Genomic DNA, 57,671 nt, shown 5'->3' on the forward strand with positions numbered 1-57,671 from the left:
ATCAAACATGAATCTACCGCGGTGAGTGTTCGGTAGGTATCTTCCGAGAAATCTTCGTGTCCTGGAGTATCAAGAAGATTCACTAGACAGTCATTGTACGGAAACTGCATCACAGACGTTGTTACCGAGATACCACGCTCTTTTTCCATCTCCATCCAGTCTGATTTAGCATGCTGGTTAGAGCCACGACCTTTTACGGTTCCTGCTTTTTGAATAGCGTTTCCAAATAACAGTACTTTTTCTGTAATGGTTGTTTTACCCGCATCCGGGTGAGAAATGATGGCGAACGTTCTACGCTTAGAAACTTCACCAATAAATGGACTATTTGACATGAAAAGGTCTTCTTTTGGGCCAGCGGAGTATAGGTGACAAAGTAATATTGCCGAGCTAGCAGTTCGATTCAATTTTGCGCGATATTCTCGCTCATATTTGCGATTGGAGCAACTAAAGCCCGATAGGGAGCCAGATTAATTCCATTACTCTCACTTTGTTATTAATTTATTGACTATTTTGAGCTATAACTAAATGAGTAGGTGGGACTAATAATAACTATGTATAAATCCAAACAGATAAATTCTCTCGCATTTCGTCAAGCAAAAACCGTGTTTCTGGTATCTGTGATACTAGGGCTGTGTTTCAGTGTCTATCTTATATTGCTCGATCTGCATCAAGAGCAAACTCGCATTGAAGAGCATTATCAATTTAAACTGCTGCAAAATTATTCCAATGCCAGTCAGGCAGCTTACCATCTAAATCATTTACTGGCTGAACAAGTTGCCTCAAGCCTTATGATGGATGAAGCTATTTATAGAGTTGAAATCATCGATGACTTCGGTGACACCTTGACTAAAAATGAGCGGAAAATCACGGAACAGAGTTCTTTTATTCAAGCGCTTTCCAATTACTTAACCCCCACAGCTCCGGTTTATAGAACACCACTTCACCAACCTAACTCACTCCTTGTGGTAGGGGAACTCAGCTTTTCGGTTAACGGAAACAACATTGCGGTTAATTTCTTAACTAAAATGACTCACGCTATTTTATTTGATTTGATCAGAAACATCCTTCTCACCACCATATTGCTGGCTTTTTTCTATTACAAACTATCAAAGCCCATTATCACGCTGATCACCTGGGTTAATTCACTGCAGCACAAGCAAGCTTCCATCCCTATTCCTGTGCAAAAGCACCATGACGAACTAGGAGAACTGGCGATTTCATTTCATAACCTATGGAAGCAAAGAGAAAAAGCAGAAGCTCAATTAAACCAACTGGCCTATTACGACACACTAACAGGGCTTGCAAACCGAGCTCTGCTACTTCAAATGCTTCAAAACCATATTGACAGTGCCAATCAGTCTCACTCTACCGGCATACTGTTTTACCTAGATTTAGACCGTTTTAAAACCATCAATGACTCATTGGGCCACACCATTGGAGATAATTTACTTAAGGCGATCTCAAAGCGTTTAGAAGCATGGATCAAAAAAGGCATGATCGCTGCACGAATTGGTGGCGATGAGTTCGTTGTTCTCGCACCCGATCTGACACTCGATAAGGCAGGAGACGTTGCGCAGCAAATTTTGGCTCTGATGTCTAATCCTTATGCGATTGATGGCCACCAACTATACTGCACTGTCACGATTGGCATTTCAGTGTATCCATCTGTTGGAAGTACGAATATTGATATCCTCCGTCAGGCAGACACCGCCTTATACCGAGCTAAAAGCGCAGGGCGTAATAACTACATGTTTTACGAGCCAGAAATGCGAGCTCAAGTTGAGTCTTTTTTAGAGATAGAAAAAGGTCTTCATGAAGCGATCAATAAAGATCAGCTCGAACTTTATTACCAACCTCAGGTGAATGAAAAGCATCAAATCGTGGGTGTTGAAGCGCTGATAAGATGGAACCATCCAGAAAAAGGGGTGCTGCCTCCCGGTGTATTTATGCCGATTGCTGAAGAAACCGGGCAAATACTGCCCATCGGGGATTGGATTATCGAACAGGCATGCTATCAATATTCAATATGGAAACGTATGGGAATATTGCCACCCACTTTTCGACGCCTGGCCATTAACATCAGTCCTTTACAGTTTTCAAAAGACTCATTTGTTGATCATATTACCCAAGCTCTTTCCCAAGCAGGAATTACTGGAGAACACATTGAGCTAGAAATAACAGAAAGCCTACTACTGGAAAATGTCGAAAGTGCTATTCAAAAAATGGCGCTGCTCAAAGAGCATCAGCTTAAAATTTCTATTGATGACTTTGGTACAGGGTATTCTTCATTGCGTTATTTGAAATTACTCTCGGTAGATGTACTTAAAATTGATCGCTCGTTTGTCACCAAACTTCATTTAGATGAAAGTGATCAAGCCATCGTTGATACTATTGTGATGACAGCAAGAAGATTGAACCTAGAAGTGATCGCAGAAGGCGTGGAAGATCAATATGAGCTGCATGCCCTTAAAGAGTTAGGATGTGACCAATTCCAAGGCTACTTATTTGATAAGCCCCTTAAAACCGAGGAAGTGATCAGCCGCTTTGAACACAACCTCTATACCGTCCCTCAGCGAGAACTCGACAATCCAACAGTTAAAGTGACAACTAAATAATCATAGACACAGTAAGGTCATGCTTTTGTCTTTTATTGCTAAAGACAATGCTAAAAATCGATAGGGCAAGAATTCATAGGGAAAGCAAAATTTGGTTTTCTTCTTTCTTCAAGAACATCCACCAGCAATAGAACACTCTGTTAAAAAAATAAGTAGCTCATAATGATGGCGTCTTCTTTGCCTTTCTCAGTCGGGTAATAGTTAATCCGTCGATCAAGTTCATTAAACCCAACCGATTCATATAATTGATAGGCTTTTTTATTGCTTTCTCTCACTTCCAACCACGCACTTTCAGCCTTGGCTTGCTCACACATGTCTAAAAAGAATTCAGTTAATCGCTTACCGTACCCTTTTCCTTGATGTTGTGGGGAAACAGCAATGTTAAGTAGGGTCACTTCTCCCACAATATTTTGTGCATAAAAGTAACCAACCACACGGTCACCGACCAACATTGCATGATGACAACCACCTCGACTATTGACATCTCGAATCATCGATTCAGACCAAGGATGAGTATGAGCCGATTGCTCAATCGCATAAACCGACGTGAGGTGCGATTCACGCAGCGGAAGAATTTCAACTGTCATTATTCATTACTCGTAAGAACAAATTTGCTGCCAAAGTGCTCTTCGGTGCTCAGTGTGACCATTAATAGAAGAAAGAAGCGGTGTCACCAACTTTTTCGCTTTGTGGGAGTCATCAATACTGGCCTCACCAGCATACCAAATCCAACTGAGTTGATGCTCACCTAACCCCATCAATTGTTCTGGATAGATGTGCTGAGCCTGATCTAATGTGAGTTTAATACTTTTAAGTACCCGCTCAAACATCATCGCAATCTCTCCAGTCGGAAGCTCTGTTGATACTAGCAGCAACTGACATTCGTCAGATAAGTTCAACATTGGAGGTTGAAAACCGAGCAATCGTTCAGGGTAGCTCAATTGCCACGTATCGATTCCCATTTCTTTCAAATAGTGTATTTCAGTTTGGGGCATTAACCTTAACCTACAAAGCGTAAACACGCCGATCCTAACAAATATATTGGATAAAGGAAGGAGGAAATCTTAGTATCCTACGATGCGATAAAGACTCTCAATCCATTCACCTTGCCATTCACCTTGCTTTCCCATTGGGTTTAAGTGAATGCTTAACCTAACTCATCAAATTCAGGGCAATACTCTATCAAACCAGAACGAGAGGCTAACTGATTCTCGGCTAATTCTGCTATTTGAAATGCGCCATCAGGCACTTCCCATTTGCACTTAAAGCCCTTTTCCTTAGCGCTAACAAAACCAAAACGAGAGTAGTAATTTGGATCCCCCAAAACTACACACACCGGGTAACCAAACTCTAACAATGAAGAAAGACCTTCTTTTACTAAAGATTCGGCAATACCTTGATTTCGAAACCCCTCTTTAACACACACTGGGGCTAACCCTTGCCAGTGACAATCTTCGCCTTCCACAGATACAGGGCTAAACATGGCATGACCAACAACTTCTCCCTCATCATTGCAAGCAACCAATGACAACGTCAGGTGGCTATTCTCTCGAAGCTTCATCACTAGATTAGCTTCGGCTTCGGTTTCAAATGCAGATTTTACAAGTCGAGCAATGGGTAATATGTCGGCTGGAGCTTCAGTTCGAATAAGCATGGGTAACCTCATTGCTCGTGGATGTTTCTACGCCTTTTTGCACGAAGTCCGCTAGTTGCGCCAACATCGTTTGCAGTGGCCTAGGCAGTAATTCTAAATCAACACTATCCATTAAATTTTTCACTTCCAAACCCAATTCGGTATCCCCTTCAATAGAGAGACGACGTTGGAAAAATAGGGTATCAGGATCTTCCTTTCGACCAGCAATCAGAACTAAGTCATTCAACTCACCAGAAAAGCTGACGTCTTCAGCAACGGGGGTGTCAGCGATCACTAGCTTATCCTGTTGATAACTAATATACCAACACAGCGCCATGTCGCGAATTTCAACTTTTAGCCATTTGTCTTCCAGGAATTCAAAATCCCCCTCTTCTAAAGCCTCTTTGAAGACCGTCTTCATGACTTCAAGCAAGGCTTTTTTTTGTACAACTTGTGGTAAAAAGTGGACTGGGGATCGCAAAATTGATGCTGCATTTTGAACTAGTTGAGTGCGAATCTTGTTTATCACGCGCGTTATCCGTTACTTTGTAAATATAATATTTCATCATAATTGATGTAATAGTGCTAATTCCTGTTATGTATCAAAGAAGTCGAGAATGTTCTTGACGCTTTTACATATCAAAATTCAGGGGTATAGTTAATGTATCGTCCCATGTTTCACGTGCCCTGTGAAACTCTAACCGCAACGGAGAGTTGGTAGTTATTGATGCCTTCGCAACAATTACAACACTGGTTTGAAAAAATCACACATCATAGCCCATTCTTTTTTGCCGTTATCGATGAACAGCATAACTACAGCATGGTCAATGAGAGATATTGTGATATTGCAGGGCTAACTTCCAAAGAACTGTTCGGTATGAATGACTCTCAAGTTCTAGGCAGTCACTTTTATGAGCACATAAAACCATACTACGACAGAGCATTTCGAGGAGAAACTCTCGAAGCTGAAATCACACTACATGATATCGACATCGATACAAGCCTGCATTTCAGTTTATCTCCAATCCTGAATGGGCAAAAAGTCGAATCCATTATATTTCACGCTGTTGACACCTCAGAAAAACAGATATTGATTCGGTCTCTAGAGGAGTCCGAAAGCAAATATTCGACACTCACCTCACTTCTTCCTGACGGCCTGCTTCTTGTCGAAGATGATTGCATTATCTCTGCCAATCCTTCGGCTATTCGTTTGCTGGGAATGACGTCATCTTCGGATCTGCTGGGTGAAGATTTAACTCGACTTTTTGTCGATGAAAAAAGCAAAACCGTCTTTACTCTTCCTTTAAGCCAGCTCATTACCGATGCACCTATGATTTGCCTCACTGGGCCTCGCTGCGGCATTGAGAGGAAAGTACAGCTGCATGCTGACTCAACCATTGTGCTGGGTAACCAATCGCAACTCGTGTTGATTCAGGATGCGGAAGATGCACCGAAACAGTTATCTAGCGCGTCACAAGAAGATCCACACCTAGATTCATTAACAGGGGCATTTAACCGTTTTGGTTTTACCAAGCGTCTGGAGCAGTTCATTAACAATGAAACTCCACTTCTGATGATGTATCTAGATATCGATAATTTTAAGAACATTAATGACTCTTTAGGCCACCATATCGGTGATAAAGTCATTAAAGAGGTAGCAGCTCGACTCAAGCGGTTGTTGCCTCAGCAAGCGGTGTTAGGACACTTAGGTGGCGATGAGTTTGGCCTGATCTTACCAAAACCTGAAAACAATCGTATGGCCGAAATTCTTGCAGAACGAATCATTGGCCTGATTAACCAACCGTTCGATCTTCATCACTTCAGTAAGCGACTTTCTTGCTCTATTGGTAGTGTGGCATACCCAGGTGATGGCAACGATGCACGTATTTTATTGCAAAATGCTGATACGGCGATGTATGAAGCCAAAGATCGTGGTCGAAATCGTCTGATTAAATTCAATGACCAGATGAATAAAGAAGCACGAATGCGACTCTGGCTTGAGATTGAACTGCAAAAAGCGCTGCAACAAAACGGCCTTGAAGTTTGGTATCAGCCGAAAGTTAATGCGCGCGACTTTAGCATTAATGGCGCCGAGGCACTGATTCGCTGGAAACACCCAGTTGAAGGCTACATTAGTCCTTCTGCTTTTATTCCTGTCGCTGAAAAAGCGGGGCTTATTGAGCATTTAGGCCGAGTCGTGATGCGTGAAGTGTTTGCGACAGTGAAGCGTTGGAAGTTGCAAGGGATTTTACCAGGTCGCGTGGCTATTAATTTATCTCCAGAACAGTTTGGTAATCCAAAACTGATTGATTATATGGAAAAATTGTTGCGCTCTACGGCTCTTGACCCCAACTGCATTACTTTTGAGCTAACTGAAAGTGCGGTGATGAGTGACAGTGAACATACAATTCAAATGCTAAATGCCATTAAAAAACTCGGTTTTACCTTGTCTATTGACGATTTTGGTACCGGCTACTCCTCCCTTTCTTATTTGGCTCGTTTTCCTATTGATGAGCTGAAAATTGATCGCGCTTTCATTAGTGACATGGATACCCTGCCTAAACAAGTCACTGTCATTGAGAACATTATCAACCTGGGCAAGTCTCTCAACTTAACCGTGGTTGCAGAGGGGGTAGAAACCCAACAACAGGCAACCTTGTTGTCTAACCTCAACTGTCATTCCATCCAAGGCTTTCACTTTTATCGACCTCAACCAAAACAAGAAGTCGAAGATCTCTTCATTCAAAACCGTCGCCACAAGAGCTAGTCTGAACCATCCCCCTAACAATTGAAATCATTTACGACTATTTACTCATCGATATCTAATTTATTCACCCAAACCTGCCTTACATCAAACTCGCTATTCACATATCTTCATAAAATGCAGTCACTTTTGTAGAAATTGGTACATTGCAATGGAACTCCTATGCCCAGCTGGAAATCTACCAGCACTCAAAACGGCCATCGATTGTGGTGCAGATGCGGTTTATATCGGCTTTAAGGATGACACCAACGCGCGTCATTTTGCTGGTCTTAACTTTACCGGGAAAAAACTTGATAAAGCCGTTCAATACGTGCACGACAAGGGCAAGAAAATTCATGTGGCGCTCAATACATTCGCTCATCCAAATGGTTTCGAGCGCTGGACGAAAGCAGTGGATCAAGCCGCCGACCTTGGAGTCGACGCTTTGATCATCGCGGATATCGCAGTATTAGAGTACGCAGCAAATACATACCCACATATGGAATTGCACCTTTCAGTCCAAGCTTCAGCCACCAACGTCGCAGCCATCGACTTTTACCACAAAAATTTCAATGTAAAACGCGTGGTACTGCCTCGTGTACTCTCCATCCATCAAGTGAAACAGCTGTCGCGTAATATCGACTCAGATGTCGATTTAGAAGTTTTCGCTTTCGGTAGCCTGTGCATTATGGCTGAAGGCCGTTGCTACCTTTCTTCATACATGACCGGTGAGTCGCCAAATACGGTTGGTGCATGCTCTCCTGCTAAATACGTCCGTTGGCAAGAAACGCATAGCGGGCTTGAGTCACGCCTCAATGAGATCCTCATTGATAAGTATGCGACGGGGGAAAACGCTGGATACCCTACGCTGTGTAAAGGTCGCTTTGAAGCGGAAATCGAAGGCGAACGTAAGCGCTACCATGCGTTAGAAGAACCGACTAGCCTAAATACTCTGTCTATGCTTCCTGAGTTATTTGCTGCCAATGTTGCTTCTGTGAAAATTGAAGGTCGTCAGCGTAGCCCAGCCTACGTAGAACAGGTAACCCGTACTTGGCGGGCAGCCATTGATCGCTACCTTGCAAACCCAGATTCCTATCAGGTGGAAGCGTCCTGGAATGCCGCCCTGGCTAACGTCTCTGAAGGGACACAGACCACGCTTGGTGCTTACCATCGCAAATGGCAATAAGGAAAAGTAATGGATAACTCAATGAAATACGCATTAGGCCCACTGCTTTATTTTTGGCCAAGGCAAGATGTGGAAAGCTTCTATCAACAAGCAAAAAATAGCGCTGCGGATATTATTTACCTGGGCGAAGCCGTCTGTTCAAAACGACGCGAAATGAAAGCGCACCACTGGCTAGATATCGCGAAAGAGCTGTCGGCATCGGGTAAACAAGTCGTCTTGTCCACAATGGCGTTGCTTGAGGCACCGAGTGAAGTCAGCATCATGAAAAAGTACATCGATAACGGTGACTTTGCCATTGAAGCGAATGATGTATCTGCGATTCAACTTGCCAGTGAAAGTAACGTACCGTTTGTGGTAGGCCCTGCGGTGAACACTTACAATGCACACACTTTAAACGTGTTCCTAAAACAAGGTATGACACGTTGGTGTATGCCGGTTGAGCTTTCACGAGAATGGTTATCTAACGTGATGATCCAATGTGACGATCTCAATATCCGTCATAAATTTGAAGTCGAAGTATTCAGTCATGGTTACCTTCCGCTCGCTTATTCCGCTCGTTGCTTTACCGCTCGTGCCGAGAATAAAGCCAAAGATGACTGTGACACCTGCTGTATAAAATACCCAACTGGTCTACAAGTTGACAGCCAAGAAGGTCAATCCGTATTTAACCTCAACGGCATTCAAACGCAATCCGGTTATTGCTACAACTTAATCAATGATTTACCCAATATGAAAGACTTGGTCGATGTTGTACGTTTAAGCCCGTTAGGAATCGACACGTTCTCTGAACTGACCAATTTCAAAGCCAACGAAAATGGTGACCAACCAATGAACATTACCGACCGTCAATGTAACGGTTACTGGCATCAACTGGCTGGGTTAGAGGTAAAAAACATCTAATTTAGGTTAAGGCATTAATGAGAAGGTCTAGATCACTAGACCTTTTTCGTATCGAAAACGTCACATCAACACTAAGCGGTAGCTGGGCTCAACGGTGTTGAATCTAGCTTCTTAATGTCTTTCATCAAAATCGCAATAACCACAACACTCAACGCAATATTTGAAAGAGGATAAGCCATCCAAATTCCTGGGACACCAAACAACTTAGGCATGATATACAAGAAAGGCAGTTGAATCAGCAAATTGCCCAACATCACAAACATCGCTTTACCTCCCTTGTTCACCGCTTGGTAATAAGCCCCGGTGACGACTAAAAATCCATCCAATGCTAACGCAAACAGATGTAATCGAATGCCTAACACTGTGTACTCGACAAGCTGAGAGTCCTGAGAGCTAAATACTGAAACAAACTCTCTAGGAAAAACATTCAGTAGAATGGCGAATACTATTCCAACCGACACTGAACTCACCATTGCGATCTTCAGAAGTTTACGAATGTTGCCTGGATGTTTAGCACCATAGTTATAGCTCACTAGCGGCTGCATACCATTGGCAATACCTTCGGCTGTAAGATAATAAACCGTAACGATGTAGCCCAGAATGGCATAAGCGCCAATCATCAACTGATTCCCATATTGCGCAAACAAAGCGTTATGCATTGCAACCATCATTGAGCCATAGGCATACATAAAGAAACTTGATGTGCCGATCGCAAAAATCTGTGGGATAACATCAAGTTTCAGTCTCAATTCATTCCAACATAAACGAAGGTTTGCTCGATGCGAGAAGAAGTAAGCCAAACCGAAGCCGGTAACAACACACTGGGCGATAGACGTTGCTACAGCGGCTCCCTTCAACTCCCAGCCGAGCCAAGCGATGAATAGGTAATCGAGAGCAATGTTAATCACAGCACCCACTACCATCAAAATCGTCGCCATATTAGGGCTATCATCATTGCGCAGCAGAAATGGCATCGCAATAGACCCAAGGGTAAAGATACTGCTACCTATCAATATATGTAAATACTGTAACCCAAGATCGTAAACCCGCCCTTCCGCGCCTTGCCAAAGCAAGAAGAGATCAGCAAACAGAAACAATATTCCAGCGACGAAAGGTGAAAGCACCAACAATAACGTTAACCCTGTTGCTAAAATATGTTTTGCACCTTGATTGTCTTTTTCTCCTTGGCGAATAGAAACAAGTGCGCCAGTACCAACGCCAACGAGCATTCCCAAGCCAAGAATAGTACCAATAACAGGCCAAGCGATATTGATACCCGCTAACCCATCAGCCCCAACATAGCGGCCAATAAAAATACCATCAACCACTTGATACAAGCCATTAACGAGCATCGCGGCTACGGTTGGAATCGTATAACGCCAAAATTGACGGTATATGCTGTTACTCATAATGACTTCTCTTAAATAACCTGACGACACACCATTTAATTATCTAGGCTAACTAAATGAGTAAAACTCTATTTGAGTGCGATTTTTAATAGTTGATTTAACTGATCCAATTGATCATCCGTGAGTTTTTTTTCTAACTCTCTCGCCATCACACCATAAACCCGACTCTCCTCTTTTAGAGCAACGGTCGCTTTTTCAGTCAACTCAACTCGCTTAGATCGCGCGTCTTCAGCGCAAGATTTCCTTTCTACGAGTCCTTTTCTTTCCAAACGCTTAACCATATTCGTCGCCGATGGTTTGCTTACTTGCATTTCATTGGCAAGATCCGTTAAACGAATCGCATCCTGCGAAACCTGAATCACTTTTAGGTAATCATATTCATTGAAGCTTAACTGATCTAAAGAGTCATTTTTAGATTGAACGCGCCACACCTTTGATGCAAACCGTTCGATTTTTTCAAGATTATCCCAAAGCATAACAGCACAACCCAATTTAATTAGCTAGACTAACTATTTTAATAGATCTTTGGTATAAAGCAACAGGTATAGGTATCTAGAAATATACATAAGGTAATAAAAAACCGCCTGTTATTGACGATCATTCTAATGATCGTCAATAACAAGCGGCCTTGTCAGTCTCTAGAGGTGTTGTTACTGCTCTTGCTGCTCAGTCAATGCTTGTTTCTTTGCTTGGGCAAGTTGATCGGCTTTTACTTGATTGTAAATACGGCTTAACTCTAAAAAGGAATAGCGATGCTCAACATACTCAAACACATTACCCGCTAAAGCCAGTTTGTACAGAGAGATAGCACTGGCAAAATCACCTTCCTGTTGGTAACGCTTCGCCATGTAGAAGTAAACTTCCGTTAAGCGTTGGGCAAGTAACGTATTATCTCTTGTGCCAACTAAAATGGCTTTAAATGCATTCTCTTCCGAGATGTCATTTAACGTCAGCCCAACAAGAACCCAACCCCACTCTTCTGTGCGCGCTTCATACCGAGTCATCAACGCGGTTTTTGCGGCTTCAAGATCCATTTCCGATTGAATGATATAGAGCCAAAGCGCCCCGAAAGGATCGCTAGGATCACGTTCAAAATGTGTCGACATCTCTTCGTAAGCAAGATCGATGCGTCCACCGTAATAAAGAGCAATAGCACGATTGCGTTCTGCATAAGCGTTATCTGGATCAAGCTCTAACGTTGAATCAAACGCTTCATAGGCAGCATCAAACTCACCAACTTGGGTAAAATAGACACCCAGTAAATTAAAAATATCGGGTTGAGCTGGGTTTAATGATAGTGATTGATTGAAATCCAATCGGGCTAAATCACGCAAACCAACGCTGTCATAGTAATTACCGCGTTCATAATGCATTTTTGCTCTAACTTCATCTTGCAGATCAGCACGTTGAAGTAATTGAGTTAAACGAGCAATTTGAACTTCTTGCTGAACACTTGCCTGTAATGGCACGGCCATTGGTGGATAGATCCACTGTTCTTGATCGGGTGTTGATGTCGAAGCACACCCCGCTGTGACCAACAAAAATGCACTTAATGTGGCGCTACGAAACCATTTCACAAATAGATACTCCTGTCGCCCAACATAAATTTGCTGGAAAATAAGATGAAAAAAAGGGAGCGATAAGGCTCCCTTTATAACATGCTTTATACTCAATAGGTCAAATTACCTATTTAAGAATAACGAATTACTCAGCGTCAGCAACTGGTGCTTCTTCTGCAGGCTTATCTGCCGCTTCTTTCATGCTTAGACGTACACGGCCTTGACGGTCAATTTCAAGTACTTTAACTTTCACTTCTTGACCTTCAGTTAGGTAATCAGACACTTTCTCGATGCGCTTATCAGCGATTTGAGAAATGTGTACTAGGCCATCTTTACCAGGAAGGATATTAACGAATGCACCGAAATCAGCCAAACGAGCAACTTTACCTGTGTAGATAGTACCTACTTCAACTTCAGCGGTCAGAGCTTTAATGCGGTTGATGGCATCTTCAGCTTGCTCACCCGAGGTTGCAGCAATTTTAACCGTACCGTCATCTTCAATTTCGATCGTTGTACCTGTCTCTTCACATAGAGAACGGATCACAGCGCCACCTTTACCAATCACATCACGGATCTTATCAGTGTTGATCTTCATTGTGTGGATGCGCGGAGCGAACTCTGAAATATCGTCACGAGCACCAGAGATAGCTTCATCCATAACAGTAAGGATGTGCTTACGCGCACCTTGTGCTTGATTAAGAGCGATCTGCATAATCTCTTTCGTGATACCTTCGATTTTAATGTCCATTTGAAGCGCAGTGATACCATCGTTAGTACCTGCTACTTTAAAGTCCATGTCACCTAGGTGATCTTCGTCGCCAAGGATGTCAGAAAGAACAACGAAGTCGTCACCTTCTTTAACCAGACCCATTGCGATACCCGCAACAGAAGCTTTAATTGGAACACCAGCATCCATAAGCGCTAGAGAAGTACCACATACAGAAGCCATTGAAGAAGAACCGTTAGATTCAGTGATTTCCGATACAACACGTACTGTGTATGGGAATTCTTCAATTGAAGGCATAACCGCTTGGATACCGCGCTTAGCCAGTTTACCGTGGCCGATTTCACGACGCTTTGGAGAACCAACAAAACCCGTCTCACCTACACAGTATGGAGGGAAGTTGTAGTGTAGAAGGAAGTGGTCTTTCTTCTCACCCATTAGGCTATCGATGATTTGAGCATCACGTTGTGTACCAAGCGTTGCTGTAACAAGTGCCTGAGTTTCACCACGAGTGAATAGAGAAGAACCGTGAGTACGTGGAAGAACACCAGTACGTACGTCTAGTGCGCGAACCATATCTTTTTCACGACCGTCGATACGTGGGTTACCCGCGATGATGCGGCTACGTACTACGTTTTTCTCTAGAGAACCCAACATGCCGCGGATTTCGCGCTCATCTAGGTTTTCGTCTTGCGCGAGAAGCGCTGCAACGGCTTCATTCTTAATGACGCCTACTTTCTCGTAACGCGCCATTTTTTCAGTAATTTGGTACGCTTCAGATAGACGTGCTTCAGCAAGTTCAGCAACTTGGGCTTTAAGCTCTGCGTTTACTTCTGGAGCAGTCCAATCCCAAGCTGGAGTCGCAACTTCAGCAGCAAATTCGTTGATCGCTTTGATGACAACTTGTTGTTGGTCGTGACCGTAAACAACAGCAGCAAGCATTTCTTCTTCTGATAGGTTATCAGCTTCAGATTCAACCATAAGTACCGCGCCTTCAGTACCAGACACAACGAGGTCTAGTTTAGAGTTTTCAAGCTCAGTGTTTGAAGGGTTAAGAACAAGTTGACCGTCGATGTGACCAACACGTGCAGCACCGATTGGACCATTAAATGGAACGCCAGCGATAGAAAGTGCAGCAGACGTTGCGATCATAGTGATCATGTCTGGGTTTACGTCAGGGTTGATAGAAACAACCGTCGCGATAACCTGAACTTCGTTTTTGAATGCACTTGGGAAAAGTGGACGAATTGGACGGTCAATCAGACGCGCTGTTAGTGTCTCAGCTTCTGAAGGACGACCTTCACGCTTGAAGAAGCCACCAGGGATTTTACCTGCAGCGTAAGTACGCTCTTGGTAGTTTACTGTTAGCGGGAAGAAATCTTGACCTGCAACCGCTTCTTTTTTAGCAACAACAGAAACGAATACGGATGTATCGTCCATAGTGGCCATTACAGCAGCAGTAGCTTGACGTGCGATAACGCCAGTTTCTAGCGTAACGGTGTGATTGCCGTATTGAAACGACTTTACAACTGGTTTTTCAAACATTATATATCCTTGATCTAAAGGGTAACTTTAGAATAAGTAAGTGACCGTTCAAGAGATTACCAATCGCGACTAGTGAAAAGAGACTAAGGATAACCAAACTATTAACCCAATCGCTTTTGAATAGTCGCGACCAATAGGCCGACATCTGTGACTGTAATTCTTGAACAAATTTATGTGCCTAGTGCAAGAGCATGATAGGCGAGGCGTAGTATAAACTATATGAGCGGTGTTTTGCTATGATCGGTTACTTTGTCCTAAAAAAAAGCATGGTTTTACTGAATTTTAGGCAACAAAAAAGGGGCATATAGCCCCTTTCTAAACAAACTTTCTATGCAGCTACTAATTAGCGACGTAGACCTTGACGTTTGATTAGATCTTGGTAACGAGCTAGGTCTTTGCCTTTCAAGTAATCAAGAAGTTTACGACGGCTAGATACCATGCGTAGAAGACCACGACGGCTGTGGTGATCGCCTTTGTGAGCTTTAAAGTGACCTTGAAGGTGGTTGATAGAAGCAGTAAGTAGTGCTACTTGTACTTCTGGTGAACCAGTGTCGCCTTCAGATTGTGCGTATTCTGCAACGATTGCTGCTTTAGTTTCTGCATTCAGAGACATAATGCTCTCCTAATAAGAGTAGGTTTATAGTTGTAGCAGCCAATCTCTGATTCAGCCACTACGCGAAGCGCGGATTATAGGGGAATCTAGATACTATGGCAACTGAATATAACAACGGAATACCTTCCCTTGCCCACTCTATCGATTAAAGAGTATTTGCGCTCAATTTTTTCATGTTAAACTTAGGCTTAACACCTTTAAATAAATCATTAGGATCACACATGAAAATCGGCATCATTGGCGCTATGGAACAAGAAGTTACCATCCTTAAGCAGGCAATATCTAACTGTAAAGAAGTCAGTAAAGCGGGCTGCAACTTCTTCTCGGGTGAGCTTAACGGTGTTGATGTCGTGCTTTTACAGTCGGGCATTGGTAAAGTCGCTGCCGCTATTGGTACCACCATTTTACTTGATGAATATCAGCCAGACGTTGTCATCAATACCGGCTCTGCGGGTGGTTTTGACTCTACTCTCAATTTAGGCGATGTCGTCATCTCTACTGAAGTTCGTCATCACGATGCTGATGTGACCGCTTTTGGCTACGAAATTGGTCAAATGGCGGGACAGCCTGCTGCCTTTCTTGCCGATTCAAATCTAATGGACATTGCAGAAAGAGCACTGGCACAAATGGAAGACAAACACGCAGTTCGAGGCCTAATTTGTACTGGTGATGCCTTTGTTTGTAGCGCAGAGCGTCAAGCGTTTATTCGCACACATTTCCCGACGGTTATTGCGGTCGAAATGGAAGCCTCTGCCATTGCTCAGACTTGTCATCAGTTTAATGTTCCTTTTGTTGTGGTTCGTGCTATTTCTGATGTTGCCGATAAAGAGTCTCCAATGAGTTTTGAAGAGTTCCTACCTCTTGCAGCACAAAGCTCTTCAGAGATGGTGATAAAAATGGTTCAACTGCTTAAATAGTTAACGACGGATATCATGGAAGAGATTTTTAGTCAGTTCTATTCAAATGGAGTGCTCCTCGTCATGTGGGGAGCCTTATTATTTCATCTGCTTATCCCAATTCCTAGAAGCGCTCACCCTACGACACTGTGGCATAAGTTTGCAGAGCAACTCGCTGAAAAAGTAAACGTCAATAATCACTACTCACAGAGTTTGATTTCCGGCACGCTTGCTTGGTTACTAATGGTCATCCCAACGATTCTCGTGCTGTGGGCGCTAAAACCATTGGTGTGGCAACCTCAGTTATTTGAATTGGCTTTACTGCTACTTGCCCTAGATTGGCGCAGCAATGAAGTCCTTGCAAATGGGCTGACTAAGGCACTCGCTCATGACGATAAATCGACGGCTAGATCCTTGCTTTCCCCGGTACTCAACCGAGACACAAGTCGCTTGTCAGCTTTAGGGCTTGGTAAAGCTGGGGCTGAAACCATCATTATGGGTTATGGGCGAAATGTGGTGTGTGTACTTTTTTGGTACGCAATCGGCGGTGGAAGCGGCGCTTTAATCTATCGACTATCGGCGGAACTGGCGAGAGCGTGGTCTCCTTCTCGTTCCGAATTCTCCCCTTTTGGCCTAGCGGTAACCCGAGCTGTCGCACTCTTAGACTTTATCCCTTTACGACTGTTTGCACTGTTTGTTGTGTGTGGAAATAAAGCCGTTTACACCTTTAAAGCTATGCTGACTCAAAGCTCGTCTTGGCCGTCACCTGGCCCTGCTTGGTTGCTCACTGCCGTCGGTAACAAACTGGAGCTTTCTCTAGGTGGCCCTGCCATTTATGAAAATCGCAAAAGTGTACGAGTCAAAATAGGTGGCCGTATTGCTCCCTCGGCGATTCATTTATCACAAATACAAACGCTCGTTGCGTGGCGTGTTTTCGCATGGACACTCATTCAAAGCGTGATTCTTTTCCTTTTATACCAAGGCGTTTAGATGTTTCGTTTCACCTCGATAGTCCCACTGCTTATAACGACTTCTGTTGTCTCCGCTCCGGTAGAAAGAGTCATAGCGCTCGCGCCTCATGCGACAGAAATTGCCTTTGCAGCAGGGCTTGGCGATAAGCTCATCGCGGTGAGTGCCATGAGCGACTACCCAGAACAAGCTCAATCCCTTGAAAAAGTCGCCAACTATCAAGGCATGAAACTCGAGCGGATTATTGCCCTTCAACCGGATCTCATTATTGCTTGGCCATCAGGCAACCCAAAGAAAGAACTCGAGATGCTTCGTCAATTTGGTTTCACTATCTATGATTCACACACCAAGACGCTCAGTGACATTGCAGACAATATCGACGATCTCAGTGAGTTTAGCGATAACCCGAAATTGGGTCGAGCCCAAGCAAAAGCGTTTAGAGATCAACTTGCGGCCCTATCACAACGTTACGATGTAAAAGACCCAGTGAGTTATTTTTATCAGCTCAATGAAAAGCCAATTATTACTGTTGCTCAAGGGCATTGGCCAAGTGAAGTTTTCTCTTTTTGTGGCGGAGTGAATGTCTTTGAACACAGTGCAACTTCATACCCGCAGGTGGGTATAGAACAAGTGGTGGTTGCACAGCCAGAAGCGCTGTTTTTATCTGAACACGCCCTTAGCGATGGAAGCATGTGGCACCCTTGGAAAGACCAACTCTCTGCGATAGAGAATAATGCCATGTGGACACTCAACTCAGACTTTATCAACCGACCAACCCCAAGAACCCTCGGTGCAGTTAAGCAAGTGTGTGAACACTTACAATCCATTCGCGAAAAACGCTAACGCTTTAGTAGAGAATTTCGTACAATTTCCGCCTAAATGTTCCCACTATTAAATGAGTAATCTGTCTCATGGATTCCATGCTGCTCTATCTATTTGATCTTTTTGGCACGGCCATTTTTGCTATATCAGGTGTTCTTCTCGCTGGCCGACTAAAAATGGACCCGTTTGGTGTGGTCGTATTGGGAAGTGTCACCGCGATTGGCGGGGGGACGATTCGTGACATGGCGCTCGGTGCTACGCCTGTTTTTTGGATTACAGACACCACTTATCTGTGGGTCATTTTTATTACCTGCCTTGTCACTATGCTTATTGTACGTCGGCCAAAACGAGTCGCCTGGTGGATACTCCCGGTATGTGATGCAATTGGTTTGGGCGTTTTTGTCGGCATTGGTGTGGAAAAATCGTTGATATATCAAGACTCTGCTATGGTTGCCGTCATCATGGGGGTCATTACCGGCTGCGGTGGAGGCATCATTCGAGATATGCTCGCACGCGAAGTTCCAATGGTCTTGCGTAGCGAAGTCTATGCTACTGCGTGTATTGTGGGTGGTATTTTTCATACCGTCGGGCTGTCTATGGGCTACGACTCTACAACGGCCTTTCTCGCAGGCTTAATCTCTACGCTAGCCATTCGTTTAGGCGCAATTCGTTGGCACTTATCTTTGCCTACTTTCGCATTAGGCAAGTAAAACACATCTCGATAAATATCTTTCAGAGTATAAAAAGACGGTATTAACACACAATGGCTACCGTCATTGTCGTTGTCTTAATTGAGTCTACTAAATTACAAGCCCGCTCAAATGAGCGGGCTTGACCGATATAACCTAAGTTAGATTATGCTTCGTTTGCTTTTACTTGTGCGTGTAGCTCTTGCACTGAAGTAACCGACGTTTTTGCATCTGCTGTATGAGCCATACAGGTTGCAAATGCCGCATTTAACGTTGTTGTGTAGTTCACTTTCTCCGCTAATGCACCACGACGAAGGACTTTCGAATCTTCAATCGCTTGACGACCAGCTGCTGTGTTCACAATGTAGGTGTATTCATTGTTCTTGATACGGTCAAGAATATGAGGACGACCTTCGTGTACTTTATTCACTAGGCGTGGGTTAATACCCGCTTCGCCAAGAATAACCGCCGTACCGTGAGTCGCATCTAACTGATAACCCAACTTAGTTAGCTTAGAAGCTAGATCAACAACACGCTCTTTATCGCCTTCACGTACAGAAAGAAGTGCACGTCCACCTTCAGGGTAAATGTTACCACAACCCAGTTCAGCTTTAGAGTATGCTTCTGCAAATGTCGCACCCACGCCCATCACTTCACCAGTAGAGCGCATTTCTGGGCCTAACAGTGGGTCAACACCAGGGAACTTGTTGAATGGAAGTACAACTTCTTTCACTGAGTAGTAAGGTGGGATGATTTCTTTCGTAAAGCCTTGAGACTCTAGAGATTGACCCGCCATTACACGAGCGGCAATCTTAGCGATAGGCGCGCCAGTTGCTTTAGATACGAATGGAACCGTACGTGCTGCACGAGGGTTAACCTCGATTAGATACACTTCATTGTTCTTCACAGCGAACTGAGTATTCATTAGGCCACGAACACCGAGCTCAAATGCCAACTTTTCAACTTGCTCGCGCATGACATCTTGGATTTCTTCGCTAAGCGTGTATGCAGGCAAAGAACATGCTGAGTCACCAGAGTGAACGCCCGCTTGTTCGATGTGCTCCATAATACCGCCGATAACAACGCGCTCACCATCACAAATCGCATCTACATCCACTTCAACAGCGTCATCTAGGAAGCTATCAAGCAGTACTGGAGATTCGTTTGAAACGCTGACCGCTTCGTTGAAGTAGCGACGTAGATCTTGCTCGTCGTAGACGATTTCCATCGCACGACCACCAAGTACATAAGAAGGACGAACAACTAATGGGAATCCGATTTCACGAGATTTCTCTACCGCTTGCTCCATTGTTGTTACGGTTGCGTTTTGTGGTTGAAGTAGGCCTAGACGGTCAACAGCAACTTGGAAACGCTCACGGTCTTCTGCACGGTCAATAGCGTCTGGGCTAGTACCGATAATAGGAACACCGGCAGCTTCAAGCTCACGAGCTAGTTTAAGTGGAGTTTGACCACCGTATTGAACAATAACGCCTTTAGGCTTTTCAACACGTACGATGGCAAGTACATCTTCCAGAGTTACCGGTTCAAAGTACAAGCGGTCAGACGTATCGTAGTCTGTAGAAACCGTCTCAGGGTTACAGTTAACCATGATAGTTTCGTAGCCATCTTCACGTAGCGCTAGTGATGCGTGTACACAACAGTAGTCAAATTCAATACCTTGGCCGATACGGTTTGGACCGCCACCTAAGATCATGATTTTTTCTTTGTCTGTAGGGTTTGCTTCACACTCTTCATCGTAAGATGAGTACATGTAAGCCGTATCAGAAGAGAACTCAGCCGCACACGTATCTACACGCTTGTACACTGGGTGAATATCGTATTGGTCACGCAGACGACGAATTTCACTTTCAGCAACCCCTAAAATCTTAGATAGGCGTGCATCAGCAAAACCTTTACGCTTAAGCTTGTTCAATACATCTTTATTTAAACCAGCAAAACCGTTCGCTTTAACTTGCTGTTCAAGTAGAACAATGTCTTCAATTTGAACCAAGAACCAGCGGTCGATTTGCGTTAGGTTGAATACGCCATCTACCGACATGCCAGCACGGAATGCGTCAGCGATGTACCAAATTCGGTCTGAACCTGCTTCTTTAAGCTCATGACGAATCGTTGTTAGCGCATCGGGTGCATCTAGATCAACCATTTCATCGAAGCCTGTCGCGCCAACTTCTAGACCGCGAAGTGCTTTCTGTAAAGATTCTTGTTGGTTACGGCCGATAGCCATCACTTCCCCAACCGACTTCATTTGCGTCGTTAGACGGTCGTTAGCCCCTGCAAATTTCTCGAAGTTAAAACGAGGAATCTTAGTCACTACGTAGTCGATTGTTGGTTCGAATGATGCTGGCGTTGCGCCGCCAGTGATGTCGTTCATTAGCTCGTCTAGCGTGAAGCCAACAGCCAGTTTCGCTGCAATCTTAGCGATTGGGAAACCCGTAGCTTTAGATGCTAGAGCAGAAGAGCGAGATACACGTGGGTTCATCTCGATGATAACCATACGGCCATCTTTCGGGTTGATACCAAACTGTACGTTTGAACCACCTGTTTCAACACCAATCTCACGCAGAACAGCTAGAGATGCGTTACGCATTAATTGGTATTCTTTGTCTGTCAGCGTTTGCGCTGGAGCCACGGTGATTGAGTCACCCGTGTGAATACCCATTGGGTCGAAGTTTTCAATCGCACATACGATGATACAGTTATCGTTTTTATCGCGAACCACTTCCATCTCGTACTCTTTCCAACCGATAAGAGACTCATCGATTAGAAGCTCGTTGGTTGGAGATAAGTCCAAACCACGACGACAGATTTCTTCGAATTCTTCTTTGTTATAAGCGATACCACCGCCAGTACCACCCATTGTAAATGACGGACGAATGATACAAGGGAAGCCAACCATTTCTTGAACTTTGTACGCTTCTTCCATGGTTTTCGCAGTATCGGCCACTGGACACTCAAGGCCAATTGCTTTCATTGCTTTATCAAAGCGAGAACGGTCTTCGGCTTTATCGATAGCGTCAGCCGTTGCACCAATCATTTCTACGCCGAATTCTTTAAGAACGCCGTATTTTTCAAGATCAAGCGCGCAGTTCAATGCAGTTTGACCACCCATAGTAGGTAGAACTGCATCTGGCTTTTCTTTTGCGATGATATTACGAACAACTTCCCATTGAATAGGTTCAATGTAAGTTGCGTCCGCCATATCTGGGTCAGTCATGATGGTTGCAGGGTTCGAGTTAACAAGAATAACTCGGTAACCTTCTTCACGAAGCGCTTTACAAGCTTGAGCACCAGAGTAATCAAACTCACAGGCTTGACCGATAACAATCGGACCAGCACCTAGAATTAGAATACTTTTAATGTCAGTACGTTTTGGCATTGTCTACTACTCCGAATTAAGCGGTGTGCTGTTTAATTAAATCAATAAAGTGGTCGAATAACGGCGCTGCGTCTTCTGGACCAGGACTTGCTTCAGGGTGACCCTGGAAGCTAAACGCTGGTTTATCTGTACGATGGATGCCCTGTAGAGAACCATCAAACAGTGATTTGTGCGTCGCGCGCAGAGTCTCTGGAAGGGTTTCTTCGTCAGCAGCAAAGCCGTGGTTTTGCGAAGTAATCATCACAACATCACGATCTAAATCTTTAACTGGGTGATTGGCACCATGATGACCAAACTTCATTTTCACCGTTTGCGCACCGGATGCTAACGCTAGGATTTGGTGTCCTAAACAGATGCCAAAAATTGGCAAACCTTTATCTAGAAATACCTTTGTCGCTTCAATAGCGTAGTCACACGGAGCCGGGTCACCTGGGCCGTTTGAAAGGAATACGCCATCAGGGTTTAACGCTAGCACTTCTTCAGCAGAGGTTTGAGCCGGTACAACCGTTAAGCGGCAGCCTCGGTCGACAAGCATGCGCAAGATGTTTCGTTTTGCTCCAAAATCGTAGGCAACAACGTGGTATGGCAATTCGCTGTCGTCTTTCGCTTCAGGAAGGCCACCCGTAAGCGTCCACGAACCTTGTTTCCATTGATACGCTTCTTTTGTTGTAACCTCTTTCGCAAGATCCATACCTTTTAAACCAGGAAACTCTTTTGCTTTAACCAATGCTAATGCTTCATCAATATTGCTGCCAGCAACAATACATCCGTTCTGAGCGCCTTTTTCACGCAAAATACGCGTTAGTTTGCGAGTATCGATCTCAGCAATGCCAACAATATTTTGCGATTTAAGGTAATCAGAAAGAGAACGTTCGTTGCGGAAATTAGAAGCTAAAAGAGGGAGGTCGCGAATGACGAGGCCTTGAGCATGAATCGCTGAGGATTCTTCGTCTTCGGAATTGGTTCCGGTGTTACCAATATGAGGATAAGTAAGAGTGACAATTTGTTGAGAATAGGAAGGATCAGTGAGGATTTCTTGGTACCCCGTCATCGAGGTGTTAAAAACGACTTCACCAACAGCGGAACCATCTGCGCCGATTGATTCACCGTGGAATACTGTCCCATCTTCTAGGACTAGCAGTGCTGACTTAATCAAGGCAACCTCCAGAATAAAAATGCATTAAAAACGAATTAATTTGCAATTCTACCTTCCTTTTAGCTGAAAATCAGCGTTTTTATGGAAATTAGACAAATTGGCGGTATTCTAATTATGGTTGTGATACGTGTCAAGTTTTACTATAAACAAATTACTACTTTACTAGGGTAGTAGCACTTTTCTCATTAAAGCGGTTAAAAAAACAAGTTTGGAAGCAAGTCATCTCAATAAATCACTCCAAATATAGAAATACTCATCATAAATATAGCAGAGCACCCAAGAAGGCGTGGATTTAAAAAAGCAAACGTTCAACAACACAAGATAACCTATATTTTTAGGTGACTCAGGGAGAAAAACAAGTGAGACACTCAAAACGAATAGAGAAAACAGGTAAAACAAGGAGAATTTAAGTGATATGCCGAATGATTTATTGATGCGATGAGTTATGCGTTGAAATTCATCAACGCATAACTATTTACTTTACAGTTCGTTCAAACCCAGTACATCCACCATGGTATAAAAACCCGCTGGTTTACTATTTAACCAAACCGCGGCTTTAATTGCACCATTCGCAAACGTCATGCGATCAGTCGCTTTATGGGTAATCTCTACACGCTCACCTATGTCTGCAAACATAGCGGTATGCTCACCAATAATGTCACCAGCTCGAATGGTCGCAAAGCCGATTTCATCTTTTGTTCTCTCGCCCGTAATACCTTCGCGAGCATAAACGGCAACATCGCTGAGTTCATTGCCCATCGCTCCTGCAATGGCTTCACCCATTCCGATGGCAGTACCAGAAGGTGCATCCACCTTATGGCGGTGATGCGCTTCAACGATTTCTACATCGCAATAATCACCCATGACTTTAGCGGCTTTTTCTAACAATTTAAAAACAAGGTTAACCCCGACGCTATAGTTGGGCGCCATAACAATGGCAATCTCTTTTGCTGCCTCATCAATCTGTTTCTTTTCATCTTCAGAGAAACCCGTCGTGCCGATGATGATTTTTTTACCGTATTTTTTACATAGCTCAATGTTAGCTAGAGTATTCACTGGAGCGGTAAAATCGACAATCACATCATACTCATCAACCGATTTTTCAAGACTGTCTACAATGGAAATATCAAATTTCCCTTTACCGCAGAGTTCACCAATATCGATACCGACAAGCGAAGATTCTGGACGTTCAGATCCAGAGGCAACCTTTGCATCTTGATTATTATACGTTGCTTTTACTAGGTTCCTTCCCATGCGGCCAGCGGCACCAGCTATTGCTACTCTTACCATTAAATATTTCTCCCTCTGTTGTCAGGCATCTAACCTATGATCCATTGTATTTGATCGAACTCACACTAAACTATCAACAAACACCAAATTTGACTAGCACTTAGGCAAACTCTTTTATGACCTTTTCTAGTGTGGGTAGGTTTGCTTCTGGAAAACGATAGGCGTTCAGTTCTGAGATCCCCACCCACTTTCCTAGCTGTCCTTCTTTTCCATAAGGCTCACCATTAAAGTCAGTGATCGTAATAAAGTCGAACTTGAGCGATTTTTCAGGGTAATCATATTCAACATAATGAAACGGTGCCTGCTTAGTCACTAAGATACCTATCTCTTCATGTAACTCTCGTATCATCGCCTGATCGATCGACTCATCTTGTTCAACCTTCCCTCCAGGAAACTCCCAAAAACCGCCTTTATGCAGATGTTCAGGTCGTTGGGTAATGTATATTTTTGACTTATCAGTGTTAAAAATGATAGCCGCAACAATATGAATTCTTTTCATTTAAAACTCGTTATGTTCTACGTATTTCTTTGTATTTAGGTTAAAGCACAGTATTTAGTTAAAAAAAGAGCCGCTAATGCGACTCGATTTAATTAGGTATTCATTTAAGCTATTTTGCCGTGGCACTGCTTATATTTCTTACCGCTACCACACGGACAAGGTTCGTTACGTCCAACCTTTCTCTCATCACGAACAACAGGCTGGTGACCTTCTTCGTGTTCTGAGCTTTCATCCGCTAGCTGATTTTCTGCACTTGCGTGTTGAGCTTGGGCTCTGCGTGCCGCTTCTTCCGCTTGTGCACGACGTTGAGCTTCCATTCTTTCAACTTCTTCTTGCTGCTGTACTCGCACCTTTGACAAAATCGTAATCACGTCAAATTTTAATGACTCGAGCATCCCTTCAAATAGCTCGAACGATTCACGCTTATACTCTTGTTTCGGGTTCTTTTGAGCGTAACCTCGAAGGTGAATACCTTGTCTAAGGTGATCCATCGCAGCTAGGTGCTCTTTCCAAAGCGTGTCGAGTGTTTGCAACATGACTGATTTTTCGAAGTTGCGCAGTACGCTTGCACCGACTACTTCTTCTTTCGACTTATACACTTCAACGGCGTAAGCCAGTAGCTTGTCACGCAACGCTTCTTCGTACAGCTTGTCGTCTTCATCAAGCCATGTTTGAATCGAAGCCTCTAGATCAAAATCATTTTTTAAGCGTTCTTCAAGGCCTGATACATCCCACATATCTTCTAAAGACTGAGGTGGGATGTACTCATCAATAATAGAGGTTAGGACGTCGTTGCGGTTGTGTTCGAGCATTTCGCTGATATCATCTGCACTCATTAACTCATCACGAAGTTCGTAAACCACTTTTCGCTGATCATTGGCAACATCATCGTACTCAAGCAATTGTTTACGAATATCGAAGTTGCGACCTTCAACTTTGCGCTGTGCTTTTTCAATAGAACGAGAAAGCATACGACTTTCAATCGCTTCACCTTCGTCCATACCACTTTGAATTAGACCTGCCATACGATCAGAGGTAAAGATACGTAACAACGAATCTTCCATCGATAGATAAAAACGAGATGAACCCGCATCACCTTGGCGGCCAGAACGTCCACGAAGTTGATTATCGATACGACGAGACTCATGACGCTCAGTACCTATAATATGAAGGCCACCTGAAGCTAGAACTTCATCATGCACTACTTTCCATGCACTCTTTATTTCTTGGATTTGTTCCTCTGTCGGGTTAGACAGTTGCTCAACTTTAGCCTGCCAACTTCCACCAAGTACAATATCCGTACCACGACCTGCCATGTTGGTTGCGATAGTTACCGCGCTTGGCATACCAGCACTTGCTACAATTTCAGCTTCTTTTTCATGGAACTTCGCGTTCAGGACATTATGTTTAATTTTGGCTTTTTTAAGCGCATTAGAAAGCAATTCTGATTTTTCAATCGAGACAGTACCAACCAGTGAAGGCTGACCGTTAGCCACTCTTTCTTTAATGTCTTCAATGATAGCATTGAATTTATCTGCTTCAGTACGATAAACAACATCGGGCATATCATTACGAATCATTGGTTTATTGGTTGGAACAACCACTGTTTCTAAACCATAGATAGACTGAAATTCAAATGCTTCGGTGTCTGCCGTTCCTGTCATTCCAGACAGCTTTTCATACAGACGGAAAAAATTCTGGAATGTAATAGAGGCTAATGTTTGGTTTTCATTTTGAATTTTCACACCTTCTTTTGCTTCAACAGCTTGGTGTAAACCTTCAGACCAGCGACGCCCTGGCATAGTACGGCCAGTATGTTCATCAACAATAACGACTTCGCCGTCTTCATTAACGATGTAATCAACATTTTTCTCAAACAACACGTGTGCACGAAGTGCGGCATTCACATGATGCAATAAACTGATGTTAGTCGGTGAATAGAGGGTATCCCCTTCTTCCATTAGTCCATTTTCCAACATGAGCTCTTCAACGAACTCTTGCCCAGTTTCAGTCAGATATACCTGCTTCGATTTTTCATCTAGGGTGTAATGCCCATCACCACGGTACTCTTCCGAATCTTCTTTTTCTTGACGCTGAAGTTCAGGAATCAGAGTGTTAATCTTAGCGTAAAGCTCAGAGCTATCTTCCGCTGGACCAGAAATGATAAGGGGTGTACGCGCTTCATCAATTAAAATCGAATCGACTTCATCGACAACCGCAAAGAATCTTGCTCGTTGCACTCGGTCTTCATCACGGAAGGCCATATTATCGCGTAAATAGTCAAAGCCGAACTCGTTATTGGTTCCATACAAAATATCCGCTAGGTAAGATTCTTTCTTCTCTTGAGGAGGCATATTAGGAACATTAGTGCCAACCGTCATGCCTAAGAATTCAAACAGTGGACGGTTTGTTTCTGCATCACGTCGAGCCAGATAATCATTCACCGTGACGACATGAACACCCTTGCCAGGCAAGGCATTAAGATAAGCAGGTAGAGTCGCGGTGAGTGTTTTACCTTCACCGGTACGCATCTCGGCAATTTTCCCTTCATTTAGGACCATGCCACCAAGGAGCTGAACGTCGAAGTGACGCATACCATAAACACGCTTCGATGCTTCACGGACCGTTGCAAATGCTTCAGGAAGTAAGTTATCTAACGACTCACCTTTTTCTAGGCGTTGACGAAATTCAACCGTCTTTGCTTTCAATTCTTCATCGGTAAGAGCTTCAAAAGTCGGCTCATAATTATTTATTTCTTTTACGATCTTTTTTAGACGACGCAAGGTTCGGTCATTGCGACTGCCAAAAACCTTCGTCATTAGATTAGTTATCATTTGCTATGAATCTCTCTAAATTTAGATCGAATGCGATCTACTCTAAATGCCTTCAGTCTTAACCAGTTTTAAACTAAGAATACTGAGATAAATCATGTATCACTGATATTGTGATGAGGCGTTAACATTTCAAGGCGATAGTTATAATTTGTGCCGATAGTGTAAGGAATTTTATCACTAACAACCAATAGGTGCGTCATTTGTTTGAAGCGCACTTAATTTTTTTTGAAAATTGGTTATCTATTGTGCCCATTTAACGCTATTACCTAGCTTCTAGATGCACTAAAATGAAATCAATACAACGCTTGGAACTGCTATGAGAGATCACCGCCCAACCTTAACTCAAGAGCTACTGTCTGAATCAAAGCTCAACCAGATCCAGCAACACGCTAAAGAAATTTTGATTATTAATAGCGAACTTCAAAAATTTCTACCTGCCAATGTGGTTAAACATTGCCGTGCAGCCAATGTTCGAGGAAGCCATTTGCTCATTGAAGTCGCAAGCGCTTCGATCAAAATGAAGCTTGATTATGACCGCTTAACCATTTTGAATCACTTACGCGCGGTGGGCTTTGCTCGTTTAATTTCGTTGGAAGTAAAAATCAACCCTAGCCTCTATCGAAAGACCGATTTGGCGAAAGAAAAAGACATCCGTATAAAACGCCCGCCTATTTCCAAAAGTGCAGCACAGGCATTAATGGTCGTTGCTGAAATGGCGCCACAGAAAATACGAGATCGTTTGGAGCGTATCGCTCAATTGGCAGATAAAGAAAAGTAGACAAAAAGAAGGAATAGGAAATAAGTCTGCGCAAGCAGCAACAATATCCTGCTCGACGTTTTAACTATCTAATAATTTGCGTTAACAATATTGGAAGTTAAAAAAACCAGACTTATCAGTCTGGTTTTTTTTATAATCTAAGCAATAACGAAACTAGGGTCCGCAAACGCTACTGGAGAGCCAGCCGCCTCTTCAAACGTCGCCCATTCCCATGCTTCTTGATCGGCAAGAACCGCTCTTAAAAGTTGGTTATTCAAACCATGGCCTGATTTATAAGCTCGGAATTCACCGATAATGGCGTGTCCGCACATGTATAAATCACCAATTGCGTCGAGGACTTTATGGGTCACAAACTCGTTAGCAAAACGAAGGCCTTCTTCATTAAGAATACGGTATTCGTCAAGTACGATAGCACAATCAAAGCTACCGCCTAAACACAGATTCTGCGATTGAAGATACTCAATATCACGCATAAAACCGAAGGTACGAGCACGAGAGATGTCTTTGATAAACCCTTGAGAAGAGAAATCAAACTGCAATCGTTGTTCATCGATCTCTATTGCAGGGTGATCGAATTCAATCTCGAAATCCATACGGAAGCCATTAAACGGAACAAACTCTGCCCACTTATCTCCATCTTCAAAACGTACTGGTTTTTTAATACGAATAAAGCGTTTTGGTGAGTTTAGAGTTTCAATACCGGCCTGCTGTAATAAGAATACAAATGGGCTCGCACTGCCATCCATAATCGGAATTTCAGGTGCATCAACTTCAACGATTACGTTATCAATCCCCATACCTGCAAGCGCCGCATTGAGGTGCTCTACCGTCGAGATTCTGACACCGTCTTCATTAACTAAAGCAGTACAAAGCATGGTATCTCTTACTGACTCAGGGTCAGCAGGGAAATCGACAGGAGGATTGACATCGGTACGACGATAAATAATACCGGTGTTTGCAGCAGCAGGGCGAAGAGTAAGTGTGACTTTACGACCAGAGTGGAGTCCCACACCAGTTGTTTTCACTATCTCTTTCAATGTACGTTGTCTAATCATCTACTACCCTTAATAAACTTGCTACATATATCGGTCTGCTGTGACACAGACCGGGCATGCTAACATAATTTTGAACACTGTCAAATTACGTACAGTTATTAATCAGCTTGACGACGTAAAAATGCCGGAATATCTAAATATGCATTTTCTTTCTCAGGCTTAGGCGCTGTTGCTGCTTGTCCTGAGTTTGACGTTGTCGGTGTCGTTGCTGTTTGAGCGGCAACTTGAGGTTTTTCTTGCAAAGGCTGTGCCGCCTTTTCCTCAGTTTTCGCTGGTGCTGAAGTTTGTGGCTGAGTAACCGGAGCTACTTTCGCTTTACCGCCAGCAACCAATGTAATATCAGGTTTCTTCTCTGTGCCGATACCAGTAGCAACCACTGTCACTCGGATTTCATCAGTCATGTCTGGATCAAGAGAAGTACCAATCACAACCGTTGCATTATCAGAGGCGAATGCTTTAACAGTGTTACCCACTGTCTCAAACTCATCTAAGCGCATATCTAGACCCGCTGTAATGTTAACAAGAACACCACGCGCACCCGCTAAATCAATGTCTTCCAATAATGGACTGGAAATGGCGGTTTCAGCCGCTTCTTCAGCACGGTCTTCACCTCTTGAAACACCACTGCCCATCATTGCATGACCCATTTCTGACATCACTGTTCGTACATCGGCAAAATCGACGTTAATCATGCCTGGGCGAGTGATCAGCTCGGCAATACCTTGAACCGCATTTTTCAGTACATCGTTAGCACTGCCAAACGCTTCTAGCAAAGTCACGCCGCGTCCAAGAACTTTAAGCAACTTCTCATTAGGGATCGTAATTAATGAGTCAACATGCTTAGATAGCTCTTCAATACCCTGTTCAGCAAAGGCTAAACGTTTTTTACCTTCAAAGCTGAATGGCTTAGTGACAACAGCAACGGTCAATACACCTAATTCTTTTGCTACTTCAGCGATAACTGGCGCAGCACCTGTTCCAGTACCACCGCCCATTCCAGCGGCTATAAATACCATATCGGCACCGCTCAGAACTTCTTTAATTCTTTCTCGATCTTCCAATGCTGCATCTCGGCCAACCTGAGGGTTAGCGCCTGCACCAAGACCTTTAGTGATATCACCACCAATCTGAATAACGCTGTTAACACTCGTTTTACGAAGTGCTTGTGCATCCGTGTTGACACTGATGAATTCTACGCCTTCAATAGACTCACGCACCATGTGTTCAACGGCATTACCACCACCGCCACCAACTCCAACGACTTTGATTACGGCATCGTCAGACATTTCCATCATCGGTTCAAACATTTGTTATCTCCGTTTTTCCTGCTATTCAGGTTAAAACTCTTTTTGTATCCAATTACGTAAACGACCCATTAAACTCGACATTGATTGGCGTTTAGGTTCGCTGTATTCAATGTCATCGCTTATTTGACTGTCTTTTGCGTAATGAAGTAAACCAACAGCCGTAGAATGATACGGCTCTTTTACATAATCTGTTAAGCCACTCACTTCCAGTGGCTTACCAACACGAACTTGATTGCGGAATACTCGTTCCGCACATTCTACCAATCCTTCAATCTGTGCTGCACCTCCAGTGAGGACAACTCCAGCGGCAAGGTGATGCTTTATGCCATCTTCTCGCAGCTTTGACTGAACAGTATCAATAGTTTGATTAACTAGGCCCATCAGTTCGGTATAGCGCGGCTCTATGACTTCAGACAAGGTCTGTCTTTGTAAGCTTCGAGATGGACGCCCACCAACACTTGGAACATTAACTGTATCATCTTTACTGACTAGCTCACTCAGTGCGCAGCCGTATTTTACTTTTATTTCTTCTGCGTCACTCACGGGTGTCCCAAAAGCAAAAGCGATATCACTGGTGACGGCATTACCTGCGTATGAGAAGACTTCAGTATGACGTAACGCACCGCCCGTCCAGATAGAGACATCCATAGTACCAGCGCCAATATCTACGACACAAACACCGAGTTCACGTTCGTCTTCAGTGATAACAGCATTACTCGACGCTAAGCCTGAATAAACAAGCTGCTCGACAACCAACCCACAACGCTCGACCGCTTTAACCAGGTTTTTAGCCATATCATTGTGGCTAGAGATCAAATGGACGCTCACTTCCATTCGCACACCGGAAAGCCCAAGTGGATTTTTGATTCCCTCTTGGTAATCAATGGTAAACTCTTGCGGTATTACGTGAAGAATTCTAAGTTCATCACCTATTTTAATCGATTTTGCCGTATGAATAGCCCGGTCCATATCTTCTTGAGTCACTTCCTCTTCAGATATTGTTCCCATGCCTTTTTCGATACGACTAGCAATGTGACGTCCAGATAACGATAAAAATACATTCTTAATTTGGCACTCTGCCATCAGTTCAGCTTGATCGATTGCTCGTTGTACTGACTTAACAACAGACTCTAAATCATTAACGCCACCTTTATCCATACCACGGGATGGGCTTGTGCCTGCTCCGATGATATTGATCTGACCATCTGGTAGCACCTCACCAACTAATGCTGATATGGTCGCTGTACCTATATCTAGACCAACAATTAAATTGTCATCAACAACCTTAGTCATCCGTACTCTCTTGTGCTAAATCCGGTTCAGGGAACCAACCAACGGCAGCTCCGGTATCATATCTAAGGTCGATGTAGCTGACTCGCTCAGCGTCATTTCCTAAATTCTTATACAGAGAAATAAAACGAGCAATACGCTCGTTCATTGATTCTTTACCTAATTCTAAACGCATACCGTTATCTAGAATTATTTGCCAAGCTCTTCGGTCATTCAAAACTAATGATTGAATATTTAGACCTAGCGCTTGAAACAGTGGTGCGATGTCGCGCCAAGTCGTTAAAACATATTCATTACTGCCAGCCGGACCATAAAGTTTGACTCGGTCTCCAACTAACTGGCCAATGTCGCCATTGAATACGCGACCTTTAGTATTGAGTAAGGTACTTCCATTCCATATCGCTTCAGCCTGATGTTCGGTCAAAAAAACCTTTATCGTATCAGGCCACTGCTTACGAATGGATACCTGAGAAACCCAAGGGATAGACTGTACTGTCTCTTGCAAAGACTCGATATCTTGAGACATAAACGTACCGATATGTTCAAGTCTAGCAAAAGAGTGTTGCACATCGCGAGGGGTCACGTACTCTAATTCCCCTTGCACCACTATCTTTGACAGCGGAAGCCTTTGATCATCCCACATCCAAGACAATGTTGAATAAAGCAATGTACTAATGAGCCAAACCACAGCCAACAAAAAAAGACTACCCGCAGCGTGCCTTTGAGCTAATGGCAGATACGTAACACGACGGCCTTCACTTAAATGAGTCTTAATCAAAGTCCGTAGTCCTTAGCTTGGCCAGCAAACTGTCTCTATTCTACCCAACAATAGAGGTAAAGCATTCACTTTAACCTTGGGATTATACTGAGCTAACCAAAAGTATCAAATACGAAATGTGAGTTTTCTTAACCTGATTTCAGTTAACTTCTCAAAACTCTCAAATTTGACATACTTGCCTATCGTTTAGCGCATCTTATTAATATTTAGCTCAAGAGTGGCAAGCTGCTTCGCTACTTTGCCCACATCACCTGCACCTTGAGTTAAAACTAGGTCACCATCTTGTAAAACATTCGCTAAAACAGCAGGTAATGATTCTGTATCAGCGACGAAAATAGGGTCGATTCTGCCTCGGCTACGAATCGTGCGACATAAGGCACGGCCATCAGCCCCTGCGATAGGCTGCTCTCCAGCAGGGTAGACATCAAGCATCAGCAACACGTCAACTTGATCGAGAACATTCGCAAAATCATCATACAAATCACGAGTTCGTGAATATCGATGCGGTTGGAATATCATCACCAGGCGTTTTTCTTCCCAGCCACTTCTTGCCGCTTTTATCGTAACATCAACTTCTGTTGGGTGATGTCCGTAATCATCAACAAGCATGGCCTGACCACGGCCAGTATCAAATTCCCCTAAATGCTCAAATCGGCGACCTGTACCTTCAGTACCAATCATGGCAGAAAGAATCGCTTCATCGCCAATATCGTCTTCAGTGGCAACGGCTATCGCAGCAGATGCATTTAATGCATTGTGTCGACCTGGAATGTTTAAGGTAATATCAAGGTTTGCTTTACCCTTTCGTACCACCGTGAATTTACCCTGCTGACCATTTTGTTGATAGTTTTCAAGGCGAACATCAGCGTCTTCCGAAAAGCCGTAAGTAATGACTTGGCGGCTAATACGTGGAATCAACTCTCTCACTACAGGATCATCAATACACACAATAGCTTGACCGTAAAATGGGAGATTATGTAAGAAGTCGATAAAGGTCTGTTTTAATACCTCAAAGTCACCACCGTAGGTATCCATGTGATCCGCTTCGATGTTTGTCACAATACTGACCATAGGCTGTAGATGTAAAAATGAGGCATCACTTTCATCGGCTTCAGCGATCAAAATCCGGCTAGAACCTAGGCGAGCATTGGTGCCAACACTTTTAACCAGGCCACCATTAACAAACGTAGGATCTAAGCCCGCTTCTGAATAGATCTGCGTAACGAGCGCTGTAGTGGTGGTTTTACCATGAGTGCCAGCAACAGCAATACCATGGCGAAAACGCATGAGTTCTGCCAGCATTTCAGCACGTCGTACAATCGGAATCCTCAATTCACGAGCCGCAACAATCTCTGGATTCTCTTCGTTGATGGCGGTTGAAACAACAACAACACTGGCCTCTTCAACATTACTTGCTTGATGGCCTATGTAAACCATTGCGCCTTTTGAAGATAACCTTGTAGTGACAGGGTTTTGAGCAAGATCAGACCCTGTGATTTGGTAACCTTCGTTGAGCAGAACTTCTGCAATACCGCTCATACCAGCACCACCGATACCAATGAAATGAATGCTTTTTACGCGACGCATCTCTGGGACTATTGCTCTGATTTGGGCTAGATCTTGTGTATGTTTAATGGTCATAGATTTATCTCGTTAGTTACTCAGGGCAATAATGGCATCGGCGACGATTTGATCCGCTTCAAGCATCGCAGCACCTCTCGCGTTGCTTGCCATCTTTAACAATGTTGGTCGGTCTAATTCTTTAATCATGTCAGCCAGTTTTTTTACCGTGAGTTCTGGCTGTTCTATCATTTTCGCAGCGCCACATTCTACCAAATGATCGGCATTGAGTGCCTGCTGGCGATCTTTGTGCATGAATGGGATAAAAATCGCCCCGACTCCAGCGGCTGAAAGCTCAGAAACCGTTAAGGCTCCGGATCGGCAAACCACCAAGTCTGCCCATTGATACGCCGCTGCAACATCATCAATAAAATCAACCGCCTCAAAATTAGCAACATGATGCTGTTGATAAAGCTCGCTAACGTCGGTTTGATTGTTTCGCCCGGCTTGATGAAGGATCTGATACTGATCACCGAGTTGCCCCATCACTTCCGGTAAGGTGTGATTTAAAATTCGTGCTCCCTGACTTCCGCCCATGACAAGTATCCGAATTGGGGTGCTACGCGCTGCCAAGCGACTTTCAGGATCCGTAATGGCCGCTACATCCTCTCGTACTGGGTTACCGACAACTTGTGCATCAGGAAAAGCACCAGGAAACGCCTGAAATACTTTTTTGGCAATCTTGGACAACCACTGATTGGTTAGCCCCGCAACGGCATTTTGTTCATGAAGTACAACAGGGACACCACTCAACCAGGCAGCAATGCCACCAGGCCCACTTACATACCCGCCCATACCAAGTACAACGTCAGGTTGCCAAGCTTTAATGTAGTTTCGAGCCTGTAATATCGCCGCCAAGATTTGAAATGGTGCTTGAAGAAGACCCACCATTCTTTGGCCTCGAATCCCTTTCACTTTGATAAAATCAATTTCGATACCGTGCTTTGGAACTAGATCGGCTTCCATACGGTCAGCCGTGCCTAACCAACGAATATCCCAGCCCTGTTGCTGAAGTTTCTTGGCCACGGCTAATCCCGGAAAAACATGTCCTCCAGTCCCTCCAGCCATCACCAGTAATCGTTTATTCTTTTTCATTATCATCTTTTTCTAAATTTAATTTGGGGACAGACTGCAGCCGACATTCGTGATCAATTCTCAATAAAATTGAGACAGCAACAGTCATAACAATGAGGCTTGAACCACCGTAACTGATCAGTGGCAGCGTTAATCCTTTGGTTGGAACGATACCCGAAGCCGCCCCGACATTGACGAGAGTTTGAAACGCAAACCAGATGCCAATACCAAACGCCAAATAACCACCAAACAGTTGGTTGTTTTCAAATGCTTTTTTACCAATAAACAGGGCTTTAAGAACCAGACTAAAAATGAGTAGTAGTACCAAAACCACACCAATGAAGCCCAGTTCCTCAGCCAATACCGCGAACACAAAATCGGTATGTGCTTCTGGCAAGTACTCCAGCTTTTGAATGGAATTCCCTAGCCCCTGTCCGAACCATTCACCTCGACCGAATGCCATCAGTGATTGAGTTAACTGATAGCCGCTCCCGAAAGGATCTTCCCAAGGGTCCAAAAATGACGTCACACGCCTCATTCGATAGGGCTCTGCAATAATCAAAGCAATGACGGCCATGATTCCCGCAACCATTAAGGCGATAAACTGAGATAACTTAGCTCCAGCAATAAACAACATGCCAAATAAAGTCACTAACATCACTATGACGGTACCAAGATCTGGCTGACCTAGTAGCAAAACCGCCAGCGCAGCAAACACCATGATAGGCTTCATAAAACCGCCAAAAAATGTCTCCCTCACTTCAGCTTGCTTTCTGACAAGGTAACCGGCCATAAAAATAAACAACGACAGTTTGGCTACTTCCGCAGGTTGAAGGTTAAATAACCCAAGAGGGATCCAGCGTGATGCGCCATTGACCGACTTACCGATCAGTAACACAACAATAAGTAAGAAAAAAGAAACACCCAGTAACAGCGAACTGTATTGCAGCCATTTTTTTAGCGGTACCTGAAGCACAATCGCTGAGGTAAACAAAGCGAGCAATAAAAAGACGCCATGACGAAACATGAAATGAAAGGGCTGATCGGTTAAACGAGAACTAATAGGAAAAGAGGCCGATGTGACAATGACTAGACCAGTCAACATAAGACCAAGAGAAATCCAGACCAATTGACGATCAAACAACGGCTCAGGCGCTGTTTGCGAAAACCATTCATGTACGCCCGATAAAATACGCCTAACTTGCATGCTTTTCCTTTGTCTTAATTACGCGTATTGCGATGCCAACTCAATGAAAGCATCCCCTCTCGCCATAAAGTTCGAGTACTGATCGAAACTGGCACAGGCCGGGGAAAGCATCACCATATCGCCTTGTTCCAGTTTTGGAGATATCTCAGCAATGATGTCATTCATAGTTTGATACTTTCTAGCGGATGGGTGCTGGGATAACAGCCTGTCAGCATCGGCACCATAACAGCAAAGTTGGACATTCATTGGGCCGAGTATATCGGCTAATTCTGAAAAATCGGCTCCTTTGCCGTCTCCACCCACAAGCAAATAAAGCGTGCCCTTGCAATCTAAACCCGACAACGCAGCAGCGGTGCTCGCAACATTCGTCGCCTTAGAATCATTGACCCATTTAACGCCTCTATTATCAGCGACGAGCTGACACCGATGAGTCAGGCCACTGTAAGACTTCAGCGCAGAGAGCCCTTTATTAATATTAACACCCACTTGTTCTAGCAATGCCAAAACCACTAAAACATTAGCCACGTTATGACGCCCAACAAGTGTTAACTCTGTTGTCGAAATCACCGGTTTACCATTGGCCATCAAGTACTCTTGGCCTTCAAATTGGCCTAAACAGTAGTCGCTCAAACTGTCTAATCCAAACGTGATTAAAGATTTGTTCGAATCGACAGGGTACGTGGCTTTATCTTGATGATTAACAATGCACTGTTCTGCATGTTGGAAAATACGCATTTTAGCCTCGCGGTAGTCCTGCATTCCTTCATAGCGATCCATATGATCTTCTGAAAGATTCAAAAATGCAGCCGCAGCTAAATGAAGACTAGAAGTGGTTTCCAACTGAAAACTGGACAGCTCTAGGATATAGAGATCCGCGTCTTGCTGAAGCAGATCAAGCGCTGGAACACCAATATTACCACCAACACCTACAGTTAACCCAGATGCTTTAGCAACCACCCCAGAAAGATCGGTAACGGTACTTTTTCCGTTTGAACCTGTGATCGCAATAACCGGTTTATCCACTTGCCAAGCAAAGAGTTCAATGTCTCCAACCAGCTTAATGCCTGCAAGAGAGGCTTGCTGCAGCTCAGGGGTTGCAAGTGCAATCCCCGGATTGACGACAATAAGATCCGCATTTTGGAGCCAAGACGTATTCCAACCGCCCTTGTGAAGCGAAACATTGTGCGGCAGTTCAGCGGCGCCCGGAGGCTCTAAGCGAGTATCAATCACCTGTATCGAAAGTGGTTTTGATACTTGCAAAAGGTGCTTAACCACAGAGAGCCCAGTAATACCAAGGCCCACTACAACAACATTTTCAACCTTATCCCACGGATTCATTTTTTATCCATAATAGTCAGTACATCTGCTACAAAATGATTAACGCACTTTAAGTGTGGCTAAACCGATCAAAACAAGCACGATTGAAATAATCCAAAAGCGAACGATAACACGCGGCTCTGGCCAACCTTTTAATTCATAATGATGGTGTATTGGTGCCATGCGAAAGATTCGCTGCCCACGAAGCTTGTATGAACCCACTTGTAGAATGACAGACAACGTCTCAATCACGAAAACACCACCCATAATGACCAATACGAACTCTTGACGAACCAATACCGCGATAGTACCTAATGCACCGCCAAGCGCTAAAGAACCCACATCTCCCATGAAGACTTGAGCAGGATAAGTATTGAACCATAAAAAGCCTAACCCAGCGCCAACAATTGCCGTACAAACAATCACCAATTCAGACGCCAGTGGGATGTGTGGGATATGCAAATAATTAGCAAAGTTAACATTACCTGTTGCCCAAGCAATAGCAGCAAAACCAGCAGCGACTAGGACAGTCGGCATAATGGCTAAACCATCAAGGCCATCCGTGAGGTTCACCGCATTACTGGTCCCCACAATCACAAAGTAGGTTAATACGATGTAGAACAAGCCCAGCTGTGGCATGACTTCTTTAAAAAATGGCACAACGAGCTGGGTGGCAGCGGTATCTTTGCCATGCCAGTACAATGCAAATGCAACCACCAGCGCAATCGCTGATTGCCAAAAATACTTCCAGCGTGCAATCAATCCATCACTGTTTTTTCTAACGACTTTACGATAATCATCCACAAACCCAACGACACCATAACCGGCTAATACTCCAACGACAGCCCAAACATAAGGGTTGGTTAAGTCAGCCCAAAGCAAGACGGTAATAATAATGGCAGCAAGGATCATGATGCCGCCCATGGTTGGCGTACCTCGTTTGCTAAAGTGAGATTCGGGTCCGTCGTTGCGAACGACTTGGCCTATTTGTAACATCTGCAAGCGTTTAATAAGTCGAGGGCCCATCCAAAGAGACAGACCTAACGCGGTTAAAATACTAACAATCGCTCTAAATGAAAGGTATTCAAATAAACGGAAAAAAGACACATAAGGCTGAAATAACTCTGCAAGCCAAATAATCATGAATGGTTCTCCTTCAAAGCAGCCACAATGTTACTCATCCCCGCACTATTTGCGCCTTTGACCAATAGTGTGTGGTGTCGTTTATTATGCTGTTCTAGTTGCTGCTCAATGTATGCGTTCATACGTTCATGTGTTTCGAAGTGATGACCATTACAGAGATCACTGATCACTTTGGCATCTTCGCCATACGTTAAAACGTACTCAAAATTAAATCGGGCTGCATGTTCACCGACTTGGCGATGAAGTGCAAGGCTTTCACTACCTAACTCCGCCATATTACCTAAAATTAACCAACGCGGGCTTTTAAAACTGGCCAACAAATCAACAGCGGCATGCATGGCTGGGACACTAGCGTTATAACTGTCATCAATTAAATGGATCGATTCCGATACTTCAATCGCTTCGACTCGGCCTTTTACGTTAGGCAAATGAAGCAACCCAAGTTGAATGGTTTCTAAGTCAATACCCAACTCAATTGCCAATGCACAAGCCGCCAGTGCATTCGCAATATTGTGTTGCCCAATAATCCCTAACTGAACAGTTATACTGCCAAGCGGCGTTTGCATCAAAAATTGAGCCGCCCCCATGTCATTTATTGAGATCTCAGAAGCGAAAAAATCAGCTTTGCTGTCGATGACCGAGAAAGTGACCAACCTTTTATCAGAAAGAACCTCATCCCAATAGGCGCCACCATTGCTGTCTAAATTGATGACAGCTACCCCGTTTTTAGGGAGACCTTGGTAGATTTCACCTTTCGCGATTTTCACCCCATCCATAGAGCCAAAACCTTCAAGATGCGCGGCAGCCACATTGTTAACCAGTGCAATATCAGGCTTCACTAGCTCAGTTGTGTACGCAATTTCACCAATATGATTGGCGCCCAGTTCAATCACCGCGTAGTCGTCACTGGCTTTTGATCGAAGCAGCGTCAGCGGTGCACCGATATCATTGTTAAAATTCCCTTCGGTATAAAGGACTTGCCCCCGATTCGACAAGATGCCCGCCAACATTTCTTTCACGGTTGTTTTTCCACAACTGCCCGTAATAGCGACCGTCGGCGTTTGGCATTGTTGGTGAACCCACGATGAGACGAGTCCTAATGCTTTCTTCGTATCTTCCACTAGCAGCTGCGGTACATCCACATCGCATGGTCGACTGACGATCAATGCCGAAGCGCCATTTTCAACCGCTTGCCCAACAAAGTTGTGCGCATCAAAACGCTCTCCAACAAGCGCAATAAATAAAGTACCGGATTCAATATTCCTTGTATCCGTTGAAACTTGATCAATCACAGCGTCCGGGCCAATTAGCTGTGCATTCAGTACGGCCGCTAATGTCGATAAAGAAACTGAGATCATGATGTTATTCCTAATAATTGCAGTGCTGATTCTCGGTCGGAGTAGTGAACGATTTCATTGGCCATCACTTGATAATCTTCATGCCCTTTTCCAGCCAATAATACAATATCGTTCTCATCAGCTTGTGATAACGCGTATTGCAATGCGAGATACCGGTTGTGCTCAACATAAGCGTCATCTGGGTTATCAAGACCTGCAAGCATATCTGAAACGATCAATTGAGGCGATTCACTGCGTGGATTGTCATCCGTAAAAATAATGTGATCAGCATGAGTTTCAGCGATTTTTGCCATCATTGGTCGCTTACCTGTATCACGGTCACCGCCACAACCTACAATCGCCCATAGTTTGCCTGAGCAATGAACTTTTAGCGCCAGCAGTGCCTTTTCAAGGGCGTCGGGCGTGTGAGCATAATCCACCACCACTTTGGCTTTTTGTGCCGCACTGAACAGCTCCATACGGCCTAAAACAGGCGTAATGTGCTCAGCCGCTTCTATCAAAGCTTGCTTATCAAAGCCCAAGCTCAATAAGGTGGTTAGCGCCAATAAAAGATTACTTGCGTTGAATTCACCAATCAATGGGGCGGTAAAGCTACCATCACCAAACTTACCCGAGAAAGTTAACGTAATCCCTGACTCTTGGTACTTAACGTCCGTGGCGAAAACCGTATTTTTCACATCGGAACAAAGCGATAAAGAGACACCAACAGCGTTAGCAAACTCATCACACCACGCCAAACCAACAGGGTCATCTATGTTAATGACCGCTGTACCACATTGGTGCTGAGTAAAGAGTGTTTTTTTCGCTTCACCATACTCATGCATCGTCCCGTGATAATCTAAATGATCACGACTTAAGTTGGTAAAAACGCCGACAGAAAACGGCAAGGCACTGACTCGACCTTGAACTAACCCATGAGATGAAATCTCTAACGCGGCATAGTCTGCGCCTTTCTGTGCAAATTGATGAAGTGTATGCTGAATTTCAATCGCGTTCCCCGTGGTATTCATCGCGGGTTGTAAATCGTTTAAAAATCCATTGCCGGTTGTGCCCATCACCACTGCTGATTGGTCGATAAGCCCAAGCCATTGAGCGATCAATTGAGTAATGGTCGTCTTACCGTTGGTCCCTGTCACTCCGATAAGAGAACTTGGCTTTTCAGAATACAAACGCCCCGCTAACGGAGAGAGAAAAGTATCTAGATCGTTGATATAGATAACTGAGATACCTGAAATATCCTCAATCAAACCATGAGACTTTAGTTCGCAAGCTTGAGCAATAACGCATGAAGCGCCTTGTTGGACGGCAGCATTAATGTAACGTCGTCCATCCACTTGATGACCTTTCACTGCCACGAAAACATCGCCAGAAGAAACGTTACGACTATCCAGCTCTAAGTGAGTGACTGGTAGGTGATGAAGGGTTGAGTCAGACAACTCAATCCAAGGTTTTAGTAACTCACCAAGTGTAATTTCAGAACTCATGCTATTTATCTCTTAGCTAATGACTTTTAAATTGATTTTCATCGGGTGCAACGTTCAATATCTGTAACGCACCTTTCATGATCTCAGAGAAAACGGGGCCTGCAACCGAACCGCCATAATAATTATCACCTTGTGGCTCGTTAACCACCACAACTAGGGCTAGTCTTGGGTTACTCGCTGGAGCGATACCTGCTGTGTACGCAAAGTATTCATCGCCATATCCACCCGCCACCGCTTTACGTGATGTCCCTGTTTTAGCTGCAATTCGATAACCAGGAACGGCCGCTCTTGTCGCTGTTCCACCAGGTTGGGTCACCGTTTCTAGCATTTCCAACACTAAGCGAGCGTTATCACTATCAATGACTTGTCTAGAAAGGTCTTGCTGATTGTTTTCGATAATATGAATAGGTTGGTATTCGCCGTAGTTTCCCAAGGTCGCATAAGCATGAGCCAGCTGAAGAGGGGTAATGGTTAACCCATAGCCAAAGGAGAGCGTGGCGATTTCATGTTTTGACCAGCGTCGTCTGTTGGGAAAAATACCCGACGTTTCACCGACCAGGTTAAGACCCGACGTTTCACCAAAACCGACCGAACTGTACATACCTAATAGCGCTTCAAGCGGCATATCCAAAGCCAATGTTGCAACACCTATATTACTCGACTTTTGCAATATCGTCGTTAAGTTCGCTTTTCCTACCTTTGAGGTATCCACCACTCGACTACCACCAATACGCATGATGCCGTTGCCCGTATCGATCACCGTATCTTTTGTCGCTGAACCATTTTCAAGAGCCGCTAAAACCACAAAAGGTTTAACGGTAGATCCGGGTTCAAACGCATCGGTGATCACTCGGTTTCTCATTTTAAATGATTGCAAATCTGAGCGGTTATTCGGGTTGTAAGATGGCGCATTAACCATCGATAAAACTGCGCCGCTTTTTACATCTAACAAAATAGCCGATCCTGAGGTTGCTCTGGTATCGGCAACCGCCTGTTTAATGGCTCGGTAGGAAATAGCCTGTAAGCGCTGATCGATGGTGAGCTCTAAAGGTTTTCCTTCTTCATGCTCTTCTAGCGATATATTTTCAACCACGCGTCCATAGCGATCTTTACGGATAATTCGTTTGCCAGCCTCACCAGTCAGCCACTTGTCATAGCTTCGTTCTACCCCTTCTAAACCGTGACCATCGATGCCAGTCACACCAACTAAGTGAGCACTAACCTCACCTGCTGGGTAGTACCTTCTTGATTCCGACTTTAGCCCAACACCGGGTAGCTTGAGCTCACGAATATAATTGGCCATTGCAGGGCTGACTTGCCGCTGAAGATAGATAAATCGACGCTTGTCATTACTCTTAATTTTCTTAACCAAGCTTTGACGATCAAGTCCGAGGACATCGGCCAATGCGTGCCATCGATCAAGGTCTTCGAGCCCTTTGCCCTTAAAAATAGCCACAGGATCAGCCCAGACTGCCTCGACAGGTACGCTTACAGCGAGCGGTTCATCATTACGATCGGAAATAATTCCACGCGCGGAATGAATCGTCTTAGCTCTCACGGTGCGCAGATCACCTTGTCGGATCAAGTTATCAGGTTCAATCACTTGAATGTAACCAATACGAGCCACCAAAACAGAAAAGCAGGCAACAACGCAAACCAGCAATAGATAAAAGCGCCAACGGATCAACAAAGGAGCATCCGTTTTGGGCTTAGATTTAGCGGACTTAGATTTGCTGGGCTTAGGGGAGACCGAACTCTTTTTCGTTTTCATTGTAGATTAATGATCACTTCTTTATCAGCATCAGGGCGGCGCATCTCTAGCTCTTGCTTTGCCATTTCTTGCACTCGGCTATGTTCCGCTAATGCCGTTTCTTCCAAAATAAGGTTTCGCCACTCATTGGCTAACTGTTCTCTATAGATCAACATGGTGTTTTTATCAGATATGGATTGTCGGGAGTGATGCGTAATGAACACCACCCCCATCGCACTAATAAATATTAAGACAAGCATCAACAAAGGCAACCGACCAACACCCAATAAATCGGTGACGATAAGCTTAGCTAAATTAGGTGTGCGACTGCTCATTATCGTTACAGTTTTTCTGCGATACGTAATACTGAACTGCGTGAGCGAGGGTTTTGTTCTACCTCACTTTCACTTGGCTTATTGGCTTTGCCTATCGGCTTCAAATCTGCGGAGCCTAGAGCACTGATTTGCGCTTCAGTTAAAGGAATGCCATGAGGAACTTGAGGGCCTTTACTCTCTTTACGAATAAAACGTTTCACCATACGATCTTCTAATGAGTGAAAACTGATCACAGATAAACGACCTTGTGGTGCAAGAATACTCGCAGCACCTTTCAGCGCGGTATCGATCTCTTCTAACTCACTGTTGATATAAATTCGAAAAGCTTGGAATGCACGAGTCGCAGGATGTTTTTTCTCTTTGAAGCTCTTCGGTGCAGCTTCAGAGATCAATTTCGCTAACTGACTGGTTCGATTGAGCGGTTCTTTCTCTTCGTCATCACGATGTGCGACGATCGCTTTAGCAATACGACGAGCATGTTTGTCTTCCCCAAACTCTCTAATAACCCAAGTAATGTCGTCTAAATCCGCACTGAGGATCCATTCAGCCACAGAAATACCGGCGGTGGGATCCATGCGCATATCGAGGGGGCCATCTTTCATAAAACTAAAGCCACGTTCGGCATCGTCCAGTTGAGGCGATGACACGCCTAAATCAAGCAAAACACCATCCACCTTTCCTATTAAATCATAACGTTCGGCATATTCTGCCATCCCTGAAAATGGGCCATGAATAATAGTAAAACGAGGATCATCAATTTTCTTCGCTTCAGCAATCGCTTGTGGATCTCTATCAATACTGAATAAACGACCATTTTCTCCCAACTTAGATAGAATGGTTCGGCTATGGCCGCCACGCCCAAAAGTACCATCTATGTAGGTACCATCGGGTTTGATGGCGAGTCCATCAATCGACTCATTAAGTAAAACAGAAATATGTTGGAATGGTTCAGTCATGTTGGTCTCATCAAGCTTGGGCTAAAAGCGATTAACACAAAATACAGATACACATCAGTGTACTGATTTCACAGGCTATCGCTACTGTTTGCGCAAAACATCTCGTGATATTGCGCCAAGTTTAGTGTTAACAAAATAATTTTCGTCAATATAAAGCAAAAAACCCATCACAACGCTACGTTATGATGGGTTTCGAATTGGTGGAGTTGACACATACGCCGGGTTCTGTCTCCGCTTTCGCGGCGGTAACCATTCGTCTAGGCCTGCAATCGCTCACAGGCTCAAGCAATCTACCCGCCCCCATACGCGAGCAGCGCAATGTGAGGGCCTATTTGATCTTGCTCCGGGTGGAGTTTACCTTGCTACGAACTGTTACCAGACGCACGGTGCGCTCTTACCGCACCCTTTCAGCCTTACCTGTGCCTCTTCCGAAGAAATGAGGCCATCGGCGGTCTTCTCTCTGCTGCACTTGTCGTGAGCTCACGCTCCCCAGGCGTTACCTGGCACCCTGCTCTATGGAGCCCGGACGTTCCTCCCCTCCATCAGTCTCCCGAAGGACATCAATGAAGCAGCGATTACCCAGTCAACTCCGAGGCGAATTGTATAGATAAGCGTAAAGCCTGTCTAGGAAGATGTCATCAAATGAACATTTTGTAAGCTTTCTAACAAAAACACACCATGCCCTGCTTGCACTTTAACCACATCGATTACTATTCAACCACAAAAAGAAGGTTAACTTAAATGCTCTAAACCCCATTTATACAGTGCATTTTTCTTTAAGTTATAGATTTCAGCCGTCATTGCCGCCGCTTTTTTAAGGGGTAAATCTTTCGTCAAAATGGTCAACGTTCTGGTGACTTCGTCTGGCATGGTTTCTTCGGCATTGTCTCTAAAGCCATGAATAAGCAGCACCATTTCACCACGGCGCTGATTTTCATCGCTGTTTACCCATTCAATTAATTCACCTAAAGGCAGCTTTTTAATGGTTTCAAAAGTTTTAGTGATCTCACGAGCCAGCACCACTTCTCGGTTTGGCCCCAAAATATCAAGCATATCGCTAAGAGAATCTAAGATTCGGTGAGGAGATTCGTAAAAGATACAGGTGCGCTCTGCTTTCGCGATTTCCAAAAATTTATCTTTGCGGCCTTTGCTTTTTGGCGGTAAGAAGCCTTCAAAGCTAAAGCGATCCGATGGAAGCCCTGACGCGCTGAGTGCGGTAATAACAGCACAAGCCCCCGGTAAAGGCACAACTCTTACACCTGCTTGACGACATTGATTCACAAGGTGGTATCCTGGATCACTAATTAAAGGCGTACCCGCATCAGACACTAATGCGATAGACTGCCCTTCACATAATCTATCAACTAATACTTGAGCTTTTTGCTGTTCATTGTGATCATGCAACGGGAAGGTCTTAGTTTTAATGTTGAAATGAGCGAGTAATCGACCCGTATGGCGAGTATCTTCAGCGGCAATTACATCGACGGTTGATAAAACATCGATGGCACGCTGGGTAATATCACCCAAATTGCCTATTGGAGTCGGAACAATATAGAGAGTTGGGATCTCTGCTGGCAATGTTTTGTTGTCTGTCATTTGTTTACCATCACTTCAACGATTAATATAGAGATAATTTTACACTTACAAGTATAAGAATGCATGGCTATGAAGAACCATAAGAGAATCAGTGTACCACGCTTGCTCACACCTGTTGCACTCGCAATCGTGTTGAGTGCGTGTTCATCTACACCTTCAGCACCGACCTATGTTGATATTTTGCAAGATCCTGCGCAATCGGCTGAGAGCTATTTAATGCAGGCAGACAGTGCACAAGGTTCGATTCAAAGAGACTGGTTAATCATGGCGTTTAAAGCCGCGATTGAAAGTAACGATATCGATCTGGCTAACCGTCTATCAAAGAGAATCGTTAAGCTTCCCCTGGATGAGCTGCAACAGTCGGAATGGCAACTGTCACGCGCTGAGCTACTTAACAGTGTTGGTGAATATCAACAGGCATTGTCACAACTCAACTTTCAAAAGCAATGGTCGTTACCAGACCAGCAATGGGTTGACTACTACCAACTCAGAGCAGACTTATACACCAATCAAGCAAGATTTTTTGAAGCCAGTAAAGAGCTTGTCTACCTCAGTGACTACCAAGATGAGATTGAACAGCAGCAAACAGCCAACTTAATCTGGACCAACCTTGAACGTTATCAATCGGATCAGATGGCGCTTTTAAGCGCTTCAGAAAGTGAAGAGATCATTGACGGTTGGGTTCAGCTGAGCGTTTATATGAAGACGCTCGCGAACAGCATCCCAATGCTTAAAAACAGTCTTGAGAAATGGTTTGAAGAGAACCCAACACACCCAGCCGTGATGTATACTCCACAAGCGATTCAAGACGTATTGGATTTAGAAATAACCAAACCAAAAAATACGGCCATCTTACTTCCTCTTTCGGGTAAGTTTTCAAAACAAGCTCAGTTAATCCGTGACGGCTTTATCATGGCGATGATGAATGACGAAAATCGTGATGGACAAGCGACCCTCACTATCGTCGACACCAATAAAACCGAACGAACTGAACTTGAAGCCATATTAGTTGAGAAGCGTATCGATTTTATTGTTGGGCCTTTAACAAAGGATAATGTAGAGCAACTGGAAGAAATTCAAACCAATCTAAGCCAGCACATTCCAACCTTAGCGCTCAATATTCCCGATAACTTGGAAATAGGAACAGGCACCTGCTACATCGCTCTTTCTCCGGAGCAAGAAGTCGCTCAAGCAGCAAAATACTTACACCAACAAGGTTATCAATACCCATTAGTTTTAGCGCCGCAAGGCAAGCTTGGTCAACGAGTGAGCGAAGCGTTTACTGCGGAATGGGAAAAGCTTAATGATAACAAGGTGGCTATTAACCTGTTTGGTGACAAGCGCCAGCTTCAACGTAACATTAACTCGGTGTTTGGATTGCAAGATAGCCAACAGCATATTGCTCAGATTGAGGGGCTACTGGCGATACCTTTAGAAAGCCAACCTCGCAGCCGTCGCGATATCGATGCGGTCTATATTGTCGCTAGCGGGCCTGAATTGACATTGATTAAGCCATTTATTGAAGTTGCGATTAATCCAGATACAAAGCCACCAAAATTGTTTTCCAACTCTCGTAGTAACAGTGGCAATAAGCAGTATGAAGATCTGACGGGTATCACCTACAGTGATATACCGCTGTTGCTTCAAAAAGACACGCCTTTAATGGCTCAAATGGAACAGCTATGGGAAAAAGATTCAAACTCTGAACGCCGCCTTCAAGCGCTTGGCATTGATGCTTATCATATGATGGATCAATTACCGCAAATGAAGATCATGCCAGATCATAGCTACCAAGGCCAAACAGGCCTTCTGCGTATCGATGAAAATTGCATTGTGCAAAGAGAAATTAGCTGGGCTGAGCATGGGGCTCTTTAGCCGCAGAGACAAAGGTCAACACTATGAGACTGTCGCTAAAAATCATCTAGAAGGTTGCGGTCTCATGGTTATTGAGAGAAACTTCACCGCTCGCTGCGGGGAAATCGATCTCATTATGAAAGACGGTACTACCATCGTTTTTGTTGAAGTTCGCTACCGTGAAAATAAACGCTACGGTCACGCAGCTGAAACCGTTTCTCCGAGCAAAGTCGCCAAATTACTCAAAACAGCCCATTATTGGCTTTTAAAAACAAATCGCTCTGTTGAGCAAACCGATCTCCGTTTTGATGTTATTGCTATTCACCAGCAAGGTAAGCAGATCGAATGGATTAAAAACGCAATCACCCAAGGATAACCGATGCTCGATAGCATTAAAGATAGCTTCACTGAAAGCATTCAAATTCAAATTGCCGCAGCCGAAGCACTTCCGGATGCAATTACTCATGCTGCACAAGCAATGGTTGCTAGCCTACTCAACGGCAACAAGATTCTTTGCTGTGGTAATGGTGGTTCCTCATCAAATGCTCAGCAATTCGTCTCTTGCCTTTTAAATCGCTTTGAAACTGAGCGTCCAAGCTTACCAGCCATGGCTCTAACGGCGGACAATACAACGCTCACCGCCGTCGCTAACGACTATCACTACCAAGAAATTTTCTCTAAGCAGGTCAGAGCATTTGGTCAAGCTGGTGATATTTTGTTGGCTATTTCCACAAGTGGTAATAGCAAGAATATCATTAAAGCGATGGAAGCTGCGGTAACTCGTGACATGACTATTATTGCTTTCACCGGTAAAGACGGCGGGGAAATGGCGGGATTACTCGGAGAGCATGACGTTGAAATTCGTATTCCGTCTCACAGAACTCCTCGAATTCACGAAGTTCATATGGTGACACTTCACTGTTTATGCGATCTTATCGATCAGGTATTGTTTCCAGCTCACGAAGAGTAATTATGACTATATTTCGCTATTTGGCTGTTGTTTTGACCTTAATCTCACTGTCTGGCTGTGCTGGGGTTTTCGTCGCAGGCGCAGCAACAACCGCAACCATTATTACAGACACACGAAGTACCAAAGAAATTTGGAATGACAACAATATTGAATTTGAGGTGGCGGGCCTTGGCAATAAAGCACCATTTCGTGGACAACTGCGTATCACTGCAAGCTCTCACAACGGGACTGTCGTATTAATGGGGCAAGCTAAAACCCAATCCGATCTCGATGCCTTCATAGCAGAAGCAAAACAGTTAAAAGGAGTCACAACCCTACATAATCAAGTTCGCATTAATGAGCCGTTATCAGTCACAGCAATAAGCAATGACAGTTGGATCACGACTAAAGTTAAATCGGCACTTTTGACTAACACAGAGTTAAATGGCATTAAAGTAAAGGTCATTACAGAAGACAAAGAAGTCTTTTTACTTGGTTATGTGTCTCCACAACATGCGGACATAGCAACAGAGGTTGCACGTAATATCTCTGGGGTAAAACAAGTGATCAGAGCGTTCCAAAATGTGGACTAATTTAGACGGTCTGTAGCAGGCAACAAAGAACACAAGACAATAAAAAAGCAGCTAATAAGCTGCTTTTTCTATTTTTATTTAATCACTCTCAAACTAGGGCGACCTTTAGGTTTAGGCGGCTCATCTGACGGGCTAGCCTCATCTTCAACATCTATAGATGCTTCAGTCGGAACCGAAGACAAACCACTGACACCCATAGAAGTAGTATTTTCTAAGTCCTCAGCAGCCATTGTTTCAGCAGCCTTGGTTTCAGAATCAAGATACGCCTCTTCTGGATCAAACATCGTTCCAGCGCCATTCTCTCTTGCGTAGATGGCTTGTACAGAATACAAAGGCGCTATCACAGAATGAGGACGGCCACTAAAGCGAGCACTGAAGGTAATCGCTTCGTTACCAAGTTCTAAGTTACCAACCGCTCTAGGAGCAATATTCAAGATGATTTGGCCATCTTGAATAAATTCTTCAGGTACTCGAACACCCGGCATAGTTGCATCAACCACTAGGTGAGGTGTTAAGTCATTATCCACTAACCATTCATAAAATGCGCGTAGCATATATGGTCGGCGTGGTGTCATTTTTTCAATATCCATCAATAACTATCGGCTTAAACGCATCTCACGCTCAGCTTCAGTCAAAGAAGCTAAGAAAGAATCACGTTCAAATACTCGACTCATATAGATTTTAAGCTCTTTTGAGCCAGGGCCGATCAAATCAATACCCAGTTGAGGTAAGCGCCATAATAATGGTGCTAGGTAACAATCGATCAGGCTAAATTCTTCGCTCATGAAGTACTCATACTCTGCAAATACAGGCGCCAGCGTTAGTAAATCATTGCGCAGTTTGTTACGAGCATTTTCAGCTTCTTCAGCGTTACCCTTAACCACTTTCTCAGCTAGGCTGTACCAGTTGCGCTCTATGCGATAGATCATCAGACGACTATTACCACGAGCAACAGGGTAAACAGGCATCAATGGTGGATGAGGAAAACGCTCATCAAGATATTCCATAATGATTTTCGAATCGTACAGCGCAAGCTCACGGTCAACCAATGTTGGTACCGACTTATAAGGATTTAGCTCAATGAGCTCGTTAGGCAAATTTGCTTCGTCAACAAGCTCAACTTCAACACTTACGCCTTTCTCAGCAAGGACGATACGAACCTGATGGCTATACATATCAGATGCACTTGAAAACAGAGTCATCACAGAACGTTTATTCGCAGCTACAGCCATGGAGCCCTCCAGCATACTTACAGATACAAAAAAATAATGGAGGCTTAGCCTCCATTAAACAAAATTAAAAATCAGCGTGGCATTATAGCACAATTAGTGCACATCACGCCAATACTCTTTCTTAAGCAACACGACGACAATAGTGAAGATCACTAAGAAAGCCATCACCCACCAACCTAGAGCATGACGCTCTAACTTAACCGGATCACCCGAGTATTCTAAGAAGTTCACAAGGTCGCGAACCGCTGAGTCGTATTCCTCAGTGTTTAACTCGCCAGAACCATCCGTCTTAACACCAACAACCGTCTTATGCTCTACACCATCAACGATTTTAGTCTCGTAAACAGGTTCAGGAATGCCTTGTAGTTCTTCTAAAACATGAGGCATACCAACACTAGGGAACACGATGTTGTTTACGCCAAATGGGCGACTTGAATCCGTGTAAAACGAGCGTAGGTAGGTGTATAACCAATCAGTACCACGAACACGAGCAACTAATGTCAAATCAGGCGGCGGGCCACCAAACCACTTCGCTGCAGAATCTTGAGGAATGGCGCTTACCATCAAGTCACCAATTTTCGCCTCAGGATCAAACATCAGGTTTTCCTTCATGAGGTCCAAAGGAATGCCGATGTCTTTCGCAACACGTTCATAACGCTGATACTGAGTCCCATGACAAGCAAAACAGTAGTTCATGAATAACTTAGCGCCATTTTGCAATGAAGCTTGATCAGATAAATCATTGTTCGCTTTGTCTAAATGTACATTCCCGCCAGCCGCTAATGCTAGAGATGGCAACAATGCAAATAAAATTACAATCCACTTCTTCATTTGAATTTCACCCTAGTTGGTAACGGTTTCGTCGCCTCATTTTTGCTGTAGAAGAATAGCAAAACAAAGAACATGAAATAACCTAAGCTAAAGATTTGTGCCATTAGTGTATATAATGCAGTCGCTGGAAGCGCACCCAATACACCTAGTGCAATGAAGCTGATAGTGAACTGAATAATATTCAGTAGATGAAGCTTACTACGGTAACGGTAAGAGCGCACTTTACAACGATCGAACCATGGTAGAAGGAACAGCACAACAATCGATGCGCCCATCGCGACCACCCCAAGAAGTTTATCTGGGACCGCACGTAAAATCGCATAGAATGGTGTGAAGTACCATACTGGAGCAATATGCTCTGGCGTTTTCAAAGGGTTAGCAGCTTCAAAGTTAGGTGGTTCAAGGAAGTAACCGCCCATCTCTGGATTAAAGAACAACACATAACAGAACAAGAACAAGAAGCCTGCGACACCAACTAGATCTTTAACCGTTCCATATGGATGGAAAGGAATAGAATCGATGACATCGTATTTTTTAGTGTAGTTCTCGTGGAACTTAAACTGCGTTTTGTAGTCATCGCCCATCGAGCCTTTTGGTAATTTAGTTTCGATACCATCAGGGTTGTTCGAGCCGACTTCATGCAAAGCAAGAACGTGCAATACGATCAATAGAAGTAGAACGATAGGCAGTGCAATAACATGGAGAGCAAAGAAACGGTTTAGTGTCGCACCAGAAATAACGTAATCACCACGAATCCAAAGCGTCAGATCATCGCCAATAACCGGTATCGCACCGAAGAGGGAAATGATTACCTGTGCACCCCAATAGGACATTTGCCCCCATGGCAGCAAGTAACCCATAAAGGCTTCAGCCATGAGCACTAGGAAGATCAACATACCAAATAGCCACAATAACTCACGAGGTTTTTGGTAAGAACCATAAATCAAGCCACGGAACATATGCAGATAGATAACAACAAAGAACGCTGACGCCCCTGTTGAGTGCATGTAACGTAATAGCCAGCCGTATTCCACATCGCGCATGATGTACTCAACGGAAGCAAACGCACCTTCACCAGAAGGAACGTAGTTCATGGTTAGCCAGATACCGGTTAGAATTTGGTTAACAAGCACTAACATCGCTAGTGAGCCAAATAAGTACCAAAAGTTGAACGACTTTGGCATCGGATATTCTGATAGATGCTTTTTATAAGAATCCATCACTGGTAGACGTTTTTCTACCCAATCTAGTAGCGCTTGCATTATGCCTCCCCTGTGTCGTCAACACCGATCATAATTTTGGTTTCACTCAAATACATATGCTGCGGTACAACTAGATTGAGTGGTGCAGGTACACCTTGGAATACTCGTCCTGCCATATCAAACTTAGAGCCGTGACAAGGACAGAAGAAACCAGATTTAACCCCTTGAACCTGTTCACTGAAGCTATCAGGTAGGTAAGTAGGCGAACACCCTAAGTGCGTACAAATACCGACGGCAACAAAATATTCAGGCTTAATTGAACGGTAAGCATTTTGTGCATAGGCTGGTTGCTGCTCTTCTCCAGACACTGGATCACGCAATTGATCATCCAGAGCTTTTAAGCCATCGACAACCGATTGAGCTCGGCGGACTACCCATACAGGTTTTCCACGCCACTCAACACGAACCATTTGCCCTTCTTCGAGTTTACCGATATCAACTTCGACAGGGGCACCAGCAGCTTTCGCTTTTTCACTTGGGTTCCAAGATTTAATAAAAGGAACGGCGACTGCAGCTGCCCCTAAACCACCTACAACCGCAGTTGTGGCAGTCAAGAAACGTCTACGACCGTTATTTAAAGGCGCATTGCTCATCCAAACATTCTCCCATTTGCTCCCTTTGGATAGTTGTTATTCCGCTTACAGAGCATGGCTAACAAATTAAAGTTTTAATTATATTTATTTGATGGCAAATGATAATTAAAACCCTACTTTTTGACAAGATAAAGCTACCTTTTTGTAACATTCAAAGGGCAAAGCCTATGCTGGGTCACAAAAGAAGCTGAATTAAAAAGAAAAGATCTTAAGAGATAATAATAAAGGGGATTTATAGATGTAAAAAAACAAAAAGCCCGGCATATAGCCAGGCTTTGAACCACAATTCCAGTCGTAAAACTGGAGCGTGAACTTTTCTGTAAAAGAAAAATTAACGCTTAGAGAATTGAGGTTTACGACGTGCTTTACGTAGACCAACTTTCTTACGTTCAACGCAACGAGCGTCACGAGTAACGTAACCAGCTGCACGTAGCGCAGGACGTAGAGACTCATCGTATTCCATTAGTGCGCGAGTGATACCGTGACGGATAGCACCTGCTTGACCAGAAATACCACCACCTTTAACAGTGATGTATAGGTCTAGTTTCTCAGTTAGTTCAACTAGCTCAAGAGGTTGCTTAACAACCATACGAGAAGTTGGACGACCGAAGTAAACATCAAGGCTACGCTTGTTGATTACGATCTCACCAGAACCTGGTTTGATGAAAACACGAGCTGCTGAGCTTTTGCGACGACCAGTGCCGTAGTATTGATTCTCTGCCATTTTCATAATCCCCTTAGATGTCTAGTACTGTTGGTTGTTGAGCAACATGGTTGTGCTCAGCACCAGCATAAACTTTTAGCTTACGGTACATCGCGCGGCCTAGAGGACCACGTGGTAACATACCTTTAACTGCTAGTTCAAGAACCATTTCTGGTTTCTTAGCAATTAGCTTTTCAAAAGTGATAGTTTTAAGACCACCTGGGAACTCTGAGTGACGGTAGTAAACCTTACCCTTAGCTTTGTTACCAGTTACAGCCACTTTCTCAGCGTTAACAACGATGATGTAATCACCAGTGTCTACGTGAGGAGTATATTCTGCTTTATGCTTGCCGCGTAGGCGAGAAGCGATTTCACTTGCTAGACGGCCAAGAGTTTTGCCTTCAGCGTCTACAACATACCAGTCGCGTTTTACAGTTTCTGGTTTAGCAACGAAAGTTTTCATGCTAATAATTACCTATTAAAAAAAATTACACTTAAGGAACAATAAGTTCCCACTGTCTAAGAGCACCATACATCACCCCTTCGAGTGTTGGAAACTCTCGGCATAGCCATAAAAATTTCTACAACTAGAGGCCAGCAGTAACGGTAGGTCGCAGGATTATAGAGAAGAGCGAAGAAAAAATCACCTCTTTTTGAACAAAATCACAATTTTTTTTAACCTACTGCCATAGACCGAATTTCAGATTAACTGAGATGCTCTTTGGCCAGATAATCATGACTTTGCATTTCAATTAGTCTTGACTGACAACGCTTGAATTCAAACTCCAGAAATTGCCCTTGATACAAGTTTTCTAAAGCGACTTCAGCTGAAATGATGAGTTTTACATTTCGCTCATAAAATTCATCGACTAATGCAATAAACCGCCGAGCAGCATCATCCAAATTTGCGCCCATCTGTTCAACATCCGCTAAAAGCACAGAGTGATAGATTTTAGACAGTTCAATATAATCATTTTGGCTACGAGCACTTTTACATAATTGGCCAAATGTCGCATGCAGTACACCATCACTTGCTTCTATCACATCCATCGCTCGGTTATTGATCTCTATCGACGTTTGAATAGGCTTATCTTCTCCTACCAATTGCTTGTAATAGCAATAGAGGTTTTCGTTGGCTGTTTTATCAAGTGGGTAATGATATATCTCGGCTTGCTTTAGTGTTCTTAACCGGTAGTCGATACCGCTATCAACATTCATAATGACACAATGCTTTTCTATCAGATGAATCGCAGGCATGAAACGTGCTCGTTGCAGTCCGTTCTTATACAGATCATGCGGCGGGATGTTCGACGTCGCGACTAGGATCACTCCTCGCTTAAACAAGGCTTGAAATAAAGTACCTAGAATCATGGCGTCGGTAATGTCTGAAACAAAGAACTCATCGAAACAGATAATATCGGTTTCTTGTTTAAATTTATCGGCCACAAGGTCTAACGGATCACTCACTTCCCCTAGCCCTTTAAGCTCGTCATGCACACGATACATGAAGCGGTGAAAGTGGACTCTCATTTTCCTTTCGCTGGGTAATGAATCAAAAAATGAATCCATCAGGTAGGTCTTACCTCGACCCACTCCCCCCCAGAAATACAAACCATCAGGAACAACAGGAGAGTCTATTTTTTTTCCCATCAGTTTTTGCCAACGGGTCAGTGAGACCTTAGGTGCATTGAGATATTCAATAATTTGGTGATGCAATTTATCTAATGCTTCAACCGCTAGAAACTGGGCTTCATCTCTTTGAAAACCATGTTCTTTTATATCTTTCTCATACTTTTGTCTTGGTGTCATAACAAGAACACTTCCTTCAAACACAGCCATTAAAATTATCGTATTTTTCTTTATTGGACCTTCCGCTCATAGTAACATGCCCCCTAGACATGTGTAACCAACTGGTAACAGACATGTTAATTCCTCAGTTAATAAGGAGCTATTATGCCTTGGATTTACGCTATTGTAGGTTTAGTCATTGGTATTGTAATAGGGGGGCTTTTTGGGCGCTTCACAACACCTGAATATAAAAAACAAAAAACAGTACAAAAAGACCTAGACGCAACAAAATTCGCTCTCGAACAACAAAAGCAAGAACTGACCGACTATTTTGCTCAAAGCGCCGAAATGCTGGATACATTAGGCAAAGACTATACGAAGCTTTATCAGCATATGGCAAAAACATCAGCAGAGCTTTTGCCACATCAACCAGAGCAAGATAACCCATTTGTTAAACAGATAACGATTCAGAACGAAAACAATACGACGCCAGATAAGATAGAAACAGACCAACCACCTAAAGATTATGCTAAGGGCTCGACTGGACTGTTTACCGATGCAGAAAAGGAGATCATTCACTCTAAAGAAGTGCTGACAGCGAAAGCCTCTTAACTTTGAGTCCCAATTCAATGGGAACTAAATTGATGTTTTTTAGTCATATCTCTGACTGGTCCCTACTTTTCAAGTTTTCTTCCACATATTGAAAAGTAGGTCTTAATCTAATTGGAGTAATCAGATGAAAAAGCCTTTGCTTACCTTAACCGCCTTATCAATCAGCTTAAGTTCAATCATCATTCCCTTGCCGGCAACGGCCGCCTTACCGCTATCCATTAACGAGCAGCCTCTGCCCAGCCTTGCTCCCATGCTAGAAGCTGTGACCCCTGCAGTCGTGAGCATTGCGGTAGAAGGGACTCAAGTTTCACGCCAGCAGCTACCTGAACAGTTTCGATTCTTTTTCGGCCCAGACTTCCCTACCGACCAAATACAAGAACGCCCATTTCGAGGCTTAGGCTCCGGTGTGGTTATCGATGCGAAACAAGGGCATATAGTGACTAATTACCACGTCATTAATGGGGCAGAAACCATTCGCGTCAAACTTAAAGATGGCCGAGAGTACGATGCTGAACTTGTCGGTGGCGATCAAATGTCAGACATTGCTTTACTTAAACTTGAAGAAGCAAAGAATCTGACTCAAATTCAACTTGCTGATTCAGACAAACTGCGAGTTGGCGATTTCGCGGTGGCGATCGGCAACCCGTTTGGTCTCGGACAAACCGTCACGTCAGGTATTGTGTCGGCACTAGGTCGAAGTGGGCTGAACCTGGAAAACTTCGAAAAT

The 57,671-nt window shown here is 43.9% G+C and carries 53 protein-coding genes and 1 other RNA gene (2 of these 54 cut by a window edge); 15 read left to right on the forward strand and 39 right to left on the reverse strand.

What is annotated here, in order from left to right; translation table 11 throughout:
- A protein-coding gene (prfC, locus tag A1QO_RS01540; RefSeq protein WP_017035485.1) for a peptide chain release factor 3 crosses the window boundary here: on the reverse strand, positions 1 to 332 show its 5' portion. 1,258 nt of this gene lie to the left of the window's left edge; 332 of the gene's 1,590 nt are visible here — the first part of the coding sequence; the start codon lies at positions 330 to 332; its stop codon lies off the left edge, out of view.
- Positions 333 to 551: 219 nt separating this feature from the next.
- On the opposite strand from prfC, the gene A1QO_RS01545 reads away from it, so the two are divergent.
- Positions 552 to 2,615 (forward strand): putative bifunctional diguanylate cyclase/phosphodiesterase, encoded by a 2,064-nt coding sequence (locus tag A1QO_RS01545; protein ID WP_017035486.1) that lies wholly within the window; start codon positions 552 to 554, stop codon positions 2,613 to 2,615.
- A 140-nt stretch (positions 2,616 to 2,755) separates the two neighbouring features.
- Here A1QO_RS01545 and rimI read toward each other — a convergent pair whose 3' ends face one another.
- The 4 genes from rimI to ubiT all read right to left on the reverse strand — a co-directional run bounded on the left by rimI (position 2,756) and on the right by ubiT (position 4,777).
- On the reverse strand, positions 2,756 to 3,202 hold the full coding sequence (gene rimI / locus A1QO_RS01550; protein ID WP_017035487.1) for a ribosomal protein S18-alanine N-acetyltransferase: 447 nt from the start codon (positions 3,200 to 3,202) through the stop codon (positions 2,756 to 2,758).
- Positions 3,203 to 3,208: 6 nt separating this feature from the next.
- Positions 3,209 to 3,610 (reverse strand): DNA polymerase III subunit psi, encoded by a 402-nt coding sequence (locus A1QO_RS01555; protein WP_017035488.1) that lies wholly within the window; start codon positions 3,608 to 3,610, stop codon positions 3,209 to 3,211.
- Between the two features lie 152 nt (positions 3,611 to 3,762).
- Positions 3,763 to 4,269, reverse strand: a complete 507-nt coding sequence (locus A1QO_RS01560; protein ID WP_017039571.1) for a GNAT family N-acetyltransferase — start codon at positions 4,267 to 4,269, stop codon at positions 3,763 to 3,765.
- A complete protein-coding gene (gene ubiT / locus A1QO_RS01565) occupies positions 4,253 to 4,777 on the reverse strand; it encodes a ubiquinone anaerobic biosynthesis accessory factor UbiT (protein ID WP_017037730.1) in 525 nt (174 codons plus the stop codon). Before ubiT ends, A1QO_RS01560 begins: the two co-directional genes overlap by 17 nt.
- A 198-nt stretch (positions 4,778 to 4,975) precedes the next feature.
- Here ubiT and A1QO_RS01570 point away from each other — a divergent pair, with 198 nt between their 5' ends.
- The 3 genes from A1QO_RS01570 (at position 4,976) to A1QO_RS01580 (ending at position 9,077) form a co-directional block, all read left to right on the forward strand.
- Entirely contained in the window at positions 4,976 to 7,015 is a 2,040-nt protein-coding gene (locus A1QO_RS01570; RefSeq protein WP_017037731.1) for a sensor domain-containing protein, read from the forward strand.
- Positions 7,016 to 7,163: 148 nt separating this feature from the next.
- A complete protein-coding gene (gene ubiU, locus A1QO_RS01575; RefSeq protein WP_017035492.1) occupies positions 7,164 to 8,177 on the forward strand; it encodes a ubiquinone anaerobic biosynthesis protein UbiU in 1,014 nt (337 codons plus the stop codon).
- A gap of 21 nt (positions 8,178 to 8,198) precedes the next feature.
- Complete coding sequence (locus A1QO_RS01580; RefSeq protein ID WP_026026579.1) at positions 8,199 to 9,077, forward strand: U32 family peptidase; 879 nt, start codon at positions 8,199 to 8,201, stop codon at positions 9,075 to 9,077.
- Positions 9,078 to 9,148: 71 nt separating this feature from the next.
- Here the strand turns inward: A1QO_RS01580 and A1QO_RS01585 are convergent, their stop codons facing one another.
- From A1QO_RS01585 to rpsO, 5 genes are all read right to left on the reverse strand, one after another.
- Entirely contained in the window at positions 9,149 to 10,486 is a 1,338-nt protein-coding gene (locus tag A1QO_RS01585; RefSeq protein ID WP_017041425.1) for an MATE family efflux transporter, read from the reverse strand.
- Positions 10,487 to 10,554: 68 nt separating this feature from the next.
- Positions 10,555 to 10,962: a MarR family winged helix-turn-helix transcriptional regulator gene (locus A1QO_RS01590; RefSeq protein WP_017035495.1), complete on the reverse strand. Its 408-nt coding sequence runs from the start codon at positions 10,960 to 10,962 to the stop codon at positions 10,555 to 10,557.
- A gap of 174 nt (positions 10,963 to 11,136) precedes the next feature.
- A complete protein-coding gene (gene nlpI / locus A1QO_RS01595; RefSeq protein WP_017039569.1) occupies positions 11,137 to 12,063 on the reverse strand; it encodes a lipoprotein NlpI in 927 nt (308 codons plus the stop codon).
- Between the two features lie 127 nt (positions 12,064 to 12,190).
- On the reverse strand, positions 12,191 to 14,314 hold the full coding sequence (gene pnp, locus A1QO_RS01600; RefSeq protein WP_017037734.1) for a polyribonucleotide nucleotidyltransferase: 2,124 nt from the start codon (positions 14,312 to 14,314) through the stop codon (positions 12,191 to 12,193).
- A 343-nt stretch (positions 14,315 to 14,657) separates the two neighbouring features.
- Complete coding sequence (gene rpsO / locus A1QO_RS01605; protein WP_017035498.1) at positions 14,658 to 14,927, reverse strand: 30S ribosomal protein S15; 270 nt, start codon at positions 14,925 to 14,927, stop codon at positions 14,658 to 14,660.
- Between the two features lie 221 nt (positions 14,928 to 15,148).
- Here rpsO and mtnN point away from each other — a divergent pair, with 221 nt between their 5' ends.
- The 4 genes from mtnN (at position 15,149) to A1QO_RS01625 (ending at position 18,324) form a co-directional block, all read left to right on the forward strand.
- Entirely contained in the window at positions 15,149 to 15,844 is a 696-nt protein-coding gene (gene mtnN, locus A1QO_RS01610; RefSeq protein ID WP_026026580.1) for a 5'-methylthioadenosine/S-adenosylhomocysteine nucleosidase, read from the forward strand.
- Between the two features lie 15 nt (positions 15,845 to 15,859).
- The gene (locus A1QO_RS01615) at positions 15,860 to 16,813 is read left to right on the forward strand and encodes a cobalamin biosynthesis family protein (protein ID WP_026026581.1); all 954 of its coding nucleotides are present in this window, start codon (positions 15,860 to 15,862) and stop codon (positions 16,811 to 16,813) included.
- Positions 16,814 to 17,635, forward strand: a complete 822-nt coding sequence (locus A1QO_RS01620) for a cobalamin-binding protein (protein WP_017041426.1) — start codon at positions 16,814 to 16,816, stop codon at positions 17,633 to 17,635.
- Positions 17,636 to 17,703: 68 nt separating this feature from the next.
- Positions 17,704 to 18,324, forward strand: a complete 621-nt coding sequence (locus A1QO_RS01625; protein ID WP_017035502.1) for a TRIC cation channel family protein — start codon at positions 17,704 to 17,706, stop codon at positions 18,322 to 18,324.
- 145 nt (positions 18,325 to 18,469) lie between these two features.
- On the opposite strand, the gene carB is transcribed toward A1QO_RS01625, so the two are convergent.
- The 5 genes from carB to secA form a co-directional block, all read right to left on the reverse strand.
- Positions 18,470 to 21,700 carry a carbamoyl-phosphate synthase large subunit gene (gene carB, locus A1QO_RS01630; protein ID WP_017037737.1) on the reverse strand — a complete coding sequence of 1,077 codons (3,231 nt, stop codon included), beginning with the start codon at positions 21,698 to 21,700 and terminating at the stop codon, positions 18,470 to 18,472.
- Between the two features lie 16 nt (positions 21,701 to 21,716).
- Complete coding sequence (carA, locus tag A1QO_RS01635; RefSeq protein ID WP_017037738.1) at positions 21,717 to 22,856, reverse strand: glutamine-hydrolyzing carbamoyl-phosphate synthase small subunit; 1,140 nt, start codon at positions 22,854 to 22,856, stop codon at positions 21,717 to 21,719.
- 480 nt (positions 22,857 to 23,336) lie between these two features.
- Positions 23,337 to 24,146 carry a 4-hydroxy-tetrahydrodipicolinate reductase gene (gene dapB, locus A1QO_RS01640; RefSeq protein WP_017035505.1) on the reverse strand — a complete coding sequence of 270 codons (810 nt, stop codon included), beginning with the start codon at positions 24,144 to 24,146 and terminating at the stop codon, positions 23,337 to 23,339.
- 100 nt (positions 24,147 to 24,246) lie between these two features.
- On the reverse strand, positions 24,247 to 24,645 hold the full coding sequence (gene mutT, locus A1QO_RS01645) for an 8-oxo-dGTP diphosphatase MutT (RefSeq protein ID WP_017035506.1): 399 nt from the start codon (positions 24,643 to 24,645) through the stop codon (positions 24,247 to 24,249).
- A 104-nt stretch (positions 24,646 to 24,749) separates the two neighbouring features.
- Positions 24,750 to 27,479 (reverse strand): preprotein translocase subunit SecA, encoded by a 2,730-nt coding sequence (gene secA, locus A1QO_RS01650; RefSeq protein WP_026026582.1) that lies wholly within the window; start codon positions 27,477 to 27,479, stop codon positions 24,750 to 24,752.
- Positions 27,480 to 27,795: 316 nt separating this feature from the next.
- Between secA and A1QO_RS01655 the strand changes: the two genes are divergently transcribed.
- Positions 27,796 to 28,257, forward strand: coding sequence for a DUF721 domain-containing protein (locus tag A1QO_RS01655; protein WP_017035508.1), 462 nt, complete (start codon positions 27,796 to 27,798; stop codon positions 28,255 to 28,257).
- 137 nt (positions 28,258 to 28,394) lie between these two features.
- On the opposite strand, the gene lpxC is transcribed toward A1QO_RS01655, so the two are convergent.
- From lpxC to rsmI, 16 genes are all read right to left on the reverse strand, one after another.
- Entirely contained in the window at positions 28,395 to 29,312 is a 918-nt protein-coding gene (gene lpxC, locus A1QO_RS01660) for a UDP-3-O-acyl-N-acetylglucosamine deacetylase (RefSeq protein WP_017037740.1), read from the reverse strand.
- A 98-nt stretch (positions 29,313 to 29,410) separates the two neighbouring features.
- Positions 29,411 to 30,619: a cell division protein FtsZ gene (ftsZ, locus tag A1QO_RS01665; protein WP_017035510.1), complete on the reverse strand. Its 1,209-nt coding sequence runs from the start codon at positions 30,617 to 30,619 to the stop codon at positions 29,411 to 29,413.
- A 30-nt stretch (positions 30,620 to 30,649) separates the two neighbouring features.
- A complete protein-coding gene (ftsA, locus tag A1QO_RS01670; RefSeq protein ID WP_017035511.1) occupies positions 30,650 to 31,912 on the reverse strand; it encodes a cell division protein FtsA in 1,263 nt (420 codons plus the stop codon).
- Entirely contained in the window at positions 31,905 to 32,687 is a 783-nt protein-coding gene (locus A1QO_RS01675; protein ID WP_017035512.1) for a cell division protein FtsQ/DivIB, read from the reverse strand. Before A1QO_RS01675 ends, ftsA begins: the two co-directional genes overlap by 8 nt.
- Positions 32,688 to 32,873: 186 nt before the next feature.
- Positions 32,874 to 34,328, reverse strand: coding sequence for a UDP-N-acetylmuramate--L-alanine ligase (gene murC / locus A1QO_RS01680; protein WP_017041427.1), 1,455 nt, complete (start codon positions 34,326 to 34,328; stop codon positions 32,874 to 32,876).
- 12 nt (positions 34,329 to 34,340) lie between these two features.
- Entirely contained in the window at positions 34,341 to 35,402 is a 1,062-nt protein-coding gene (gene murG, locus A1QO_RS01685; protein WP_017037744.1) for an undecaprenyldiphospho-muramoylpentapeptide beta-N-acetylglucosaminyltransferase, read from the reverse strand.
- Positions 35,389 to 36,588: a cell division protein FtsW gene (ftsW, locus tag A1QO_RS01690; protein ID WP_017035515.1), complete on the reverse strand. Its 1,200-nt coding sequence runs from the start codon at positions 36,586 to 36,588 to the stop codon at positions 35,389 to 35,391. Before ftsW ends, murG begins: the two co-directional genes overlap by 14 nt.
- Before the next feature lie 18 nt (positions 36,589 to 36,606).
- Positions 36,607 to 37,926: a UDP-N-acetylmuramoyl-L-alanine--D-glutamate ligase gene (gene murD, locus A1QO_RS01695; RefSeq protein ID WP_017041428.1), complete on the reverse strand. Its 1,320-nt coding sequence runs from the start codon at positions 37,924 to 37,926 to the stop codon at positions 36,607 to 36,609.
- Positions 37,927 to 37,965: 39 nt separating this feature from the next.
- Positions 37,966 to 39,048, reverse strand: a complete 1,083-nt coding sequence (gene mraY / locus A1QO_RS01700; RefSeq protein WP_017035517.1) for a phospho-N-acetylmuramoyl-pentapeptide-transferase — start codon at positions 39,046 to 39,048, stop codon at positions 37,966 to 37,968.
- Positions 39,045 to 40,406 carry a UDP-N-acetylmuramoyl-tripeptide--D-alanyl-D-alanine ligase gene (gene murF / locus A1QO_RS01705; protein ID WP_017041429.1) on the reverse strand — a complete coding sequence of 454 codons (1,362 nt, stop codon included), beginning with the start codon at positions 40,404 to 40,406 and terminating at the stop codon, positions 39,045 to 39,047. The genes mraY and murF overlap by 4 nt, the downstream gene beginning before the upstream one ends.
- Complete coding sequence (murE, locus tag A1QO_RS01710; protein ID WP_017041430.1) at positions 40,403 to 41,890, reverse strand: UDP-N-acetylmuramoyl-L-alanyl-D-glutamate--2,6-diaminopimelate ligase; 1,488 nt, start codon at positions 41,888 to 41,890, stop codon at positions 40,403 to 40,405. Before murE ends, murF begins: the two co-directional genes overlap by 4 nt.
- A gap of 16 nt (positions 41,891 to 41,906) precedes the next feature.
- Positions 41,907 to 43,661, reverse strand: a complete 1,755-nt coding sequence (locus A1QO_RS01715) for a peptidoglycan glycosyltransferase FtsI (RefSeq protein WP_017041431.1) — start codon at positions 43,659 to 43,661, stop codon at positions 41,907 to 41,909.
- Positions 43,658 to 43,975, reverse strand: coding sequence for a cell division protein FtsL (ftsL, locus tag A1QO_RS01720; RefSeq protein ID WP_017035521.1), 318 nt, complete (start codon positions 43,973 to 43,975; stop codon positions 43,658 to 43,660). The genes A1QO_RS01715 and ftsL overlap by 4 nt, the downstream gene beginning before the upstream one ends.
- Positions 43,976 to 43,980: 5 nt before the next feature.
- Entirely contained in the window at positions 43,981 to 44,931 is a 951-nt protein-coding gene (rsmH, locus tag A1QO_RS01725) for a 16S rRNA (cytosine(1402)-N(4))-methyltransferase RsmH (RefSeq protein ID WP_017039087.1), read from the reverse strand.
- A gap of 198 nt (positions 44,932 to 45,129) precedes the next feature.
- Positions 45,130 to 45,522, reverse strand: an RNA gene (gene rnpB, locus A1QO_RS01730) — RNase P RNA component class A.
- Positions 45,523 to 45,663: 141 nt separating this feature from the next.
- Complete coding sequence (gene rsmI, locus A1QO_RS01735; RefSeq protein ID WP_017041432.1) at positions 45,664 to 46,527, reverse strand: 16S rRNA (cytidine(1402)-2'-O)-methyltransferase; 864 nt, start codon at positions 46,525 to 46,527, stop codon at positions 45,664 to 45,666.
- Positions 46,528 to 46,596: 69 nt separating this feature from the next.
- Here rsmI and A1QO_RS01740 point away from each other — a divergent pair, with 69 nt between their 5' ends.
- The 4 genes from A1QO_RS01740 to A1QO_RS01755 are packed head-to-tail and all read left to right on the forward strand — an operon-like array spanning position 46,597 to position 49,923.
- A complete protein-coding gene (locus A1QO_RS01740; protein ID WP_017041433.1) occupies positions 46,597 to 48,402 on the forward strand; it encodes a penicillin-binding protein activator in 1,806 nt (601 codons plus the stop codon).
- Positions 48,389 to 48,757: a YraN family protein gene (locus tag A1QO_RS01745; RefSeq protein WP_017035525.1), complete on the forward strand. Its 369-nt coding sequence runs from the start codon at positions 48,389 to 48,391 to the stop codon at positions 48,755 to 48,757. Before A1QO_RS01740 ends, A1QO_RS01745 begins: the two co-directional genes overlap by 14 nt.
- A gap of 3 nt (positions 48,758 to 48,760) precedes the next feature.
- Positions 48,761 to 49,351, forward strand: a complete 591-nt coding sequence (locus tag A1QO_RS01750) for a phosphoheptose isomerase (protein WP_017035526.1) — start codon at positions 48,761 to 48,763, stop codon at positions 49,349 to 49,351.
- A 2-nt stretch (positions 49,352 to 49,353) separates the two neighbouring features.
- The gene (locus A1QO_RS01755; RefSeq protein WP_017035527.1) at positions 49,354 to 49,923 is read left to right on the forward strand and encodes a BON domain-containing protein; all 570 of its coding nucleotides are present in this window, start codon (positions 49,354 to 49,356) and stop codon (positions 49,921 to 49,923) included.
- Between the two features lie 74 nt (positions 49,924 to 49,997).
- Here the strand turns inward: A1QO_RS01755 and sspB are convergent, their stop codons facing one another.
- From sspB to zapE, 8 genes are all read right to left on the reverse strand, one after another.
- Entirely contained in the window at positions 49,998 to 50,513 is a 516-nt protein-coding gene (sspB, locus tag A1QO_RS01760; protein WP_017040289.1) for a ClpXP protease specificity-enhancing factor, read from the reverse strand.
- 6 nt (positions 50,514 to 50,519) lie between these two features.
- Positions 50,520 to 51,155: a stringent starvation protein SspA gene (gene sspA / locus A1QO_RS01765; RefSeq protein ID WP_017035529.1), complete on the reverse strand. Its 636-nt coding sequence runs from the start codon at positions 51,153 to 51,155 to the stop codon at positions 50,520 to 50,522.
- A 93-nt stretch (positions 51,156 to 51,248) separates the two neighbouring features.
- On the reverse strand, positions 51,249 to 51,986 hold the full coding sequence (locus tag A1QO_RS01770) for a cytochrome c1 (protein WP_017040290.1): 738 nt from the start codon (positions 51,984 to 51,986) through the stop codon (positions 51,249 to 51,251).
- Positions 51,983 to 53,248 (reverse strand): cytochrome b, encoded by a 1,266-nt coding sequence (locus tag A1QO_RS01775; RefSeq protein WP_017035531.1) that lies wholly within the window; start codon positions 53,246 to 53,248, stop codon positions 51,983 to 51,985. Before A1QO_RS01775 ends, A1QO_RS01770 begins: the two co-directional genes overlap by 4 nt.
- Positions 53,248 to 53,841, reverse strand: a complete 594-nt coding sequence (gene petA, locus A1QO_RS01780; protein WP_017035532.1) for a ubiquinol-cytochrome c reductase iron-sulfur subunit — start codon at positions 53,839 to 53,841, stop codon at positions 53,248 to 53,250. Before petA ends, A1QO_RS01775 begins: the two co-directional genes overlap by 1 nt.
- Positions 53,842 to 54,172: 331 nt before the next feature.
- Positions 54,173 to 54,565, reverse strand: coding sequence for a 30S ribosomal protein S9 (gene rpsI / locus A1QO_RS01785; protein ID WP_017035533.1), 393 nt, complete (start codon positions 54,563 to 54,565; stop codon positions 54,173 to 54,175).
- Positions 54,566 to 54,578: 13 nt separating this feature from the next.
- On the reverse strand, positions 54,579 to 55,007 hold the full coding sequence (gene rplM / locus A1QO_RS01790; protein WP_017035534.1) for a 50S ribosomal protein L13: 429 nt from the start codon (positions 55,005 to 55,007) through the stop codon (positions 54,579 to 54,581).
- A 242-nt stretch (positions 55,008 to 55,249) separates the two neighbouring features.
- Entirely contained in the window at positions 55,250 to 56,353 is a 1,104-nt protein-coding gene (gene zapE, locus A1QO_RS01795; protein WP_026026954.1) for a cell division protein ZapE, read from the reverse strand.
- A gap of 144 nt (positions 56,354 to 56,497) precedes the next feature.
- Here zapE and zapG point away from each other — a divergent pair, with 144 nt between their 5' ends.
- Both zapG and A1QO_RS01805 read left to right on the forward strand, forming a co-directional pair.
- Positions 56,498 to 56,944, forward strand: a complete 447-nt coding sequence (gene zapG, locus A1QO_RS01800; RefSeq protein WP_017040293.1) for a Z-ring associated protein ZapG — start codon at positions 56,498 to 56,500, stop codon at positions 56,942 to 56,944.
- A 124-nt stretch (positions 56,945 to 57,068) separates the two neighbouring features.
- Positions 57,069 to 57,671, forward strand: the 5' end (the start) of a protein-coding gene (locus A1QO_RS01805) for a DegQ family serine endoprotease (protein WP_017041434.1). Its footprint extends 765 nt past the window's final position; the window shows 603 of its 1,368 coding nt (coding positions 1–603); it begins with the start codon at positions 57,069 to 57,071; its stop codon lies off the right edge, out of view.

The organism is Vibrio genomosp. F10 str. ZF-129 (assembly GCF_000287055.2).
Taxonomy (GTDB): domain Bacteria; phylum Pseudomonadota; class Gammaproteobacteria; order Enterobacterales; family Vibrionaceae; genus Vibrio.

Bases quoted from the DNA above. Each gene is read 5' to 3' on its own strand.
- A1QO_RS01545 (WP_017035486.1), top strand. From the start codon at position 552: ATGTATAAATCCAAACAGATAAATTCTCTCGCATTTCGTCAAGCAAAA.
- rimI (WP_017035487.1), bottom strand. From the start codon at position 3,202: ATGACAGTTGAAATTCTTCCGCTGCGTGAATCGCACCTCACGTCGGTT.
- A1QO_RS01555 (WP_017035488.1), bottom strand. From the start codon at position 3,610: ATGCCCCAAACTGAAATACACTATTTGAAAGAAATGGGAATCGATACG.
- A1QO_RS01560 (WP_017039571.1), bottom strand. From the start codon at position 4,269: ATGCTTATTCGAACTGAAGCTCCAGCCGACATATTACCCATTGCTCGA.
- A1QO_RS01570 (WP_017037731.1), top strand. From the start codon at position 4,976: ATGCCTTCGCAACAATTACAACACTGGTTTGAAAAAATCACACATCAT.
- ubiU (WP_017035492.1), top strand. From the start codon at position 7,164: ATGGAACTCCTATGCCCAGCTGGAAATCTACCAGCACTCAAAACGGCC.
- A1QO_RS01580 (WP_026026579.1), top strand. From the start codon at position 8,199: ATGAAATACGCATTAGGCCCACTGCTTTATTTTTGGCCAAGGCAAGAT.
- A1QO_RS01585 (WP_017041425.1), bottom strand. From the start codon at position 10,486: ATGAGTAACAGCATATACCGTCAATTTTGGCGTTATACGATTCCAACC.
- A1QO_RS01590 (WP_017035495.1), bottom strand. From the start codon at position 10,962: ATGCTTTGGGATAATCTTGAAAAAATCGAACGGTTTGCATCAAAGGTG.
- pnp (WP_017037734.1), bottom strand. From the start codon at position 14,314: ATGTTTGAAAAACCAGTTGTAAAGTCGTTTCAATACGGCAATCACACC.
- rpsO (WP_017035498.1), bottom strand. From the start codon at position 14,927: ATGTCTCTGAATGCAGAAACTAAAGCAGCAATCGTTGCAGAATACGCA.
- mtnN (WP_026026580.1), top strand. From the start codon at position 15,149: ATGAAAATCGGCATCATTGGCGCTATGGAACAAGAAGTTACCATCCTT.
- A1QO_RS01615 (WP_026026581.1), top strand. From the start codon at position 15,860: ATGGAAGAGATTTTTAGTCAGTTCTATTCAAATGGAGTGCTCCTCGTC.
- A1QO_RS01620 (WP_017041426.1), top strand. From the start codon at position 16,814: ATGTTTCGTTTCACCTCGATAGTCCCACTGCTTATAACGACTTCTGTT.
- A1QO_RS01625 (WP_017035502.1), top strand. From the start codon at position 17,704: ATGGATTCCATGCTGCTCTATCTATTTGATCTTTTTGGCACGGCCATT.
- carB (WP_017037737.1), bottom strand. From the start codon at position 21,700: ATGCCAAAACGTACTGACATTAAAAGTATTCTAATTCTAGGTGCTGGT.
- dapB (WP_017035505.1), bottom strand. From the start codon at position 24,146: ATGGTAAGAGTAGCAATAGCTGGTGCCGCTGGCCGCATGGGAAGGAAC.
- mutT (WP_017035506.1), bottom strand. From the start codon at position 24,645: ATGAAAAGAATTCATATTGTTGCGGCTATCATTTTTAACACTGATAAG.
- secA (WP_026026582.1), bottom strand. From the start codon at position 27,479: ATGATAACTAATCTAATGACGAAGGTTTTTGGCAGTCGCAATGACCGA.
- A1QO_RS01655 (WP_017035508.1), top strand. From the start codon at position 27,796: ATGAGAGATCACCGCCCAACCTTAACTCAAGAGCTACTGTCTGAATCA.
- lpxC (WP_017037740.1), bottom strand. From the start codon at position 29,312: ATGATTAGACAACGTACATTGAAAGAGATAGTGAAAACAACTGGTGTG.
- ftsZ (WP_017035510.1), bottom strand. From the start codon at position 30,619: ATGTTTGAACCGATGATGGAAATGTCTGACGATGCCGTAATCAAAGTC.
- ftsA (WP_017035511.1), bottom strand. From the start codon at position 31,912: ATGACTAAGGTTGTTGATGACAATTTAATTGTTGGTCTAGATATAGGT.
- murC (WP_017041427.1), bottom strand. From the start codon at position 34,328: ATGACCATTAAACATACACAAGATCTAGCCCAAATCAGAGCAATAGTC.
- murG (WP_017037744.1), bottom strand. From the start codon at position 35,402: ATGAAAAAGAATAAACGATTACTGGTGATGGCTGGAGGGACTGGAGGA.
- ftsW (WP_017035515.1), bottom strand. From the start codon at position 36,588: ATGCAAGTTAGGCGTATTTTATCGGGCGTACATGAATGGTTTTCGCAA.
- murD (WP_017041428.1), bottom strand. From the start codon at position 37,926: ATGAATCCGTGGGATAAGGTTGAAAATGTTGTTGTAGTGGGCCTTGGT.
- mraY (WP_017035517.1), bottom strand. From the start codon at position 39,048: ATGATTATTTGGCTTGCAGAGTTATTTCAGCCTTATGTGTCTTTTTTC.
- murF (WP_017041429.1), bottom strand. From the start codon at position 40,406: ATGATCTCAGTTTCTTTATCGACATTAGCGGCCGTACTGAATGCACAG.
- murE (WP_017041430.1), bottom strand. From the start codon at position 41,890: ATGAGTTCTGAAATTACACTTGGTGAGTTACTAAAACCTTGGATTGAG.
- A1QO_RS01715 (WP_017041431.1), bottom strand. From the start codon at position 43,661: ATGAAAACGAAAAAGAGTTCGGTCTCCCCTAAGCCCAGCAAATCTAAG.
- ftsL (WP_017035521.1), bottom strand. From the start codon at position 43,975: ATGAGCAGTCGCACACCTAATTTAGCTAAGCTTATCGTCACCGATTTA.
- rsmH (WP_017039087.1), bottom strand. From the start codon at position 44,931: ATGACTGAACCATTCCAACATATTTCTGTTTTACTTAATGAGTCGATT.
- rsmI (WP_017041432.1), bottom strand. From the start codon at position 46,527: ATGACAGACAACAAAACATTGCCAGCAGAGATCCCAACTCTCTATATT.
- A1QO_RS01740 (WP_017041433.1), top strand. From the start codon at position 46,597: ATGAAGAACCATAAGAGAATCAGTGTACCACGCTTGCTCACACCTGTT.
- A1QO_RS01745 (WP_017035525.1), top strand. From the start codon at position 48,389: ATGGGGCTCTTTAGCCGCAGAGACAAAGGTCAACACTATGAGACTGTC.
- A1QO_RS01750 (WP_017035526.1), top strand. From the start codon at position 48,761: ATGCTCGATAGCATTAAAGATAGCTTCACTGAAAGCATTCAAATTCAA.
- A1QO_RS01755 (WP_017035527.1), top strand. From the start codon at position 49,354: ATGACTATATTTCGCTATTTGGCTGTTGTTTTGACCTTAATCTCACTG.
- sspB (WP_017040289.1), bottom strand. From the start codon at position 50,513: ATGGATATTGAAAAAATGACACCACGCCGACCATATATGCTACGCGCA.
- sspA (WP_017035529.1), bottom strand. From the start codon at position 51,155: ATGGCTGTAGCTGCGAATAAACGTTCTGTGATGACTCTGTTTTCAAGT.
- A1QO_RS01770 (WP_017040290.1), bottom strand. From the start codon at position 51,986: ATGAAGAAGTGGATTGTAATTTTATTTGCATTGTTGCCATCTCTAGCA.
- A1QO_RS01775 (WP_017035531.1), bottom strand. From the start codon at position 53,248: ATGCAAGCGCTACTAGATTGGGTAGAAAAACGTCTACCAGTGATGGAT.
- petA (WP_017035532.1), bottom strand. From the start codon at position 53,841: ATGAGCAATGCGCCTTTAAATAACGGTCGTAGACGTTTCTTGACTGCC.
- rpsI (WP_017035533.1), bottom strand. From the start codon at position 54,565: ATGGCAGAGAATCAATACTACGGCACTGGTCGTCGCAAAAGCTCAGCA.
- rplM (WP_017035534.1), bottom strand. From the start codon at position 55,007: ATGAAAACTTTCGTTGCTAAACCAGAAACTGTAAAACGCGACTGGTAT.
- zapE (WP_026026954.1), bottom strand. From the start codon at position 56,353: ATGACACCAAGACAAAAGTATGAGAAAGATATAAAAGAACATGGTTTT.
- zapG (WP_017040293.1), top strand. From the start codon at position 56,498: ATGCCTTGGATTTACGCTATTGTAGGTTTAGTCATTGGTATTGTAATA.